The organism is Pseudobdellovibrionaceae bacterium (genome assembly GCA_023954155.1).
Taxonomy (GTDB): Bacteria; Bdellovibrionota; Bdellovibrionia; order Bdellovibrionales; family UBA1609; genus JAMLIO01.
The window spans coordinates 115,344-173,014 of sequence record JAMLIO010000006.1 but is presented as its reverse complement, the minus strand read 5'-3'; the positions used below and the strand labels follow the sequence as shown (position 1 = coordinate 173,014).

At 41.9% G+C, this 57,671-nt stretch carries 56 protein-coding genes and 1 other RNA gene (2 of these 57 cut by a window edge); 32 read left to right on the top strand and 25 right to left on the bottom strand.

Features of this window, described 5'->3' with window-relative positions; all coding sequences use genetic code 11:
• The 3 genes in view from M9899_08735 to M9899_08725 are tightly spaced (at most 40 nt apart) and all read left to right on the top strand, a layout consistent with a single transcriptional unit that may run on beyond the window.
• Positions 1-1,015: the final stretch of a hypothetical protein gene (locus tag M9899_08735; protein MCO5114248.1), read on the top strand. 1,493 nt of this gene lie to the left of the window's left edge; only the last 1,015 of its 2,508 coding nucleotides appear in the window; its start codon lies off the left edge, out of view; its stop codon occupies positions 1,013-1,015.
• 24 nt (positions 1,016-1,039) lie between these two features.
• Positions 1,040-1,978, top strand: coding sequence for a diaminopimelate epimerase (gene dapF / locus M9899_08730; GenBank protein ID MCO5114247.1), 939 nt, complete (start codon positions 1,040-1,042; stop codon positions 1,976-1,978).
• Between the two features lie 40 nt (positions 1,979-2,018).
• Positions 2,019-3,092 carry a ferredoxin--NADP reductase gene (locus tag M9899_08725; GenBank protein MCO5114246.1) on the top strand — a complete coding sequence of 358 codons (1,074 nt, stop codon included), beginning with the start codon at positions 2,019-2,021 and terminating at the stop codon, positions 3,090-3,092.
• Between the two features lie 192 nt (positions 3,093-3,284).
• Here M9899_08725 and M9899_08720 read toward each other — a convergent pair whose 3' ends face one another.
• Together M9899_08720 and M9899_08715 are read right to left on the bottom strand one after the other, a co-directional pair.
• Positions 3,285-3,971: a hypothetical protein gene (locus M9899_08720; protein ID MCO5114245.1), complete on the bottom strand. Its 687-nt coding sequence runs from the start codon at positions 3,969-3,971 to the stop codon at positions 3,285-3,287.
• Positions 3,972-4,174: 203 nt separating this feature from the next.
• On the bottom strand, positions 4,175-5,188 hold the full coding sequence (locus tag M9899_08715; protein ID MCO5114244.1) for an L-threonylcarbamoyladenylate synthase: 1,014 nt from the start codon (positions 5,186-5,188) through the stop codon (positions 4,175-4,177).
• 164 nt (positions 5,189-5,352) lie between these two features.
• Between M9899_08715 and purT the strand changes: the two genes are divergently transcribed.
• The gene (gene purT, locus M9899_08710) at positions 5,353-6,534 is read left to right on the top strand and encodes a formate-dependent phosphoribosylglycinamide formyltransferase (protein ID MCO5114243.1); all 1,182 of its coding nucleotides are present in this window, start codon (positions 5,353-5,355) and stop codon (positions 6,532-6,534) included.
• 41 nt (positions 6,535-6,575) lie between these two features.
• A complete protein-coding gene (locus M9899_08705; GenBank protein ID MCO5114242.1) occupies positions 6,576-7,064 on the top strand; it encodes a low molecular weight phosphotyrosine protein phosphatase in 489 nt (162 codons plus the stop codon).
• A gap of 2 nt (positions 7,065-7,066) precedes the next feature.
• Here the strand turns inward: M9899_08705 and mutM are convergent, their stop codons facing one another.
• Both mutM and sugE read right to left on the bottom strand, forming a co-directional pair.
• A complete protein-coding gene (gene mutM / locus M9899_08700; GenBank protein ID MCO5114241.1) occupies positions 7,067-7,861 on the bottom strand; it encodes a bifunctional DNA-formamidopyrimidine glycosylase/DNA-(apurinic or apyrimidinic site) lyase in 795 nt (264 codons plus the stop codon).
• Positions 7,862-7,995: 134 nt separating this feature from the next.
• Complete coding sequence (gene sugE, locus M9899_08695) at positions 7,996-8,325, bottom strand: quaternary ammonium compound efflux SMR transporter SugE (GenBank protein MCO5114240.1); 330 nt, start codon at positions 8,323-8,325, stop codon at positions 7,996-7,998.
• A gap of 192 nt (positions 8,326-8,517) precedes the next feature.
• Between sugE and M9899_08690 the strand changes: the two genes are divergently transcribed.
• The 4 genes from M9899_08690 to M9899_08675 all read left to right on the top strand — a co-directional run bounded on the left by M9899_08690 (position 8,518) and on the right by M9899_08675 (position 14,307).
• Positions 8,518-10,197: a hypothetical protein gene (locus M9899_08690; GenBank protein MCO5114239.1), complete on the top strand. Its 1,680-nt coding sequence runs from the start codon at positions 8,518-8,520 to the stop codon at positions 10,195-10,197.
• 176 nt (positions 10,198-10,373) lie between these two features.
• Positions 10,374-11,858, top strand: a complete 1,485-nt coding sequence (locus M9899_08685; protein MCO5114238.1) for a hypothetical protein — start codon at positions 10,374-10,376, stop codon at positions 11,856-11,858.
• Between the two features lie 3 nt (positions 11,859-11,861).
• Positions 11,862-13,559 (top strand): hypothetical protein, encoded by a 1,698-nt coding sequence (locus M9899_08680; protein ID MCO5114237.1) that lies wholly within the window; start codon positions 11,862-11,864, stop codon positions 13,557-13,559.
• Between the two features lies 1 nt (position 13,560).
• Positions 13,561-14,307, top strand: coding sequence for a hypothetical protein (locus M9899_08675; GenBank protein ID MCO5114236.1), 747 nt, complete (start codon positions 13,561-13,563; stop codon positions 14,305-14,307).
• Positions 14,308-14,320: 13 nt separating this feature from the next.
• Here the strand turns inward: M9899_08675 and M9899_08670 are convergent, their stop codons facing one another.
• From M9899_08670 to M9899_08660, 3 genes are all read right to left on the bottom strand, one after another.
• Complete coding sequence (locus M9899_08670; GenBank protein MCO5114235.1) at positions 14,321-15,220, bottom strand: porin family protein; 900 nt, start codon at positions 15,218-15,220, stop codon at positions 14,321-14,323.
• An 82-nt stretch (positions 15,221-15,302) separates the two neighbouring features.
• On the bottom strand, positions 15,303-15,983 hold the full coding sequence (locus M9899_08665) for a hypothetical protein (GenBank protein ID MCO5114234.1): 681 nt from the start codon (positions 15,981-15,983) through the stop codon (positions 15,303-15,305).
• Between the two features lie 9 nt (positions 15,984-15,992).
• Positions 15,993-17,147 (bottom strand): hypothetical protein, encoded by a 1,155-nt coding sequence (locus M9899_08660; GenBank protein ID MCO5114233.1) that lies wholly within the window; start codon positions 17,145-17,147, stop codon positions 15,993-15,995.
• A gap of 70 nt (positions 17,148-17,217) precedes the next feature.
• Here M9899_08660 and M9899_08655 point away from each other — a divergent pair, with 70 nt between their 5' ends.
• Both M9899_08655 and M9899_08650 read left to right on the top strand, forming a co-directional pair.
• A complete protein-coding gene (locus M9899_08655; GenBank protein ID MCO5114232.1) occupies positions 17,218-17,760 on the top strand; it encodes a YceI family protein in 543 nt (180 codons plus the stop codon).
• Positions 17,761-17,875: 115 nt separating this feature from the next.
• On the top strand, positions 17,876-18,235 hold the full coding sequence (locus tag M9899_08650) for a hypothetical protein (GenBank protein MCO5114231.1): 360 nt from the start codon (positions 17,876-17,878) through the stop codon (positions 18,233-18,235).
• Between the two features lie 3 nt (positions 18,236-18,238).
• Here the strand turns inward: M9899_08650 and M9899_08645 are convergent, their stop codons facing one another.
• Positions 18,239-18,706 (bottom strand): hypothetical protein, encoded by a 468-nt coding sequence (locus M9899_08645; GenBank protein MCO5114230.1) that lies wholly within the window; start codon positions 18,704-18,706, stop codon positions 18,239-18,241.
• Between the two features lie 456 nt (positions 18,707-19,162).
• Here M9899_08645 and M9899_08640 point away from each other — a divergent pair, with 456 nt between their 5' ends.
• Positions 19,163-20,998, top strand: coding sequence for a sulfatase-like hydrolase/transferase (locus M9899_08640; protein MCO5114229.1), 1,836 nt, complete (start codon positions 19,163-19,165; stop codon positions 20,996-20,998).
• A gap of 75 nt (positions 20,999-21,073) precedes the next feature.
• Here the strand turns inward: M9899_08640 and M9899_08635 are convergent, their stop codons facing one another.
• The 3 genes from M9899_08635 to M9899_08625 form a co-directional block, all read right to left on the bottom strand.
• Positions 21,074-21,850, bottom strand: a complete 777-nt coding sequence (locus M9899_08635; protein MCO5114228.1) for an endonuclease/exonuclease/phosphatase family protein — start codon at positions 21,848-21,850, stop codon at positions 21,074-21,076.
• Positions 21,851-21,989: 139 nt separating this feature from the next.
• On the bottom strand, positions 21,990-22,628 hold the full coding sequence (locus tag M9899_08630; GenBank protein ID MCO5114227.1) for a hypothetical protein: 639 nt from the start codon (positions 22,626-22,628) through the stop codon (positions 21,990-21,992).
• Between the two features lie 201 nt (positions 22,629-22,829).
• On the bottom strand, positions 22,830-23,327 hold the full coding sequence (locus M9899_08625) for a GNAT family N-acetyltransferase (GenBank protein MCO5114226.1): 498 nt from the start codon (positions 23,325-23,327) through the stop codon (positions 22,830-22,832).
• A 264-nt stretch (positions 23,328-23,591) separates the two neighbouring features.
• Between M9899_08625 and M9899_08620 the strand changes: the two genes are divergently transcribed.
• Together M9899_08620 and M9899_08615 are read left to right on the top strand one after the other, a co-directional pair.
• Complete coding sequence (locus M9899_08620; protein ID MCO5114225.1) at positions 23,592-24,323, top strand: YggS family pyridoxal phosphate-dependent enzyme; 732 nt, start codon at positions 23,592-23,594, stop codon at positions 24,321-24,323.
• A 191-nt stretch (positions 24,324-24,514) separates the two neighbouring features.
• On the top strand, positions 24,515-25,255 hold the full coding sequence (locus M9899_08615; protein MCO5114224.1) for a hypothetical protein: 741 nt from the start codon (positions 24,515-24,517) through the stop codon (positions 25,253-25,255).
• On the opposite strand, the gene M9899_08610 is transcribed toward M9899_08615, so the two are convergent.
• Together M9899_08610 and lexA are read right to left on the bottom strand one after the other, a co-directional pair.
• Positions 25,256-25,693, bottom strand: coding sequence for a hypothetical protein (locus M9899_08610; GenBank protein ID MCO5114223.1), 438 nt, complete (start codon positions 25,691-25,693; stop codon positions 25,256-25,258). It abuts the gene before it with no gap.
• A gap of 97 nt (positions 25,694-25,790) precedes the next feature.
• On the bottom strand, positions 25,791-26,474 hold the full coding sequence (gene lexA, locus M9899_08605) for a transcriptional repressor LexA (GenBank protein ID MCO5114222.1): 684 nt from the start codon (positions 26,472-26,474) through the stop codon (positions 25,791-25,793).
• 309 nt (positions 26,475-26,783) lie between these two features.
• On the opposite strand from lexA, the gene ung reads away from it, so the two are divergent.
• The 11 genes from ung to M9899_08550 all read left to right on the top strand — a co-directional run bounded on the left by ung (position 26,784) and on the right by M9899_08550 (position 37,400).
• Positions 26,784-27,473: a uracil-DNA glycosylase gene (gene ung / locus M9899_08600; GenBank protein MCO5114221.1), complete on the top strand. Its 690-nt coding sequence runs from the start codon at positions 26,784-26,786 to the stop codon at positions 27,471-27,473.
• A 3-nt stretch (positions 27,474-27,476) separates the two neighbouring features.
• A complete protein-coding gene (locus tag M9899_08595) occupies positions 27,477-28,508 on the top strand; it encodes a 3-dehydroquinate synthase (protein ID MCO5114220.1) in 1,032 nt (343 codons plus the stop codon).
• The gene (locus M9899_08590; protein MCO5114219.1) at positions 28,505-29,704 is read left to right on the top strand and encodes a hypothetical protein; all 1,200 of its coding nucleotides are present in this window, start codon (positions 28,505-28,507) and stop codon (positions 29,702-29,704) included. Before M9899_08595 ends, M9899_08590 begins: the two co-directional genes overlap by 4 nt.
• Positions 29,697-31,523, top strand: a complete 1,827-nt coding sequence (locus tag M9899_08585) for a hypothetical protein (GenBank protein MCO5114218.1) — start codon at positions 29,697-29,699, stop codon at positions 31,521-31,523. Before M9899_08590 ends, M9899_08585 begins: the two co-directional genes overlap by 8 nt.
• A complete protein-coding gene (aroC, locus tag M9899_08580) occupies positions 31,513-32,538 on the top strand; it encodes a chorismate synthase (protein MCO5114217.1) in 1,026 nt (341 codons plus the stop codon). The genes M9899_08585 and aroC overlap by 11 nt, the downstream gene beginning before the upstream one ends.
• Entirely contained in the window at positions 32,535-33,899 is a 1,365-nt protein-coding gene (locus tag M9899_08575; GenBank protein ID MCO5114216.1) for an alkaline phosphatase D family protein, read from the top strand. The genes aroC and M9899_08575 overlap by 4 nt, the downstream gene beginning before the upstream one ends.
• Positions 33,900-33,908: 9 nt before the next feature.
• Entirely contained in the window at positions 33,909-34,307 is a 399-nt protein-coding gene (locus M9899_08570) for an HIT family protein (GenBank protein ID MCO5114215.1), read from the top strand.
• Positions 34,308-34,862, top strand: coding sequence for a hypothetical protein (locus tag M9899_08565; GenBank protein ID MCO5114214.1), 555 nt, complete (start codon positions 34,308-34,310; stop codon positions 34,860-34,862).
• A 133-nt stretch (positions 34,863-34,995) separates the two neighbouring features.
• Positions 34,996-35,550: an NAD(P)H-dependent oxidoreductase gene (locus M9899_08560; protein MCO5114213.1), complete on the top strand. Its 555-nt coding sequence runs from the start codon at positions 34,996-34,998 to the stop codon at positions 35,548-35,550.
• Positions 35,551-35,793: 243 nt separating this feature from the next.
• The gene (locus M9899_08555; GenBank protein MCO5114212.1) at positions 35,794-36,594 is read left to right on the top strand and encodes a DUF1338 domain-containing protein; all 801 of its coding nucleotides are present in this window, start codon (positions 35,794-35,796) and stop codon (positions 36,592-36,594) included.
• A 74-nt stretch (positions 36,595-36,668) separates the two neighbouring features.
• On the top strand, positions 36,669-37,400 hold the full coding sequence (locus M9899_08550) for a hypothetical protein (protein ID MCO5114211.1): 732 nt from the start codon (positions 36,669-36,671) through the stop codon (positions 37,398-37,400).
• Positions 37,401-37,526: 126 nt separating this feature from the next.
• On the opposite strand, the gene M9899_08545 is transcribed toward M9899_08550, so the two are convergent.
• The 4 genes from M9899_08545 to M9899_08530 all read right to left on the bottom strand — a co-directional run bounded on the left by M9899_08545 (position 37,527) and on the right by M9899_08530 (position 42,453).
• Positions 37,527-38,222, bottom strand: a complete 696-nt coding sequence (locus tag M9899_08545; GenBank protein MCO5114210.1) for an exonuclease domain-containing protein — start codon at positions 38,220-38,222, stop codon at positions 37,527-37,529.
• 210 nt (positions 38,223-38,432) lie between these two features.
• Positions 38,433-39,617: a hypothetical protein gene (locus M9899_08540; protein MCO5114209.1), complete on the bottom strand. Its 1,185-nt coding sequence runs from the start codon at positions 39,615-39,617 to the stop codon at positions 38,433-38,435.
• Between the two features lie 46 nt (positions 39,618-39,663).
• Positions 39,664-40,028: RNase P RNA component class A (gene rnpB, locus M9899_08535), an RNA gene on the bottom strand.
• A gap of 181 nt (positions 40,029-40,209) precedes the next feature.
• The gene (locus M9899_08530) at positions 40,210-42,453 is read right to left on the bottom strand and encodes a transglycosylase domain-containing protein (protein MCO5114208.1); all 2,244 of its coding nucleotides are present in this window, start codon (positions 42,451-42,453) and stop codon (positions 40,210-40,212) included.
• A 60-nt stretch (positions 42,454-42,513) separates the two neighbouring features.
• On the opposite strand from M9899_08530, the gene M9899_08525 reads away from it, so the two are divergent.
• The 3 genes from M9899_08525 to M9899_08515 are packed head-to-tail and all read left to right on the top strand — an operon-like array spanning position 42,514 to position 44,509.
• Positions 42,514-42,792, top strand: coding sequence for a DUF507 family protein (locus M9899_08525; GenBank protein MCO5114207.1), 279 nt, complete (start codon positions 42,514-42,516; stop codon positions 42,790-42,792).
• A complete protein-coding gene (locus M9899_08520) occupies positions 42,789-43,061 on the top strand; it encodes a DUF507 family protein (GenBank protein ID MCO5114206.1) in 273 nt (90 codons plus the stop codon). Before M9899_08525 ends, M9899_08520 begins: the two co-directional genes overlap by 4 nt.
• Positions 43,061-44,509: a hypothetical protein gene (locus tag M9899_08515; protein ID MCO5114205.1), complete on the top strand. Its 1,449-nt coding sequence runs from the start codon at positions 43,061-43,063 to the stop codon at positions 44,507-44,509. The genes M9899_08520 and M9899_08515 overlap by 1 nt, the downstream gene beginning before the upstream one ends.
• 166 nt (positions 44,510-44,675) lie before the next feature.
• On the opposite strand, the gene M9899_08510 is transcribed toward M9899_08515, so the two are convergent.
• The gene (locus tag M9899_08510; GenBank protein MCO5114204.1) at positions 44,676-45,905 is read right to left on the bottom strand and encodes a hypothetical protein; all 1,230 of its coding nucleotides are present in this window, start codon (positions 45,903-45,905) and stop codon (positions 44,676-44,678) included.
• Positions 45,906-46,254: 349 nt separating this feature from the next.
• Positions 46,255-47,070: a M48 family metallopeptidase gene (locus tag M9899_08505; protein MCO5114203.1), complete on the bottom strand. Its 816-nt coding sequence runs from the start codon at positions 47,068-47,070 to the stop codon at positions 46,255-46,257.
• Between the two features lie 108 nt (positions 47,071-47,178).
• On the opposite strand from M9899_08505, the gene M9899_08500 reads away from it, so the two are divergent.
• Positions 47,179-48,438, top strand: a complete 1,260-nt coding sequence (locus M9899_08500; protein MCO5114202.1) for a KamA family radical SAM protein — start codon at positions 47,179-47,181, stop codon at positions 48,436-48,438.
• A gap of 39 nt (positions 48,439-48,477) precedes the next feature.
• Here M9899_08500 and M9899_08495 read toward each other — a convergent pair whose 3' ends face one another.
• On the bottom strand, positions 48,478-50,364 hold the full coding sequence (locus M9899_08495) for a protein kinase (GenBank protein ID MCO5114201.1): 1,887 nt from the start codon (positions 50,362-50,364) through the stop codon (positions 48,478-48,480).
• A 103-nt stretch (positions 50,365-50,467) separates the two neighbouring features.
• On the opposite strand from M9899_08495, the gene coaE reads away from it, so the two are divergent.
• Positions 50,468-51,061, top strand: coding sequence for a dephospho-CoA kinase (gene coaE, locus M9899_08490; protein MCO5114200.1), 594 nt, complete (start codon positions 50,468-50,470; stop codon positions 51,059-51,061).
• Between the two features lie 5 nt (positions 51,062-51,066).
• Here the strand turns inward: coaE and M9899_08485 are convergent, their stop codons facing one another.
• Both M9899_08485 and M9899_08480 read right to left on the bottom strand, forming a co-directional pair.
• Positions 51,067-52,041: a deoxyhypusine synthase family protein gene (locus tag M9899_08485; protein MCO5114199.1), complete on the bottom strand. Its 975-nt coding sequence runs from the start codon at positions 52,039-52,041 to the stop codon at positions 51,067-51,069.
• Positions 52,042-52,114: 73 nt separating this feature from the next.
• A complete protein-coding gene (locus tag M9899_08480; protein MCO5114198.1) occupies positions 52,115-52,693 on the bottom strand; it encodes an RlmE family RNA methyltransferase in 579 nt (192 codons plus the stop codon).
• Positions 52,694-52,838: 145 nt separating this feature from the next.
• Here M9899_08480 and M9899_08475 point away from each other — a divergent pair, with 145 nt between their 5' ends.
• Positions 52,839-53,387 carry a superoxide dismutase family protein gene (locus M9899_08475; GenBank protein ID MCO5114197.1) on the top strand — a complete coding sequence of 183 codons (549 nt, stop codon included), beginning with the start codon at positions 52,839-52,841 and terminating at the stop codon, positions 53,385-53,387.
• Here the strand turns inward: M9899_08475 and M9899_08470 are convergent.
• The 3 genes from M9899_08470 to M9899_08460 all read right to left on the bottom strand — a co-directional run bounded on the left by M9899_08470 (position 53,382) and on the right by M9899_08460 (position 57,043).
• On the bottom strand, positions 53,382-55,112 hold the full coding sequence (locus M9899_08470; GenBank protein ID MCO5114196.1) for an ABC transporter ATP-binding protein: 1,731 nt from the start codon (positions 55,110-55,112) through the stop codon (positions 53,382-53,384). The genes M9899_08475 and M9899_08470 overlap by 6 nt on opposite strands.
• Before the next feature lie 91 nt (positions 55,113-55,203).
• Positions 55,204-55,737, bottom strand: coding sequence for a hypothetical protein (locus M9899_08465; protein MCO5114195.1), 534 nt, complete (start codon positions 55,735-55,737; stop codon positions 55,204-55,206).
• 22 nt (positions 55,738-55,759) lie between these two features.
• Positions 55,760-57,043, bottom strand: a complete 1,284-nt coding sequence (locus tag M9899_08460; protein ID MCO5114194.1) for a hypothetical protein — start codon at positions 57,041-57,043, stop codon at positions 55,760-55,762.
• Between the two features lie 250 nt (positions 57,044-57,293).
• Between M9899_08460 and M9899_08455 the strand changes: the two genes are divergently transcribed.
• Positions 57,294-57,671, top strand: the 5' portion of a protein-coding gene (locus tag M9899_08455; GenBank protein MCO5114193.1) for an O-methyltransferase. Its footprint extends 279 nt past the window's final position; 378 of the gene's 657 nt are visible here — the first part of the coding sequence; it begins with the start codon at positions 57,294-57,296; its stop codon lies off the right edge, out of view.

The window sequence follows — 57,671 nt, the reverse complement described above, 5'->3', positions numbered from 1 at the left end:
AAACTTAAAGCACGAGACCGCCACCATGAAGTCCTATCAGGAAAACATGGTTGAAGTGGAACAGACCTTGGCTGACAATGCCGAGCAGATCCAAGAGCAAAAACAAACCATTGAACAGCACATTCTTGAACTTGCTGAGCTTAAGGGCACAAAAGAAGACCTTACCCATCAGGTGACCAAGCTTAAAAAAATAGAGCAGGAACTAAACTATAATTTTGAAGAGTTAAAGCTTGCGCATAAGGATGCTGTGAGAGAAAAACAAACTCTTGAAAAACGTGCTGAACATCTTGAAACCAAGGTGGAACACCTTAAAGATGTAGGAAGTCGTGCGAGCCAAAGTTTGGCTGAAATGCAAAAAGAACTTTCTGCTGAACAGATGAAGAGTCGGAAATTAGAAAAAGAGCTTGTGGCTTTGCAGGCTAAGGTGGCTCATTTTGACGAAGATAAGAAGAAGATTTTAGCTGAGAATCATATCTTAAAGGCAGATGTGGAAACGGCAAACCATTCTGCAAGAGCTGCACAATCTATGGCCAAAGAAGTTGCAATGAAGGTGAAAGAGTACTTGCAACGTGAAAAAGAATACATGGCCAGAGAAAGTAAATTGGTGGATTACAGAAGTTGGTTAGATGCCAATAAAGGTTTCATTGCCGAGCAAGTGGAAGAGTGCATGGGAGTGATCCGTCAGACTCTTAATTTGAATCCTATGACCGAGTTTTTAAAAAGTTTAAATGCTGAGATCAGTAAGTTGGATGAACTTCTGGCAAGTCCCAATGTTTTCGGTTCGATTCGTGCCCATTATGAAGAGCTACGAACTAAGTTAGATGAGCAAAGACAGGTCAGCGAGAAACTCCTAAGTTCTTATAGCCAAGAAGTGGAAGTGAACACGCAGAAGCTAGAGATGGCCTTACAGCATCAGGACTTCTGGGAGGCTCCACCACTGCCACCTAAGGATCAGGCCATAAACAAAAACCAGGAGGACGCACCAAAAGAGACTCCCGTTACGGTTGAAGTTTAGCCGAAGGTGCAGTAAAAGTAACCCATGGAAATCTTTGAAATTGACGGGGCAAAGAACACCTTTGCTCTGCTTTCGTTTAAATCTGAAAAAGAACTGTTTGAGAAGAACAAAGCTCTTATTCTTTCTGCAAAGTTCATTCAAAACCTCAGTGCCACGGCCTTGGGTCACCCCGTTGATGGCGTGATCCTCTTGCTGCCAGAAGAGGTGCATGTAGGATCACCTCTTTCAAGGCCAGAGGCAATTTCAAACGAGAGTACGTCAGATATGGATTTAATGGGCCGAGCTACTGCAAAAAATGATGAGGCTTACCCCTATGATTTTACATGGAAGTTTTTTAACTCTGATGGCAGTCCTGCCGAGATGTGCGGGAATGCGGCGCGGGCGGTCAGTTGGTGGTTTTACAAACACATTGAGTCGAAACCACAGATTGCTTTCTTGGCTTCAGAAATTCCTATCAAGGCGCACATCTTGAGTGAAGAACAAGTGAGTGTGAGCCTGCGTCGAGTGGAATCTTTAGGGAAAACATCCACAGGGCATTATCTTTACAATTCAGGTGTTCCCCATCTGGTGGTGTTCATTCCTGATAATCCTGAAATTTATTCTGAAGGTGAAATTCATTTTGAAGACAGCCAGAGCTGGAAGGACCTCGCGAAGAACTTAAGATTTCCCAAAGAGTGGAATGAAAAAGGGGCCAATGTCACTCTGGTCTGGCCTACGCCCAGTGTACAAAAAGTGGGAGCGGTGACCTTTGAAAGAGGTGTAGAGAATTGGACCATGGCGTGTGGTACGGGAGCTATGGCCGCAGCCTATTACGCCCATGAACAGATGGGGTTTGCTTTCCCTATCGAAGTGCGTATGCCTGGTGGCGTTTTAAATGTAAATGACATGACAGAAAGTACCATTTTGAGTGGTCCTGCACGAATAATACAAAAAAAACAAATAGACCTTGCTGAATTTTGGTAAAAGCGTCTAAATGGGCCTAAGCTGTGAATGAGGAAGAGACGTGGCAGAGTATAAACTAAAAATAAGTAAAAAAGTGATTGAAGCAACAGATGCTGTATCTTTGTATTTTGAAATTCCGTCAGACGCTCGCGAAAAGTTTTTAAAATATAAGGCCGGTCAGTTTGTGGGTATTCAAGCTGACATCAATGGTGAAAAAGTGGTGCGCAGTTATTCCTTAAGTTCATCACCAGAGGTGGATGACACCTTGTCGGTGACTTTAAAAAAGGTCCCACAGGGTAAGATGTCCACATACCTTGTAGATCAAGTCCAAGAGGGAGAGAGCTTGATTGTAACCCCGCCAGTGGGGATGTTTACGCCAGGATCTTTAGATCGTCATCATATTTTATTTGCAGCAGGAAGTGGAATTACCCCCATATATTCCATGATTCGTTCTTTGCTTAAGCAAGGAGCACCACGAGTCACTTTGATTTATTCCAACAAAGACGAAGCTTCAGTTATTTTTAAGTCCACATTAAAACAATTAGAAGAGACCTGTCCGCGTTTCAGCGTGAAGTGGGTGTTTACGGGGCAGACTCCAGATTGGGAGAATGTCTCTTCGGGAAGACTTGGAACCACCATTTTAGAAAGACTTTACCTTTTATGGCAAAGCCCTGAAGACCCTATTTTTTATATGTGTGGTCCCGAAGGTTTTATGGAAGCCATTGAAGCTTTCTTGGGACAAAAAGGTTATGATCATTCACAGATCCGCAAAGAAAGTTTTGTGACCAGTGCCTCTTTAGATTTAGAAAACACAGATGATGTCATCGTCGGAAAAACCGAAGGCCAAGAGCTGGGACCTTGTGAAAAGATCGAAGCTGAAATTGATTTTACAGATGTGGAAGTCACTCCCAACGAAAACGAAACTGTCTTAGAGGCTTTACTTAGAGAAGGCTTTGATCCTCCCTACTCTTGTCTTGAGGGCACTTGTATTTCTTGTCAGTGCACAGTTTTAGAGGGGGCCATTCGGCAGCCTGACACGGGGATGTTGATGCCCGAAGACTATAAAGACGGGAAAACTTTGTCCTGCCAGGCGATCCCCATCACCAAGCGTCTTAAAGTCCGTTACGAGTTTTAACTTTAAGATTCTCTATACCCTTCGATGTCGACCTCAGAGGCGAGCAATGCGTATCCGACGCGCGTTGGCCTGTGGGACCGAAGGTCACAGAGGGTAACGCGTGCCGAAGACGCTTTGCACCCGCTCTGCTGCGTCGGCATCGAAGGGTATAGAGAATCTTAAAGTTAAAACTCGTAACGGACTTTAAGGCATCTAGCCTTGGAGTTCTTTTAAGAAGTTGTACAGTTCAAAAAGAATATTGGGTGGGATTTCGTGGCCGCCGTCAAAGATGTGAATTTTGTGGTGGTTGGATTTGGCGATGTCTTTAAAGTGCAGGGCTCCTTGGACGGGTAGGACGTCATCAAAGCGGCCGTGGCTTTGGAAGATTTTTAGGTTTTCTAGAGTTTGAGTTTTCCATAGGCCTTCGCGAATGACGGTACCAGAAAGGTAGAGTAGGGCTAAGGGTCTTAGTTTTTTCTCATACAGATGGTCTGTAGCAACCATGGCACCTTGGCTAAAGCCTCCGAGGATCATATTGTTTTCATTAAGGTACTTTTCCTGAAAAAAGATTTCCAATGTATCTTGTAAATAATCAATATTTTCTGGTGTGCGGCTATAGTACTCTTCAAATTTATTTTGCAAAATCAAATTTTGAAAATGCGCAATGTTCACGTCAAACCATGCTCGACCATTGATCATGGCAAGCTCTGGTGGACTGAGTGGGGCTTCAATAAAAATCCAATTCAAATTTAGAGCTTCAAATTCTGCGATTTGTGCAATTCCTGCAAGGTCTCTGGCATTAGCACCATAGCCATGAAGTAAAACTACGGTGGGGTAGTCCACATCATTAAAAAACTCAATATAATTTAAATCTGATTTTGACTCTTTTAAATACTTCATGCTTACCTTAATTTCACTATTTCACTATTTCACTATTTCACTATTTCACTATTTCACTATTTCACGTCACAATAATTCTAATTCTAATTCTAATTCTAATTCTAATTCTAATTCTAATTCTAATTCTAATTCTAATTCTAATTCTAATTCTAATTCTAATTCTAATTCTAATTCTAATTCTAATTCTAATTCTAATTCTAATTCTAATTCGGCTGTTCGGCTAGAATAGTTTTGACTGCGGCTTTTTCGAGACGATTTAAAATACTTTGCCAAGCTTCGGTGTTTTTTTGTGTCTGATCCCAATAAATGTAAAGAATGTCGGCCTGCTCCCCTTCTTCCAGAAGCTGTCGATAGATGTATCTAGCTGCCAGCAGCGGATCATTGTGAAGGGCAATCTCGTGGATGTTGAGTTTATGCAGTCGCTCGTTGAGTTTGTATTTTTGTAGAAAAGAGATTTCTAAATTTTTTTGCAAAGCCTGTAAACGCAAGTGTGGTGGTAAATCACCAGAGCCCCGAATCAAAAATAAAGGTTTTTGTGGCTGATAATGCTCTTTCATGGACCCAGGGCCTTGGGCATTAAAGTTGGTGGTGATTTCAAAGTTCCAGTGAGGGATGCCGCGCATATCTTCGGCTGTGATCATTCCTGGACGTAAAATTTCTACGGTATGAGGGTCGATCTGGCGTACGATAGTGGACTCAATCCCCACTTGGCATTCGCCACCGTCTAAAACTTTAAGGTCAGGGAAGTACTGCTGCACCAAAGCGGCTGTTGTAGGGCTGGTTTTTTTAAAAGGGTTTGCGCTGGGAGCGGCAAGTGGAGTACCAAGCCTAGCAATCACCTCAAGGGCAGCACTATGACGAGGCATTCTGACAGCCACAGTATCTTGCCCTGAAGTGATCAAGTCTGAAACAGCTTGTGGATTTTTTGGAAAGACCAAAGTCAGAGGGCCAGGCCAAAAGTGTTCAGCTAAAGTGACCAGTGCTGGAGAGTTTTGAGTTTGGGCCACTTGATGTAGCATACCTAAGTCACTGATATGGACGATCAGGGGATCGTATAGAGGACGCTCTTTAAGTTTAAAAATATGTTCCAAAGCTTGGGGATTGTCGATAGGGGCCGCAAGTCCGTAGACGGTTTCTGTCGGAAGAGCGACAAGTTCGCCATTTTTCAAGGCGTTAACCGCTTCATTTGCAGTGATAAAAGAAGGGGGTGTACTCATTCCTAGGTGTTAGCGAGAAATCCTTGAATTAGCAATTAAAAGTCACTGAAATTTAAGGGACTTAACATAAATCCCTGAATAGGCTTTGTGTTCTCAATTGGGTTTGGGTCTTTACAAATACTTGTCTTGCTAAACACAGGGGATCACGTTAAACGGTGGCTACTATGGCAAAACAAAAGATCAAATCCTTAAAAAAGTCTCTTAAAATTATGTTGTTGGGTTCAGGCGAGCTAGGCAAAGAATTCACTATTGCCGCTCAGAGGTTGGGTCTTACTGTGATCGCGGTAGATAAATATGAAGGGGCTCCCGCAATGCAAGTGGCTGATCGGTTTTATGTGATCGATATGCTTGATGGGAATGCCTTAGAAAAGACTGTCGATCAAGAAAAGCCAGATTATATAGTTCCAGAGATTGAGGCTATTCGCACAAGTAAGCTTTTAGAGCTTGAATCCAAAGGATACAACATCATTCCCTCGGCTAAAGCCACTAACTTAACGATGAATCGAGATGCTATTCGAGACCTTGCGGCTCGAACCCTTAAAGTTAAAACACCAAAGTTTGTTTATGCTACAAGTTTAGAAGAATTAAAAACCATATCTAAAGAGATTGGTTTTCCGTGTGTACTTAAGCCTGTGATGTCTTCTAGTGGTAAAGGTCAAAGCGTGGTCAAGAAGGCTGCGGATTTAGAAAAGGCCTGGAGTTTTGCATTGCAAGGCATGCGCGGTGATCAAGAAAAGGTGATTCTTGAAGAGTTCATCGAGTTTGAATCTGAAATTACTTTGCTCACCATCAAGCAGATTAAGGGACCTACAAAGTTCTGTGCCCCCATTGGTCATCGTCAAGAACGTGGAGATTATCAAGAGTCATGGATGCCTGCCAAAATCAGTCCTGCGAAACTTAAGAAAGCTCAAACGATGGCAAAGAAAGTGACTGATGCGTTAGGGGGAGCTGGAATTTTTGGAGTCGAATTCTTTTTAACAAAAAAAGAAGTGTACTTCTCTGAACTGTCACCGCGTCCTCATGATACGGGTATGGTGACTATGATTTCGCAAAATTTAAATGAGTTTGAACTGCATCTGCGTGCGATTCTGGGTTTGCCCTTTGATCAACTTAAAACTTATGGACCGTCTGCTTCTGCGGTGATTTTGGGAACAAGCACTCAAAAAGATCCTGAATTTGAAGGTGCGGACAAAGCGTTAAAGGTGCCTACGGCTGATATTCGCCTATTTGGTAAACCAGAAGCCCACCAATATAGGCGTTTGGGTGTGGCTTTAGCGCAAGGCAAGAATATCAAAGAGGCACGTAAACGTGCGTTGAAAGCCGCTCAAGCCATTAAGGTAAAATAAGTTCTAGACAGACTCAGAAGGACATACTTAAAATATCTAGGATGCGTTTTTTATTTGTATGTTTAGGAAACATTTGTCGATCTCCCACCGCTGAGGCCGTATTTCGTGCCAAGCTGAAAGAAAAAGACTTACATGATCTTATGAAGTGTGATTCTGCTGGGACTAGCGCTCATCATGAGGGTGAACCAGCAGATGCCCGCTCTAGAGAGCACGCTGCGCTTCGAGGTTATGATCTGACCAGTTTATCTCGTCCTCTGCGTGAATCTGATTTTGCAGAGTTTGATATGATTCTGGTCATGGATGATAATAATTACTTTGATGTTATGCGTATGGCGAGAGACAACCCCATTTACAAGGCTAAGGTGCATAAGTTTACAGATTTTTGCACCATTCATAATGTAGACAAAGTCCCAGACCCCTACCATCGCGGAGACGAAGGCTTTGAATTGGTTCTAGATATCATCGAAGATGCCAGTGAGGGGCTTTTGTGCAAAGTCATAGAAGACCAAAAAAATAAAAAACGCTTATAAGCTTATTTTTGACAAGACTTACAAAAGTAAGTGGCTCGTCCTGAAAGTTTAAGGTGAAAAATTGGATGCTTACATGTCTTGCACGACAGACCTTCTTTATCATAGACTGCCCATGTATTTTGAAACCCACCTTTTTCGCCGTCGACTGTGCGATAATCTTTAATGGTGCTTCCACCTAATCGAATGGATTTTTTAAGAATTCTTTTAGTGTGTTGTAAGATCTGTTTCCATTGAGTTTCAGTGACTTTATGGACTGGTCGTAGGGGGTGGAGCCCACAGGCAAATAAAACTTCTGAGGCATAAATATTACCGATGCCCAAAATATTTTTTTGGTCCATCAGCCAGGTTTTAATGGGTTGTTTTTTGCCTTGGGCTTTAAGCCAAAGGTCATTGGATTTGATGTCATCTAAAATAGGGTCGGGACCAAATTTTTTTAATAGTTGGCCTGTGTGAAGTCCTATGTAACCAAACCTTCTGGGATCGTTGTAAATCCAATTTTGATCCTTCCACGATAAAATCAGGTGGTCGTGTTTTATGGGGCGATGGATCTTTTCCACGCGCCAGTGCCCCGTCATACCCAGATGTGAAAATAAAGAAAGATGATCAAAATTAAAGATCAAAAATTTACCTCGTCGTTCAAGATTTAAAAGACAATGATTCTTCAGAGACAAAAGTTCTTTGCGTGGCAAAGGAAACCGCAAGTCTTTGCGTAAAAGGGTCACCTTTGTGAGCGGTTTTTTTGTTAAATACTGATTCAGTCCCAAGCGGACATTTTCAACTTCTGGAAGTTCAGGCATAAGTCATTTAACTACTTGAGATGGTTATTTATTGCAAGAGTGTTCATGCCGCCCTTGCTGTTCAACTTTCATCATCCCATCGGGAAGCAAATTTCTACTAAAAACCATTGCAGTCCCACACATTTATTGAATATCTAGCTGCTTGTGATTTTCAAACCGATAATGGACACAAGCAATAAACCAAGAAAAAACAGACGAGACATTGTGGCGGGTTCTTTGAATAAAAAGATTCCAAGCAAAGCCGCCCCTAAGGCTCCAATGCCGACCCACACACCATAAGCGGTCCCAATAGGTAGAGCCTGACTTGCGCGAGCTAGTAAAAACATGCTGATGGCCAAAGTAACAAGAGTGAAAATGCTGGGTATAAGTTTAGTAAAACCATCTGTATATTTAAGGCCGATGGCCCAACAGACTTCAAAAAGACCTGCGATAATAAGAATAATCCAAGACCAAGTTGCTGACATAACGACTCCTTTGTTGAAAGAGCCGTCTTTGCTATCCTGGTACGGTTCTCCTCGTCAGGGGCGTCTTCGCCATTTTTCTATACCCTCACTCTATCGCTATTTATTGGTAAGCGCAAAACATATTCATAAGTCTTGTTTTGAAACAGGCGGGTTTTTAAGTCGCTGAAACCCTGTTAAAATCTAGGGATGACTGTGTTTGTAAAGTTACTCACGTTAATCCCAGTTCTGACACTGGTTTCCTGTTCAAACCTTAGACCCCAATCTTCATTTGATGGGTTAAATGTACTTGCTCCTGTGGATGAAGCTTACGTGAATACAGCAGCCCTTACTGTGTCTGGAGAATGTAGAAGCGGTACAACCATTGCGGTGTCTGGGGATGTACTCACTCCGCCAGTAGAAGCGTCTTGCCTTAACTCTGAGTTCACTCTGGTTGCGAATTTGACAGCAGGCCAAGGTTTAAAAAACTTAACTGTTGTACAACGAGCAGGAAGCACAACATCTGAGCCTGTGGAGTTGAGTGTCACTCTAGACACGGCGGCTCCAGCGGTACCAACGATCACATCACCTATTGCTAATGCTCATTTTAATCAAGCCTCCCAATCGGTAAGTGGTGCATGTGAAACAGATGCCACAGTTCAGATCACGGGCAACGTGCTTTCACCGCCAGTCACTGAGACATGTCTTGGTGGGAGTTACTCTATTGGCGTGACATTCACGAACAATGATGGAGCTAAAACCTTTACTGTGAGGCAAGTAGATCGAGCAGGAAACGCGTCTTCAACGGTGAGCCGCACCATCACTATTGACACGGCTTCGCCAGCGAATCCTGCTTTTACTACACCCGCAACAAACAATTTTTACGTCAACAATGTAAGTCAAACAGTTGTGGGGACATGCGAGGCCAGTGCGACAGTATTGATCACAGGAAGTGGTGTTGTAGATATACCTGCTAATCCTTTACCTCTAGAAGTGACTTGTAGTGCTGGCGGTACTTTTACTCGTGCTTTAACTCTCACTGCGGGTGAAGGGACTAAAACTGTAAGTATCACCCAAGTGGATAGAGCAGGAAATATATCAGGAACAGCATCGAGAAACTTTATTTTAGATACAACATCACCAGCAAACCCAGCGTTTACAACACCTGCTACAAATGGTCAGATTGTCACTTCAACAAATCAAACCGTGGCGGGTACCTGTGAGGCGAGTGCTACAGTAGGAATTGCGGGTGCGGGAGTGAGTGGGACTTTTACAGCAACTTGTAATAGTAGTGGTATTTTTTCAAGGGTCATCACGCTCACCGCAGGAAATGGAACAAAAGCGGTCACCTTATCTCAGGTTGATAGAGCTGGAAATGCGTCGGGAACCGTATCAAGGAACTTTACCTTACTTATAAGTTCAGGTTTACGTGCACAGCACCAACACAGACAAAATGAGTTCCAAGATTTAAGAAAAGAAGGGATAGATCTTTCTTCTAATAGGTCAGTAGCCATTACTGCCGCAATAGCCGCTCTTGTGACTAATATGGAAGCACTATCTTTGCCTCCTACGGGAATTCAAAATTTGAATCTCTTTTTGGAAAAGGCTCTGTTTGATCTCTTACCGTTGTTGATCGAGCAAAGCGTGATTGAAAAACATCTCCCCACAGAGCAACAGATAAAATGGCTGATCAATGATGAGGGGCAGCTTACACCTCTGTCCCATTATTATCTGCACCAGCTTTTATATGTCGTATTTGAGTGTGAAGCCAAAGAGGAGCCTTCTTTGATGGAAGCTCTTGACCCTTCTGTTTTAGAGGCTCTAAGGGATATAGCCCTAAACTATGGGTTGGCGTACAAGTCAGAATTTAAATCTTATGGTAGCTGTAAACTTTAGTATTTTATAATTTTTATCAATGCAACTGTATTAAAATGATAACATCACATTAGGAAAACATTTGCGAAACACTATCCATATAAGTCTTAAATTAAGACACATAGGGGGAGATATTCTAAAATTCACTTCCAAGGTACCGATAAAGATATAAATCACTTTGAGTTTTAAGGAGTTATATGAAAAAAACCATGTTCTTTTATTGTATTGTTTTTTTCTCAACTTCAATATCTGCGGCAGCCGATCTGCAGTTATCTGATCTGGCTTTCTATAATAGATGCTTTAGTCATTTGACTACAAAAACCCCAGCACTCAATGACCCTTTATTGACAAAAATTATCGCGGGTCAAATCTCTGCCGAGAACGCCTGTGTTTCTGTTTTGAAAAGTGCACAACTTCAATCGAATGGGATACTTCGCAATAAAAATGACCGTGTTGCAAAAGATGTTTTGAACACCTTTTATGCGCTTCATAGTCATTGGTTTATGGATAGCACGTTAGTAGGTGTTGCTGCTATCAATAACTCAGGATTGGTTGATCCAAGCACAGGAAGCGTTTATTTATCAAAAGCTCTCTTTGATCCTAAGTTTAAATATCAAGATATCTTTGACGGCGCTAAAAGTTACGAAGCTATTCGTGAAGGAAGTACTAATTTAGATGGAAGGAATGATGTAGACTCTAGTCGTCGTTTAGCTTCAGTGATGATCAGCACAGACCCGAATAACAATAACTACAATTATCCTGTGTACATTTATGGACGTCATGATGTGATCCGTTCTAACGATCCCAATGTTCCTGATACCTATCGCACAACAGGTCGACCTTGGTCGGGGGTAAGATTTAAACCTCATGGAGACCTGATCGGTTTTAGAGATGAGCCTGAATTGATGGTTCCTGGAACCGCAGGTGCGCCGAATACACCCAGAGTCTTTAATGGTTCTAAAGGTGGTGGGATTTTAGGTAACCGTGACTATGTGATGCGCACAGTGAATTTAAGTTCTGTCAATTCAGATGGAGGCTTGATTATGCCTCGTCGTTTTGGTCGTGCTATTTTTAAAGACTTCACATGTCGTGATTTGCCTGTTGTGAACTTAGGCTCTGATTCAGCTCCCTACGTTGACCCTAATGCCAAAGACATTCCATTTAGAACCAATCGTGGTTGTGTAGGATGTCATGTGAGTATGGACCAAGTTGTGGGTTTACTTAGAGCCTACAGTACTACCGTTGTGGGCATTAACCGCGCAGGTACAAATATAGGAAGAATCGAAGTGGATCGTCCTGCCACGATTTCATCAGCCTATACATGGCCTACTGTTCGTGATCCTGATTATTATAAAAAAACAGCCAGAGGGGTTTTTGCTTATAGAACTTTAGATGGTGTGTATATTGAAAAGCCAGTGAACGATTTTAATGCTCTAGGTAATATCTTCAAACAACTCGATGACACTTACTTATGTGCAGCCACAAGATATTTCAAACACTTTACAAATATGGATTATCCAGTCGAATTGATCAAAAGTCCGCTTTATCAAAACGACCAGAACGCGATTTTCATCAGACAGTTAGCGTCTGAATTGAAAAACCATCAAGATCCAATGAAAACCTTAGAGTCTATAATAACCTCAGATATTTATCGTCATGCAAGCTTTGGAGCAGGGGAGTAAGCCATGAGTACTGATCGTCGTGATTTTTTAAAATTTCTATTAGGAAGTTCCGCTCTTGGTATTGCCAGCAGTCCTTTGCAAACGATCATCGAGGCGGCCATATATAAGAGTCTTCATACTGCCTATGCTAATACTTTGGGGCCAGAAAAATTTTATTTTGCAATTACATTTCCTGGAGCCCCTCCGCGTTGGTCCTATGATTTATTTTTAGATCCTTATGGCAACTCTAATAAAAACGTGATCACTAACGGTGGAGTAATGAACTGTTTTGATAATGTGAACAGTTCAGCTTACATGGAACCTGTGTATAAGACTGTAAAAATAGATAAATATGGCCTTACGGCTCCATGGATGTGGGGACAAAAGATGCCTGCAGTGGGCGGAGGTTTTGTAAATATCTCGGATTTAATGGAACACATGGTGATCATTCAAGGTGTAAACACCGAAGCCCCTGGACATCCAGACTCGACAGTAAGAATGGAGCAGGCAAATGGTTACACCGTAGCTGGATTTTTATCAGACGCTGTGAAGTCTCCTTTTAATGGTGTCGACTTGCAATCAGGTTATCCCTTTATTTCAAAGGGGGGACAAGGAACTACGATAGCGACTTTTGGTAATGCTACAACAAATATCGTCAGCTCTTTAATGAGTAAGTTCAGCTCTAATAACTTACAAATTTATAAGTCTTTAGATGGAAATCTACGTCAATCTTATCAAAATGTTTTAGATAACTTGAATTACGATACAGGTGTTAGAAACCCAGCAACAATCAATATTAAGAAGACTCACGAAGGTGCGCTGGAGTTGATCAACTCTTCCATCGGAAATTTAAATACCATTTGGAATGAAAAGCATTCTAAATATAAAGCTTTAGTCGAAAAATCTTTCACAGACAGAAGTCAATTCAAAGGCTATTTAGACAAAAAAGTCGGCGCACCAGTTAACAGTAGAGGTCTGCTATATCAAAGTGGCTCTGCAACTATAAGAGCTCTCAATCCAGATTTAAGAGATTTGGCGTTTGCGGGAATGCATAATCAAATGTCTCAGTTGTTTGCCGTGGCTGAATTTTTAGCTGAAAACAAATTATCTTCCAGTTTATTGGGGCGCGTAGGAAACATGACTGCCAATATGACAATTGCAGCAGGTAGTTCACCAGCTGCTCGTGGAGTGACTCATGACCAGCATAATGTGGGTGCTGCGGTGTCTACAATGACAAACTCTTTGATGTATAGAGCACTAAGCTCTTGCTTATATGAATTTATTAACAACAGAAAGACCTCTGGAAAAGGTTATAGTTTTAATGACATGGTCATTAAACTTTCAGGTGAATTTAATAGATCGCCTCGTATAGATGGCACAGGATCGGATCATGGTTTCCAAGCTCAAGTCTGCACGCTGTTCTCAGGAACAATTGATGCGCAAACTCCGAAAGTGATTGGGCGTATTTATAAAGATGGTACGGCTCCAGGATTAAGTCTAGTGGGCACAAACTATAAAGGCAGCTGGGGTATTGGTGCACCACTTAACATTGAACAAGGGCCAGTGACCTTAACGCCTGGGCATGTGCATTCCACAGTGTGTGAATTATTAGGGATTCCAACGCCAGCTAATAATAACGTGGGTCTATTGCAAGTCATTGGTGGAAAAGCTCGTCAAAGTACTCATGCCAATGAAGATATTAAATTAAAGGTGGTGGGTTAGTATGACAAAACGACACTTTAAAGCCGCCTTTGCATTTGTGGCTCTTCTTGGATTTTTTCTGTTCTCTTTTCAGAACTGCTCTTATATTGGGTCGATGTCGTCTATGGACTATTATCGTTTGGCAGCAGAAGATCCCCATAAGGACGCATGGAAACCTGTCCATGGTTTAACCGTAAAAGACGGTGAGTGGGTGGGGATTGAGCAAAGAGTCACAACCACAGCACGTAATACAGAAAGAAATTATGTGGCGACGGTTCTTTATCGTGCCTTTTTGCCGCCAGACCAGTCCACTTGGACAGCAAATCCTCATAGAGCTATTAAGACCTTGATTGATGATGTGGTTCAGAAAAACTTTATGGATTTTGGTGGACCCTGCTTTTATACTATTCAGGAATATGGTTGCAATGGACGAAATGTGGCTCATGCTTCTTTGCAACTGGCACCAGTGAGCAGTGTATTCAGAGCCAGCTTAAAACAGCAAGCCTGTGATCGACTGTTACAAAATGACAATGTGTTAAAAAACTTTGAAGCCAATATTAAAAAAGTAGGAGCGATGCTTAACACCTCTGACGATATGCTATTTAATGCTCATCAGTTATTTTATTTGGGTCAAATGCCACGTCAACGAACTCTGGCATCATTAGACGACTTATATGAACGCGCGCAAGAGCAAGGCAGTGCTACAGATGAAGGCTTACGTCATGTCGGCTTGGGTTTATGTGTGTCTACAGGCTGGGAAGTTCCTTAGGATTTCTATATAACTATAATCGCATTCCAAAACCCACCTTAAGCATCATCATGTTTGAGGAGACATCGTCACTAGGTGGAAATAAAATATATTCTGCCGTGACGGGGATGAAATATTTGTCGTTAAGTTGATAGTCTAAGCCGCCGCCAATATGAAAGGTCATCGTGCTTCCTACATCGTCTACTTGTACGGCGTTGGTGTTTCCTTTGCTGAGTGGAAAGACCAAGCTTGCCCCAGCACCACCCCAGTAACGAGTGAGACTGTTGTGGGGATTAAACATATAGCGAGCCATTACAGTAGCTCCTAAGTAGTTAATATTCAAACGACATTGTTCGCCAAAGCATTTGTCGGCCCCTTTGGATTTAAAAGCAACCGTACCGACTTCGCCTCTAAGGTGAATGCGTTCGGCAAACATATAGTCACCAAAAGCCTTAAAGCTAATGCCAGAGCCAGAAAGAGAATCGGAATCACCGTTGTTGAATTTTATACTCGCTTTGTTTTGGTGATAAGCTAAGGCACCACCGATCCCGTAAAACCCAGGAGAGGGGAGACTGGAACTTTTTTTAGTTCTAGGTTTTGTTTTTGCAGAAGAAGGTCTTTGCGTTTTCGGCGCTTTGGCTTGTGTGGCTGATTTTGGTTTTGGTGATCTATAAATTAAACTATGGCCTTTATTCACGTTACCTTTTAATAGCACAGCAAGGGCCTTAGTGCCCTGTACCTTTTTAATTCTCACGACACCACGCCTTTTACCTTGGGCTACCACATAGTAAAGGCCATTGGTCTTAAGGTTTTTTCCTCTCACTAAAACCTGTTTGCCTTTGACGGCAACCACTTGTGCGGCCAAAGCGAAGTTCAAAGCCCCAGAACCAACAATAAAAATAAACGCCAAGATAAATTTTAAAAAGAAGTTCATATCTTAAGGGCTCCTGAATAGATAGGTAAAGTGAAGCCTTGCGCTTTTGCGTTGATGAACACAAAGGTGCAGGAACAAAGGTTTATAAACCAAGACGACGTTGCCATACTAATTCCCAAGTTGAAGCCGCCCAGATGATTTGATGAGTAAATGAAATAGAAACAGAATCACGGACGGAGAGGGCGTTGATATACCGAAATCCTACGCCCACAGAGAAGGGATCATCATCAAAGACTTTGGCCACATTTTCGTCATACCCAAAGTCTAAAATTCTAAATACGACGGGTGTAAAAATCCCAACCCGAGCCCGTTGAGAGCGTCGGAAGTCTATGCCAGGCAAGAAAGACCCCATAAACCAAGTTTTATTTTTCACCTCATAACCATCAAAAGGGGCATGAAAGGGATCGGGAGAAGCTTTCGCAACACCGACTGTCGCGCCAAATCCATAGCTGTATAGCCACATAATATTTTGACTTGGACGGTATAGGGTATAAGTAAAGCTTAAGCCTTGCAGTTGTGTGCGCATAGCTGCTTTGGAGCCCCCCACATCTAGGGTGAAGCGATTGGTGATCAGATTGAGGCCAAAGTGTAGTTCTTTGTAGTTACGTTGAGCAAAACTTTTTTCAGGTACGGGCTTTGCTGCGGCTTTAGTCTGAATAGGTCTTTTAGGAGCACGTGCTGGAGCTTTACTCTGCGCAAAGACAGCAGAGTGATAGCTGCTTGTGATGATAAAAAGACTAAAAATGATTTTAATAAATCTCACTGCTATCCTCTAAAGTGAAATGTGAAGTTGTCCTAATGCGTTCCAAAAGTACCTTTGTATCTCTGGGTCAGAAGAAAATGATTGGGAATTCTCGGCTTCAATTCGGAGTTCCACTCTTTGCATTGGGAAAGCCAGAAGCCCAAATCCCAGAGTGACGCTATCTGAATGAGCGCCTGTGATGTCAGCTTTGTAGGCCTGACCAGTAACAAAAACATGGTAGCCTCGGGCCACTCGTTGATGTGCTTCGGAATATACATAATAACCAGTTCTAGAGCCATTGCCTGTGGTAGGACTGTCTTTAATCAAACCTGACTCAAATAAAACAGCTGTACCGCTTCCATATCCTACACGAGACATAAATCCTAATCTTAAATTATTTACAAAATCATTTTTTGATTTAAGTATAGAAGTTCCCAGCCGCCAATTTTCTTTGATCTCGTATTCAAACCAAAGTGACAGACCTTGTTGGCGATAAGGAGCATCTTGATATAAATTTCCTACAAAGGCATTCGCAGCTAACTCCCAATTGGGTTTGATATAGTGGGCGACAACACCATGAGCTTGGTCGTTTTGGGCTAAACCTGTTCTGGACCGACTAAAGGCTGTATGGTTGGCATGACGTATGCCATAGACCTTGTCGGTCATGCCTGCATAGACCCACAAATCTTCCATGGCTTGGGCTCTGACGTAGTGTTCTCTTGAAATCCAAGTGTCAACACTCATGCCCCGACCTTGAAGACGAAGGGGCTCGGGCACATAACCAAAGGACCCGACAACAGCATACTTCTGACTCTGATCTAAGAATAAGGCCAAACTTCCTTCGGCTTGCATTAAAATTTCTCGAGACGTAGAGATGTCTGTTCCTGGATTTGAATTTGCCCAGAGCTGTCTTAGCTTAAATCCAGGTCTGATCCAATAAGGTAGATTTTTCTTTCCCAAAACTCCAGAGGCTTCTCCGAGCTGATCGTCTGTCTTGTTTTCTGCACCCATGCGTCCTGCGATCTCTGTCGCCCATAGAGCGCGTCCATAATCATTGATGGGTCCATTACCTTGGCTGTTGTAGTGACATGTGATGCACGAGGAATACTTGTATCCGATGAATTGCGGATAAGCCCAAGTGGGCAATGGTATAAGAAGTCCAAAAAAAAACAGAAGGCGTGACATATAACACATATCATAGCTAAAATTTTACCTGTGTGACAAATGTTTATCTGGCTAAAATCAGGAGCTAATTATGAGTCATTTTCTTACTGTGCTTGTGAGTGTTCTTTTTGTTTCACACATTGCAAACGCAAGTGCTGGTGTGGAAGTTGATGTACAACTGAGTCCTGCAGGAAGTTTCAAAGCGAAAGGCACTGCGAAAGGTTTGGTTAAACAGCGCGGCAACGTTGTCATTTCTAATCAAGTTGTTGTGGATCTGAACAGTTTGAAGACAGGAATTGCATTGCGAGATAAACATTTGAAACAGAGACTGCTGACGGATAAATTTCCAACAGCCAAGCTGGTGAAAGCCAAAGGCACGGATGGAAAAGCCAAGGCCGTGATCTCTTTGATGGGAAAGCAACATCAGATCAACACCACATACACCACTAAGGGAAAGTTTTTAACATCTAGTTTTACAATGAATTTAGCTTCTTTGGGTATTAAAGATGTGAAGTACATGGGTGTGGGAGTTAAAGATGAAGTGACTGTGAGAGTGACAGTTCCCGTTGAGCAAGTTCCAATGCCAAAAGCACGGGCGGCTGTGGATGCAAGGAAAGGAAGTAAATCCAAATAGTCTTAAAAAGAGACAAAGGTTGGGATCAAAAAACTGTAGATTCAGTATTTTAGACTAAATCATAGTTTTATTGTAAAATAAAAAGTATGGCGATTATAGGGTAAAAGGTTAATTGATGATGAAGTACATTTTGATTTTTTTCTGTGTAGCTTTATCGAGTGGGTGTCTGCAAACTGAGAACTCCAGTGCAGGAGATGGTTTGGCACCCGATGGTAGCGAAATGTTTGAGGCTGCTAATCGTGTGATCGCAAACAGATGTAATATGTGTCATCATGTAGGTTGGGCTTTAGCTAGTGAAGACTGGTTTGTGGATGAGGGATATATCATACCAGGTGACCCAGAGGCTTCGCCGCTTTACTATAGAATTCAAAACAGCTTAGGTCCCATGGGTCCCAAAACCATGCCCACCATCGGTACCATTCCTGCAAACGAAAGAGACATTCTGTATAACTGGATTTTGCAGATCCTTCCTTAAGTTCTATTTAACGAGTGGCAGTAAAGCGTCGACATTTTCGGCTTTAAAGGTCTTAAAGATTTTTTCATAGTTTTGGTCTTTATATCTTAACTTAGCATATTTGGCGACAATGGCTGAAGTGATGTCGGCATGATCGGAAACCAACAAAAAGGTTTCCCCTTTGTACTTATAAATCTGCTTTAGGATGTCATCCATCTGACTTGTAGCTTTTTCAGATTCGATATCTAAATTGTAACGAATGCAACTCATTTCAAAATCACTGCACAGTTCGGCTAGGTCTCTTTTGATTCTTCTATCTTCATTGATGATGAGCACATTGTTGCTTCCGAAGTATTTAAAATGTGAAAACTCAAACGTGGAAGGGTCGTTGGCTGAGTACACTTCTTCATAGGAGGCGATCCCTTTATGGTAGGAGGTGCAATTTGCGAGTAGTAAAAAAGCCACAAGAATTGTTAGTGAGGATTTAAACATAAAAACTCCTTGCTAAAAAGAGAATGAGTTGAGTTTAATTGGGTTCATTTGGACACAGTTGCAAAACAGATAGAATGAACCCTCCTTATTCTAAGTAATAATCATTTTAGAGGTCAATCCACAAGGAGCAAACCAAGACGCCCAAAGCCTCTATTCTTTAATATTACGCCCATTTGCGCATTTTGACCCTAATTGAAAATAAGATGTTTAAAAGACATGTTCTATACCCTCTGGCTGGATAAGGCTTGAGAGGGAATGATTTAACTCCTCTGACTGGATAAGGCTTGAAAGGACATGTTTTATTCCCCTCTGGTGGGGTAAGGCGTGAGGGGAAGTTTCGGCATTTATTACAAATAAGAAAGGTATATATATTTATTTGACTTCCCATCTGAATCGGAATGAATATCGTTTTTTAGGATACGTATTCAATTCGTAGGCAGTCATCAGAGGTTGGAAGTGCTTGCAGCAGTAGTGGATTTTTTTAAAAGTAATTTTTGGGGTTTAAAAAATACCCATTTTTTATTATTTAATATTCTTATTGGTAGTTTAATTTCTCTGCTTTACTTTGCAAGCACGCCCTATACAGGCATTTTTTCTCTGACTTATATCACCGTAAGTTTGGTTGTTCAGATTGGGGTCATCTATTCTCTGATTTATCTGGCGTTTGGTTTCTTGCCGAAACCGCTACAAAATTTGGTGATGCCTCTGGTGTACTCTGTCTTGGGACTTTTTTTGTTTGCAGATACACAGATATATTATTTTTTGAAATTTCATTTTAATTCATTGGTTTGGAATGTCTTAATCACACCAGGAGGATGGGAGTCCTTAGGGATTAAAACGTGGGATATTTATATTATCATTTTTATTGCACTGAGCTTTACTGTAGCTCAATATCTGCTTTATATTTTTTGCCAAAGAAAATTATCTATCCCTTTGCTCAGGACAAAACTCCTATGTAGTGGACTTTTAGGTTTATATCTAGTGGGTTCCAGTCTTTATGCTTATGGGGATTTGTACGATATATATGAAATCACCAAGGTTTATAATGTGGTGCCAGGTTATCAACCTTTAACGGTAAAAAGAACATTCAAGAAGGTGTTTGGCTATTTACCTACGCCTGATATGGAAGTTGTGGAACAAGTTAAATCGGAACTGCATTACCCTCTCAAAGATTTAAAATTTAAAAAAACAGATACGCAATATAATTTTATATTTTTAGTGATAGACAGCTTTAGGGCGCAGTCATTCACTCCAGAAATCACACCTCATTTGTTTGATTTTGCTAAAAAATCACAAAACTTTACTCTGCATTATAGTGGTGGAAATGGAACGCGTAACGGGGTGTTTTCTTTGTTTTATGGCATCTACTCTTCTTATTGGGATCAGTTTTTAAGAAAGAATCGATCTCCTGTTTTCTTAGATCGCTTGCAAGAGCTTAATTACCAAATGCAAGTGTATTCGCCGTCTCCGCAGACCTTTCCTGAATTCAGAAAAACACTCTTTGTAAATATGCTCGAACATGTAAAAGACGAGTATGGCATAGCACCTGCGCATATTAAAAATGCAGAGGCCTTAGAGGATCTGACAAATTTCTCTATTTCTGAAAAGAAGCCTTTCTTTGTATATAGTTTATTGGACAGCACCCATGCGCCTTATTCGTTTCCAGATGATCATGTGAAATTTGAACCCATAGTGGATCAAGTGAGCTATATGTCCCTTAGTGACGAGGAGATTAAATTAGAGATTAAAAATTGTTACCATAACAGCTTATACTATATAGATGTTCTTATAGGCAGACTGCTAGAAACGTTAGAAAAACAGAATGTTTTGAAGAATACAATTATAGTGATCACGGGTGACCACGGAGAAGAGTTTTTGGAGAATGGTCATATTGGCCATGCTAACGCGTTTACACCATATCAAGTGCAGGTTCCAATGTTGGTGTATATCCCTGGTAAAAAGCCACAGGAATATACACATATTACGTCCCATCATGATCTGATTCCCACTCTCATGCCCTTTTTAGGAGTGAACAGTCCCTCAAAGGACTACTCTCATGGCCAGTCTTTATTTGATGATTCCCCTAGGGATATTATAGCTTGTAGCTGGAGTGATTGTGCTTATTTGGATGCAGAAGGCTTCGTGGTTTTTGGTATTAAATCACATAGTTCTTATAAGGTTGAGTTTCGTGACCTGAAGTATGATGTGATTGCCAAGGCTAAGGGTTTTACGGACAGCAGAAAATCAAAATTACCTAAAATCCTATATCGTATGGGTGAGTATTTAAAATAAGCGTTCTTGTATTTTATAGAAAGAAATTTGGGACCAGATGCTGATGAGCATTTGACGGATTTGTGGTCGATTCGTTTATAAAGCCAGAGTTGCAGAGACAGGCAAGTGATCTGAAATTTCATCAAAATATTTTTTTAATGCCTCTGCTGCAGGGGCATAAGATGTATAATTATAGGTGCGAGTTTCTAGAATTTGAGCCGAGGTCCAAATATGATCCAGATGGGCACGCTCAAAGGACGTGATGTAAGTAAAGTCAAAAAGCTCTGCACGTTTTAGTCCTTGTTTTTCGAAAAGATCATTCAGATAAAACAGGTCATCACGGTTCTTTTTGGTTTTGGAATTGAGATGGCTGTTAAAGTCCCCAGCAAGGACTACAGGTAATGGGTCTTGCTTTTGGTTTAAAAATTCACAGATGGCAAGAGCCTGCTTAATGCGATTGTCTGTGTTGTTGTAATCGGATTTAAGATGCACACCAACGATCTGAGCTAGAGGTGTTTTTCCTTGGGTGAGCACTCCATAAAATGCGGGTCTTGATGAGGTGCTGTCAATAGCTGTATCGGGGATGATTTGTGTTTCCACAAAGTCTAGCCCTTGACGACAACAAAGAGCAATATACATGTGTCGTGGGTAAGTGTGTTCATAAGTGTAAAACTTAAATCCTTGAGGGAGAAGATTTGGAAGTAAACTAGGGTCCATGATCTCTTGTAGAATAAAAACATCAGTATTGGAAAAGTGATCAAACACAAATTTTTTCAGAAAGGGAACGCGCAATTCGGACTTTGCGGGCGCGAAGTAATCACCATTAAAACCAAAGCAACGAATATTAAAAGAGGTTAGTGTGAGCTTACTCATGGATTTAAAATAGAGAGGACAACGCTATAGTGCAAGACTTTTTGATCCAATGACATGAGTGTTTTATATTATAAACCTTCGCCATAGGTCTCTTTTTTTGTATCAGGGCCATGGAAATGGCTTTGTAATTAAAGTTATTTTAATCCTGATCTTGTTCTGGAGCTGTAAGCGACGTAGGTGAGTTGAATGAGTAACTGATTTTATCAAGTACGATAAAATTATGATCTTCAGTGCGTTCGTGCAATTCTAGGCTGATCTTTAAATCACATTCTACTTCATTGGCGTGACTCTCGCTGACAAAACTAAAAAGTCCAACCAAATAAGAACCCCAATCGTTACTCCAATGAGTATCACCAATTTGACTGTGCACTGACATTTTCACTCTATAAGGGCCGTCTTTAGGTAAGGCACTTAAAGTTTTTTGAATCTGTTCATGTGCCCAATGCACTTGTCTGTCTAAACAGGATGTGGAATGTCTTGTAATAAAAGTCTGTAGAGTGATGGGGTCACAGGTTAAGCCCTTTTCGTCAATCTTTGCCGTACCAAAAGGGCTGTGGGGTGAATGAGCGTAAAAATCAAACGCATACAGCTCATGTTTACCGCGTCCTGTCTCGCAAGCAAAAGTAAGTTTTGAGGGTTGTTTCACTTTGCTTCTTTGTATTGCCGTAAAAAGCACAAGTCCTGCGCCATCTGTTCCCGCATAGGCAACAGGACTTAATAAAAAAGACGCTGTTAGAATTAAAGCATAAAACATGCTGTTCCTTTTTGTGGTGTTCATATCTCGCCTCCCGAGTACCAGAATTACAGCGAAATTCGTGCTACAAACCGAGAAATTGACAACACCAAAATATTAAGATTTTCCAAGCCGTATCAGGGAGTTAGTGGGGTAAAAAGAAATTACAATCCAAGGGACCAAAAAGGTCAGGTAATTTTGACAAACTCTGTGACGTTAATCAGCTCTTGGCCGCCGTCATAAATTTTATTTTCTGTAGGATTCCGCTAGCTTTTGCAAAGCCTCACCAGTTAGACGCTGTGAGGTCCATTCGCTCATAGGTAGGGCTCCTAAACGTTCATAGACACGTAGAGCAGGAGTATTCCAATCTAAAACGGACCATTCAAAGCGCCCACAATCGCGTTGAACGGCCAGGTCGGCAAGAAAGCTCAACAGAAGTGTACCGTACCCCTTGCCTCGATATTCTGGAAGCACAAAAAGGTCCTCCAGATACAATCCTGGTTGGGCTAAAAAGGTAGAATAGTTATGAAAAAATAAAGCAAAACCTACGGGGCGTTGTTGCTCTTCCAAAATCACCACTTCCGCATGTGGTTTTTCGCCAAAAAGTGTATTTTGTAAGGCTTCTACTGTGGCGCTCACTTCATGTTCAAGTTTTTCATAAATCGCAAGCTGAGTGATAAAGTCTAAGATCAATTTACAATCTTGGCGTTGGGCAAAACGAATTTGAACTTTTGAAGCGGTCATATTTTATATCCTATGGGGCGCAGCCCAAAGAGGTCAGGCTGCGGTTTGTGAGCAAAACCGTTGGTGTAACAGTCTAAACACATGCTTTCTTAATCTATGATATAAAAATGCCAAAAGTTCAAATTCGTTTCTTTCTGATGCTCACTTTTTTCGTCCTATTGGGGTCTGCTTGTAGCGCATCAACGCCACAACCCAAATATGAACGGTGACCTTGTCCCCAACCCTTGGCTAAAGTAAAAGGATGTTAATCTAGGAGTGCGTGTTGTGAGTGAAATATTAAAAGAGAATTACACCAGTGTTCAGCAAGAGATTGTAAAAATATGTCAGTCATGTGGGCGCAACCCCAAAGATGTCAAACTGATGTTAGTGAGCAAAACCGTTCCCGTAGATCGCATTCAAGAGACCATTGATCTGGGGCATCGACTTTTTGGCGAAAATAAAGTGCAAGAACTAACAGAAAAGCGGGCGCAACTTCCCGATCCCAACGTCGAATTTCATTTTATTGGTCATTTGCAAACCAACAAGGTCAAAAAGTGTTTAGAGGCTGCAAGTCTGATCCATTCTGTAGATCGAATGTCACTGGCAGAAGAGTTGGATAAACAGCTTAAAAAATTAAATAAGACCATGGATATTCTTATTCAAGTCAACACCTCTGCAGAGGAGAGTAAGTTTGGTGTCTCTCCAGAGTCTGCATTAAGTCTTGTCAAAGAGGTGGCACCATTAACCACTTTAAATATTAAAGGCCTTATGACACTGGCCAAGTTTTCTTCTCAAGAAGAGGAAGTTCGACCTTGCTTTAAGCTCTTAAAACAATTAGCAGAAACTATTCGTGCCGCAGATATTCCTGGTGTGAGCATGGATGAACTGTCTATGGGGATGTCTTCGGATTATAAGATTGCTATCGAAGAAGGGTCTACGCTTGTTCGTGTGGGCACTGCGATTTTTGGTGAAAGAAAGTATTCCGACTCCTATTACTGGCCTGAAAATAAATCATAAAACCACTGTAAAAAAATGAGACTCCTAATTTGTGAGCCTTCTTCGTGTTTAGATTCCAATTCAAAATAAAAATATTTTAGAAATATTTATTTTTCTACAAGTGTCTTTTTGATACATGGGGGCCGTTATTTTTGCTGGACCTTGTTCCGATGAGTAAGACCTAGACAAAGATCTATAAAGAAAGGATGTCCATGAACACAGCTCGAAAATTACGAACCGTATTTGAAAAGCCTAAAAATAAACTGTCATTGGTGCAAAACCAAAGTGCGTCTTTCAAGAAATTTTTTAAGAAAGAAGAAATGTCAGCCCAAGATATGGTGATACAGGTGCTAGAGTCGTTCCCGAATATCAGAGGAAAATCTTTGTACCAGAAAGTGGCGAATATGAGCGGTGAGGCTAATTTGACCAAAGCTCTTAAGCAGGAGATTCATTCAGCGGTAGAGCATCTACAGTCGCAAGGAGACTTAGTGCTTAAAGGGGCTCCAGATAAGAACGGACTTAAAAATGTACAATTGGTCTATAAGAATGGAAAATCCAGTTCTTCTAGTGCACAAGCATGGAAGCCTGCGGATCAGAATCAGGGAAGCCCTAAGTCCCATCCCACTTCAGAAAGTTCTAAATCAAATCATGCACCTTCTCCCACCTACAGCGAAGATCACCAAACCTTATTGATGTTATTTAAAGATGTTCCAAAATCTGTGTGGAAAAACTTAAGTCATTCCACAGAGATGGACAAGTTCAGACAGTCTCTGTGTTCTACTTTAGAAAGAATGTCTAACAAAAGACAAAAACCAGAATGGAAGCAATGTCAGATGGGCTTTGAAACTTTATGTTATGCCTATGACATGAAGCTCTTAGATGAAAAATGGTTTTTGAACACCTTAAATCTAGACCCAGAAACTTTGCGTATCTATATTGGTGATACGCAATAATTAAATTTGAATGTATTGGGTTGAGGGATAGATACGACAGCTGAGCCCGACGGTTTCCACCAACCCGATCTCGTCTATGATTTGGATGTAGGCAGCAAATCGATTTTTGCGATGCTGAAAGTTTTTAGGTAAAAAAGGATAAAACCAGAACCAGGTGTCTTCAAGTGGCTCGTAGGCTTCAAAGCCTACGTAGTGCCTACGTCCCGAAGTGTAAGAGGGGTCAAGCTTGTAAGCTGCAGATCGAGAAGCAAAGTACGCCCCAGAAAGATAGGGCGAGAACAGTAATCCATCTTCTGTCACATAGCTGTATAAGAAAAGACGTTCATAGGTATTCTGCAAATTCCAACCATGAATCTTATTGCTGGTAGAGCAGTGCAGTTCTCCTGCAAAAGCGCTGTGGGAAGATATCAAAATCCACAATATCAGCCACCTTTTCATGATCCTCCCTCTACGTCGTTACAAAAACGTACCAAGAAGAATTTTAAAAATCAAATTTTAGTAAGATTGGGATTTTGTCTCAATTATGTCAGGCAGTTTAAAGGTATTGGCGGATCAGCCCCACCACTAAGCCCTGGATGCTGATTTTATGTGGTTCATACCAAAAAGACTGCATCTGAGCATTAGCAGGACGCAGTTCCACTAAGCCCTCTTTATAAAAGATGCGTTTAACCGTCGCAGACTCATCTTCTGTTGCGACCACCACTAAACTGCCAGAATGGGCAAAGTTGCGCTTTTCAATGATGATCAAGTCTCCGTCAAAAATACCTTCATCAATCATGGACTCACCTTGAACGCGTAAGACAAAACTTTCAGTGGGGCGAGGGACAAGAGCTAGGGGGACATCCATCTGCTCATCATAAGTTTTGGCCTCAAGGGGCAGCCCTGCGGCCACCTTCCCTAGGAGAGGAAGGCGAACCGCAGAACCGTAGGTGGCGGGGTCATAGAGTTCATTGGCAAAGTCATGAGACGCTTTAAGCAGGATCAAAGAGCGCTTTTGATTGGGTTCGCCCTTTTGGATGTAGCCCTTCTGTTCAAGCTGTTGAATATAACGTTGAACAGAATGAATCGAAGCAAAGCCAAAGTGGCTTTGAATTTCGGTGTAAGCAGGGGAGATCCCTTCTTGCTTGATGAAGCTTTCAAGAAACTCAAGGATCATCTTTTCCTTTTGGGTCAATGAGCAGGTGGTTTTTTGATTTAGATTCATGGGGTTTGTAGTCATAGCAACGGGCCTCCCTTGCAACTTACACACAACTTATACATTACGTGTAAGTTATGTATAAGTAAAGCTCAAAAAGGGGTGATTTTAAAAAAACCGACCTTGGGTGGGCAGGGCAACCTAGCTTCAGCCACTTTGCTGCACAATATCATCCTCAGCAGTGCCACCTTCTTTTATGAGCAAGCAAGATGAGGTCTGGACCATTTTGCCATGCGCCGCACCTCTAATGCCATCTTCTTTCATGGGTAAGCCAAATGATGGTGCCTGATCCTCTTTTTGCCATGCTGAGAGTGAAGTGTTACAACAGACAGCATGCAGTCAGAAGACAAGATTAAGCTTGAACCCAGTTGGAAAAAGGAACTTTTAAATGAGTTCCAGAAACCCTATATGGCCAAACTCAAAGGCTTTTTACAAAGCGAAATCCAAAAGGGTAAGGTGATTTATCCTAGACCTCATGAATACTTTGAAGCCTTCAATCAGACTCCACTTGATCAAGTCAAAGTGGTCATTTTAGGACAAGACCCTTATCACGGACCCTTGCAGGCACATGGTCTATGTTTTTCTGTACAAAAAGACATTGCTATTCCCCCATCACTACAAAATATTTATAAAGAACTGAAAAACGACATCCCCGATGTACAAATTCCTAAACATGGTCATCTTACGGCCTGGGCGAAGCAAGGAGTCTTGTTGCTCAACGCTACTCTTACGGTGGAAAGAGCTAAAGCGGCTTCTCATCAAAAAAAAGGTTGGGAGGAGTTCACGGATGCGGCCCTAAAAATTGTCAATGAATCCCACACACCGAAAGCCTTTATTCTCTGGGGATCGTCCGCACAGAAAAAAGGCGAGTTCCTAGATTCTAAAAAACATTTAGTGATCAAAGCGGTGCACCCCTCACCGCTCTCAGCACATCGTGGCTTCTTTGGCCATAAACCCTTTTCAAGAGTGAATGAGTTTTTGATGGCAACGGGACAGACTCCTATTGATTGGAGTTTGGATTAGTACATGGATAAAGAATTAAAAGGCCCGTTTAATGAAAAGATCATTTTAACTCAGAACCTGTCTTTGAAATTCTTTGAGCTTCCTCATACTTTATTTTTTGTAGATGAAAATCTAAAGCATCATCCTGCTTTAAAAAGCATAGAGCAAAAAGGTTCGGTGATTTATCTAGAGGCAGGCGAAGAGCTTAAAAGTTTGGCCAGTATGCAACGAGTCCTTTTGGAAGTGCAGCACAGAACCAAAGATTTAAAACCACCCTATGTATTTGTGGCGATTGGTGGAGGAACCATGGGTGACTTCTGTGGATTTCTATCTAGCGTTTATCATCGGGGAGTGAAGTTCATTCAGTGTCCAACAACTTGGCTGGCGGCGGTGGATTCTGCTCATGGCGGTAAAAATGCTTTGAATGTGGATTATATTAAAAATCAAATCGGTACATTTTATCCTGCCTCGCAAATTTTAATCGCAAAAAGTCTACTGAAAGATTTGGCCGTAGAAACAGCAATGGGAGAGGTTTTAAAAACCATTTTACTGTCGCCTCCTCAATCTGGACTTCGTTCAGTACTAGAAGCTCAAACTTCCATTACAGGCAAGTGGTTGTGGGAGCATCTTCCTGAGTTCATTAAGATTAAAAATGAGATTGTTAAAAAAGACCCTTATGAAAAGTCAGGTGAAAGATTTGTGCTTAACTTTGGTCACACAGTGGGCCACGCAGTAGAAAATCTTACAGGTTTATCCCATTCAGACAGTGTGTTGTGGGGACTGCTCTTTTCTTTAAGATGGAGTGTAAGCAAAAAATATATATCATCCAAGCTTTTAGAGCAGGTCTACGATTTACTTTACAGACATGGATTTGACTTATCGGCTATGCCAAAGTTTAGCAAAGTAGAATATATGTCTGCTTTAGTGAAAGATAAAAAACGACGTTCACATAATTTGCATTTTGTCCTTTACCAGAAAGATAAGGCCATTATTGAACCTGTGACGATAGGTAACATCATTGGACAACTTGCAAAGCAAGGATTTGTGGCCCCATGAGTTTTAATTTTTCTGGAAAGATTCATTCTTCTAAATCTCTGGTCAATCGGCTGTTGATCTTAAGACAGAATTTTTCTGAACTTCATGTGCAGTACGAGTCTTCCTCTGATGACGTGAAAAATTTAGAACAACTGTTTGAGGATTATAATCAAGGCAAGACAGAGTTTTTTATTGGTGATGGTGGAACCACATTTAGATTTTTTTGCTTTTGGATCTCTATGAAGGAAGGAGTCTGGAAGCTGCACTTAGGTGAACAGTTAGCTAGGCGACCGCACGACGGGATTTTAGATGTATTTAAGCAAGTGGGCATTCAGGCTCAGTTTCAAACGCCCAACTTATTAGAAATCACTGGAGGGCGGTGGAATCTACATAAGGTTATCAATATTGATCTTGCTCAATCCACACAATTTTTAACAGGGTTTTTGCTTGCTGCTACCACGCTGAAAAGATCATTTCGGGTTCACGTTCACGGACTTTCCCAGTCTTCGGGATATGAGGACATCACCACGCGTTTGTTGCAAAGATTGAACTTTCAGATAGAAAAAGAAGAGCTATCAGAAGACGAAGAGCAATACAAAATTATTCCTCCTGTCGACCCTATCGCAGAAGAGATGACCGTGGGTGCGGATTGGTCTTCGATATTTTATCTCTCCTTATTTGCATTTTTGGATGCAGAGATCAAAATCACCAATATAGATATGGAGTCACCCGAACCTGATCGAGAGGGACTGCAAATTCTTTCTGAGTGTGGTCTTAATTTTGGTTTGGGACACAATGAACTTACAATCAAGCCGTCAGATTTTGAATTGCGCAAAACTCATTTCGACTTTAGAAAAAATCCTGATTTGTTTCCTGGGTTTTGTGCCTTGTTAGCTTGGGGTTTAAAAACAGATCAAGAAGTGACGTTGCAATTTCCTTGGCAACTGAAACTTAAAGAGTCAGATCGTTTAACTAAATCCTTAGAGTTTTTCAAACTGTCACAACTCGAGTTTACATTTCTAGATTCAGAAACTTTGAACGTGAGACAAGGGTCAGATCGTCCTCAAGAGATTCAAACCGATTTTGACACGGCTATGGACCATAGAATGTTTATGAGTGCCATGTTTCTCAAACACGCTGGTTGGGGCTTGAAACTGCAAGATTTTAGCAGTTACCGTAAAAGCTTCCCAGAATTCATGGAGATCATTCATGGATAAAGTGTTTCTTATTGGTCATAGAGGTGTAGGGAAAACAAGTTTATTAAAGGCTTTCAAAAAAGCAAACTCGCAGTACCAAGTCTACGATTTAGATCAAGAAGTGGTTTGGCAATTCAAAACACCTATTGCAGAGTATTTTCAAAAGTCCGAGGAGGGTCTGTTTCGCGAGCGTGAAATTGAAACTTTACGTAAGATATGCCAAGAGCGCGGCCCCTTTGTTGTTGCACTGGGTGCAGGTTTTATGCTCGACCAATTCCAATTTCCATCGGACAGTCTAGTGCTTTGGGTGCGTAGGGAGACTGATGGCTTGGGGCGTATTTTTCTAGATGCAGAACGGCCCGCACTGACAGATCAGACTGATCCTCTAGAAGAGTGGGAGCAGAAGTTTGTGCAACGCGAGCTTATATATAAAAAAACAGCTCAAGCCCAAATGATCATCCCCGAAAGAGTTGAGTATAATAAAGATCTGTTAGGACAATATTTATTTGAACGTACTGTAGTGCCAGAAAATTTTTATTGCACTCTCTTACCAAAAGAAAACATTGGGGCGTGTTTAAGAGGAAGCTTTGGCATAGAGCTTCGCAATGACATTTGGAGTGAACTCGACATCCATAAAATTTTAAAACAAGTCTCTTTCCAGAGAAAGATCATCTTAGCAGTAAGACAACTCAATCCTTTAACGATAGACTTTTTAAAAAACTTAGAACGCTACAAGTATCCTAACCTTAAAATAGATTGGGATATTATTTTGGCGCAACAAAATCCCAACCTTCCAAATCTCAGACCTGGAGATATCATCTCTGAACACAGAAATGATATTCAAGAGTTAATGTCTTGGAAGCAGAACTACCACAATGTTTTTATTTATAAGTTTGCCCCTGAAATGAAAGACCTTGATGAAGTATTAGAGCTATATACACTTTTAAAAACAGAATTTCCTTTTTCTGCCTTTTTACCACGAAGTGGAAATTTAGACCTTTCGTGGTTGCGCATGGTTTTAGCTAAAGACAATGAGATCAACTTTTTTAGATTTTCAGAAGGTTCTGCTCAAGAACAGCCCTTGTGGTATGACATTAAGGGAAATGCACCCAAAGCCTTTTATGGTATTTTAGGTGAAAAGGTCTCTCATAGCTTAACCCCTGACATGCACAGAGATTTTTTTGGGGATAAAGCTGTGCATCCTGTGAGGATTTCCGTACCTGCTTCACACATCAAAGAAGGGTTTTTGAATCAACTTCGTGATTTAGGGGTGAGATACCTTGCTGTAACGTCCCCTTATAAAAACCTTATCTATCAGGATATAGATGTAAAAGACAGCAGCGTGCAGACGTTTGAAAGTGTAAACACGGCCTATCTTGGCAAAACTGTGAAACAGTTTACAAACACGGATCACTTAGGACTTAAATTATTTTTTGAACAGCATTTAGACCCACATTTACCTACAGTGGTGTTTGGGGGAGGGAGTTTGCTTAAGATGCTTCAGGATCTATTGCCAGATGCTTTTTTTCTGGCAGCACGAACCAACAGATTAAGAGAACCAGAAGCAGGAGCCACAGCATTACAGCATGAAGCCGACTTTCATCATCTCACGCAAGCTCAGGTGATCTGGGCTGCTGGTGAAAAGGGACTTTGGCCGCAATGGAATTTTACTGTTAAAAAAGTTCTTGATCTGGATTATAGATCTAACTCAAAAGCCAAACGTTGGGTGTATGCCACTCACAAACAAACAGGCCAAGCTATACCCTATGTCAGTGGGTTGGATTTTTTCAAGCACCAAGGCTTAGAACAGCAAAAATTTTGGAGTCAGTATGACATTTAAAAATACGTTTGGACATGTTTTTCAAATTCACAGTTTTGGTGAAAGCCATGGGGTGGGATTGGGTGTTGTTGTTGAAGGTTGTCCTGCAGGGCTAGAGATTGATGAAAAATGGCTTCACACCTATATGGCGCGCCGACGTCCAGGCCAAAATGCCTTTGTCACTTCTAGAAATGAAGCGGACGAGTTTGAAATTTTAAGTGGAATTTTAGAAGGGAAAACATTAGGAACACCTATTGCGATACTTTTTCGCAACCACAATCAAAAATCAGAAGACTATCAAAACTTAAAACCTCGTCAGGGACATGCAGATCAAACATGGACCGAGAAATTTTCCCACGTGGATTTACGTGGAGGTGGTAGGTCTTCAGGGCGCGAAACCATAAGCCGTGTGGCAGGTGGAGCCATTGCCAGAAATCTTTTAGACATTTTAAATCCTCAACTTCAAATTCAGGTTTGGGTGCAGCAGGTGGGAGATATTGTCAATACTCTGAACTATTCTGACTTTGAAACTCGCTTTGATAAGCATGAAGGACTCAAAGAGGAGTTGTCTTTCCCAGATGCTCACCAAGTCTCTGTTCTTAAAGAAAGATTGGCGCAAGCCAAAGAGACGGGAGAGAGTTACGGAGGAAAAATCCAAATTCGTATTTCAGGCTTAGAGGCAGGTTTAGGACAGCCTGTGTTTAGTAAACTTAAAGCTGATATGGCCGCAGCCTTATTTTCAATCGGGGCTGTCAACTCTGTGAGCTTGGGTGACGAAGATGTCTTTCAAAAAGGAACCCTTTATCATGCACAGAAATCGGCTTATGGAGGCGTCCAGGGCGGAATCAGCTCAGGGGAAGATGTTACTATGAGTGTGCTGTTTAAACCCACATCCAGCATTTTGGACGTGGCAAAGCAAGGGCGTCATGATCCGTGCATTTTACCTAGAGCAGTTGTGGTGGTGGAATCTATGTTGGCGTTGGTGTTAGCGGATCATTATTTATTAAAAAGAATGGACAACATTAAAGTCCGATGAAATTGCAGGAGAACTTTAGAATGAGAAGTTTGGTGTATCTGATCATGATGGTTTTGATTTGGGGCTGCCAACATATACCTAAAGATTTGGTAGAGTATAAAAAAGAATTGGATTTACAACCCTATCCTATCATGCAGGGCCTTACAACAGATACGCTTTCTGTGATCACAGTGTTATCCCCCAAAGATGACAGCTTAGATTTTAAAGTTTTAAACGCTAATGAACAAGATCACACTTTTGTAGAGCGCACCGACGTACAAACAGCAAGAAACGCCTACGTCATACATCAACTTAAATACACGAAACTTAATCCCACAGAACGTTACACACTTCAGGTTTTAAAAAATGGCAAAGTGGTGGATCAAAGGGTATTCAAAACCATAGACTTGACTAAAAAAGACATCAAATTTGGTGTGGTCTCCTGTATGAATGATGCTTATGTTTTGGAGCAGTTCAAAATGTGGAGCAATTACCTTACACAACTGCCTGATTACACTTTCCTTATTGGGGACAATGTGTATGCAGATTACGGGATGTCTAAAGAAAATCATCTTAAAGATAAAGCACTAGCTCATGAGGCCATGTTATGGCGTCGTTATATTGAAACCTGGAATAAACTTTTATTTTATAGATCCTCAGAACTGACTCCTACTTTGGCGATATGGGATGATCATGATTATGGCATCAACAATGGGGACAGAAATTTCCCTTATAAAGAGGTGAGCTTAAAAGTTTTTAGAAGCTTTTATCCCTTAGCAGAAACCCAAGTGGTGAAACAGTTAGAGGGTGCTGGATTTATTTTTGAAATGCCCTCACAAAGATTTGTGTTTGTAGATGCAAGAACTTTTCGTTCCCCAGAGAAGATGCGTTTTGGAGAAGTTGAAACTCAATGGGGAAAAGGCCAAACCGACAAAGTGATCAAAGCTTTACAAGTGGCAAAGCCTACATGGTTGATTCAAGGGGATCAGTTCTTTGGGGGTTACCATAGATTTGAATCCTTTGAAGGGGGACGACCTCAGGACTTCAAAAATGTTTTAAGCCTACTTAAGCAAAGTCCTTCGCAGGTATTTTTTGTCAGCGGCGATCGACATTTATCAGAGATGATGCGAATTGAAAAAGAAATTTTGGGATACGAAACCTACGAGATCACTTCTAGCGCTATTCATGCTAGAGTGTATCCTGACTCGTGGAAAGAGCGCCCCAACCCAAGGCAAATGCACGGCCGTTCGGGAACGATGAATTACTCTTTGATAGACAGTCGTATGGGTGAAAAGTGGGACATTACTGTAGAAGCTTTTGGCCCTGACATGGAAGTGTTATATAAACAAGATGTGCAGATGGACAAAATACAAAAGAGATAGGAGATCAGAATGGCCAGCATTTTTACAAAAATTATCGAAGGTGAACTTCCCAGCTATAAAATTTATGAGGACGATAAGACCATTGCTATTTTGGCTTTACATCAGGTTCAGTTGGGACACTCTTTGGTGATTCCCAAAAAAGAAGTGAATGCGTTTTATGAAATGTCAGACGCCGACTATACAGATTTGATGTTGACCTCACAGAAGGTGGCGCGTGCGATTAAAAAAGTCACTGGAGCTGCACGCGTGTGCAGTATGTTTCAAGGTTTTGAAGTGCCACATGTCCATCATCATTTAATTCCTGCCAACTCTCCTACCGAGTTTAATTTAGCTTTACAAAAAGAGCGACCAGCAGAAGAGATGCGTAAGGTGTGTGAGGCTCTTAGAAAAGAACTAGGACAAGATTAGATGAAATTTATGAAGAGCCACAACAAGTCTGACCATCTGTGTGAGGGAGTAAAAGTGTACGGCTTTTGGGAAAGAGCCAGAGGGTGTGTCTTTAGTGCGATCTGTGTATTGATGGTGAGCTTAGCGAGTCTAAGTGCCTACGCTGAGATTTTTTTTGAACCCACCATTGGGGCCTCTGCAGGTAAGTATCAAGGTGCCTCTTATACTGAAATGCGTGCGGGCGCGATATTTTCTATGCAAGATCAGTTTCTAAGATTTGAGACTACAGGGTTTCATCGGTACGTGGATGGAGGAGATAATTTTTCTGGAGCAGACTTTTCCTTGCAAATACAACGCTGGTTTCAGGTGACGCAAAGGTCTTTGATTGGTACTCGTTTGGGGCCAGGGTACAGATGGGCCAGCAATGATATGGATGCGCCGTATTTGGATTTTTCACTGTCGTTCAGGCATCTTGATCTTTTTGGCTTTCGTGTAGGATATAAGTTATTTTTTCATGAACTTAAGGATAAGGATTATGAAAATGAGAATATGGTTTATATCTCATTTGAAATATAAAAATGAAGAGCAAATAATAAAGTTAGATTAGATTAGATTAGATTAGATTAGGATTTAGCACTCTTTTGATTTCAGAATTGAAACTCAAATGAAAAGCTAAAAGTATAAAACGGAAAAAAGCAAAAGGAACCCCATGATCTGTATTATTTCTGGCACAAACCGTCCCAACTCAAGATCAAAAATTATGGCCAAAGTGGCGGCCAAAAAATTCAAAGACTGCGGTGAGAAGGTGGAAATTCTTGATCTTGCAGACTTAGATTACTCAAAACTTTCAGGGGCTTTGTATGGGGCCAAGGATCGTCCTAAATGTTTAGAAGATATGATAGATAAGGTGAATAAAGCTAAGGGTTTATATATTGTGTGTCCCGAGTACAATGGCTCCATGCCTGGGGCTTTAAAGTACTTTATTGATTTTTGGGAGTATCCAAAGTCATTTGAATTTAGACCAGTGGCCTTTTTAGGTTTGGGCTTTCGTTTTGCGGGATTACGACCTGTGGAGCATTTGCAACAAGTCTTCGGTTACAGAAATGCCTTTATTTATCCTGAACGTATTTTTGTGCCGAATATCACGGACCGTTTGGATGGAGAAGTTTTTACTGACGAGACGATAGATGCTCTTTGGTCACTCCAAATTGAAAGATATTGCATCTTTATCAAGGCTTTAAAGGACTCCAAACTCATTCCATAACATGCTGACCGTCTTACCCGTACTACTAGAACATTGAACTCGCGGCGGATTGAACTCATTCCATAACATGCTGGCCGTTTTACCCGTACTATTCCAAAATTTACGATGAAGCCACCTTTTTGGGAGGCTGGACGAAGAGGGCTCAAAGATTTTGGCTCATTCCATAGCTCATAGCGATATTGATTCTTAATTGAGGGAATCCGCGATAAAATGCAGGTAAACCAACGCATGGAGCTTTTAAGTATGAGTCTTGAAAATTTATTTAATAGAATTTGGAAGCAGTACACAGAACTCAATCCAGATGCCTTTAGAATTCATAGCCTACTAGAAGAAAACGGTGAAGTCGTTGAGAATGATCATATCGCCTACCGCACATTGAATCACCCAGACATGGGTATTGAAAAGTTGGCTAAAATTTTCAAAGCTTACGGTTACGAACCCAAAGGGGAGTATCGTTTTGAGGCAAAAAAACTTTTCGCAATTCACCTAGAAAACGAACACAACCCCACACAACCCAAAATTTTTATCAGCGAATTGCTCTTAGAGGAGTTTTCTAAAGAGCTTCAAGATGAGATGAACAAACTAGTGTTGCAAGTTCCTCACGATAAATTAGAGGGCGAAGAGTACTGTACAGCAGGGCGACGTTGGGAAGCTTCGCATGCCACATATCAAAGGTTATATAAAGAGAGCGAATATGCCGCTTGGTTTTATGCCTATGGATTCTGTGCGAATCACTTCACTGTAAATCTGAATACTTTAAAGTCATTTGATGAGGTTGTAGAGCTGAACCAGTTCTTAATGGATAAGGGCTTTCAGATGAACGACAGTGGAGGTCTAGTAAAGGGAACGCCTCAGGACTATTTAGAGCAAAGCTCCACCATGGCCTTTCAAAAAGAAATGGACTTTTCAGATGGACATTTTACTGTCCCATCTTGCTACTATGAGTTTGCCAAACGTTACCCGCTAGAAAATGGCAAATTATACCAAGGGTTTGTGGCTAAATCTGCCGATAAGATCTTTGAGAGTACAAATCAAAGGTCGTAATTTGGGGTCTAGGAGACTCCCCAAGCCTTGGGTTTGTTACTAAAATTGAACGTATGTAGCTCAAGGAGAATGACATGGCAAAGATCATAAACCGCAAGTCGGCAAGGATATTTTCCGCCCTAGTAATCTGTTTCACAATGATACATATTGGCCACCAGGCTCAGGCTGCTTTGGCCGAGTTTGGATCAGTGACGGCCAGCAGCCCTAGCAAGGGTGTATTTGCGGTCAGTGACGGTAGCACTTTTGCGCGTTACTGCCTTATTGAATTGACTGTGAAAGACAAGACCATCCATTGGATCAGTCATCCATTGGAAAAGGACTATGTCAGACGTGAACCCAGTTTTATTCACAATTTCAATGATGAGTATCTTTTGATTGGTACGAGTGCGCAGAAGAACAAGGATGAGAGTGCGGCGCAAGTGCATCTTTATCACAAGCCCCAACAAAAACTCTCTTTGGTAGCCGAAGCAACCTGTGAGTTTCCTAAAAAGATCGAAATCAATAAGAGCGAAATTCAATTTGATTGTGCTAAAGCTCAAAAGGATAAAACGGTAATTGGTAAAGACGAGACGGGAAAATTATTTGCAGGATTGATAAAAGATAAAAAACTTGAAATCTCAGGTAAGTCTTATGAAGCTAAGACCGATGATCTGACCTTCTCTGTAGAAGAGACCGATGACTATTTTAAAGATCGTTTGCAAATCAAAAGAGGCGACTCTTTATTAAAAGAGTACGAAGCTAAAGATTTTATCCGATGCTTTGAGTACGAAACCATCAAAGGTTCACAAGAGAAGTTCAGCTCTTAAACTTATTCAGTAATCGGCCCGAGAACCCAACCTTATTCGTGGGTTGGCCCAGTGTCTCTTGGTAACCCGTGTTTTCATAGAAACTCAGTTCTTAAGCCCTATTCCTAAAAAGAATAGGGTTTTGTTTTAATCTTCAATAGAGTATTCGAAAGGATAATCTAACCTTGGTAACATGGCCTCTTTCACTTCGGTGTACCAGTGACGTTGTTGTGGGTCCCAGCGAAAGCCAAGGCGCCGAGCTTTGTCGCGATCGTCATAAGACACATGGGCTAAAACTTTCACCAAAGGTGAGTTCTGCAGCACTACAATCTCTTCTATAGAGTAATGCGCAAGAAGCTTAAGCATAGTGAGCACGTCAAATAAGGCTCTATGGGAGAAAGGGTTTACAAATCCATGTTCTGAAGCCAGATAAGTGAGCTTGCGCGTTTTGATCTCTTGCTGGTAGGGCACATCTGTTAGCGTATCAATCCATGGTTTTTTCAATTTCGGCATTTGATACTCTTGAAAGGCTTGATTTAAAAATAAAGAGTCAAAGTTGACAGCGTTGTGTCCCACCAAGAACTGAGCTTTTTCTTCTAATTTACTGACGGCTTTAAGCGCATCACTTAAAGGCACGCCGTACTCTTTAAGGTCGGAGCTTTTGATTCCTGTGATATTTTGCACTTCTTGGGGAAGCTCTAGACGGTCGTGATAGATCAATTCATTGATGATCTTTTTAGGGGATTGGGTTTCTGTATCCCAAAGCACGGCACCCACTTCGATGATTTGATCTTTTTGCCAATCAAGCCCAGAGGTTTCTAAATCTAGTCCAAGAATCAACATAAAAAGCCTTTCAGTAAGAGTGCTGTTAAACTAGCGAACAAAGAGGGCGGTAGTCAAATCCCATTGTGGTGCTATCAGCGTCATACGCTTGGATCCTAAATTCATTGTATTCAAAAGCCTAGGCGGCAAGAACTCTAATGTGTTTTGAAGCGCACGCAACCGTACCGTCGAACAGTATTAAGAAGCTTGTGTCGTTTTCTTGGTGGTTTTTTATTGGTAAGGCTGAATGGTCAATCTGTAGTCGTTTAAAAGGTTTTGGTAGTCCTCAATGGTTTTGCGTGGCTGGCTTGTCAGATCGTAGAGATTTAAAATGGCCATATTGGCATCTAAAATTTGAGAGTAGGCTTTTTGTGTCAGAGTTTCAAACTCGGCAAGTGTCAGAAGTGGGATGCCATTACGACCAGTGGTAGCAAAGGCCATAGGCTCTTTGAGCATCATAGTAAAACTAAAATTATTTGTACTTAAGCGTAAACGAACTCGATATTTATCATTGGCAATTGGGGTGAAATCAAATCCGATATTCCCTTTAAAAGCAATAAGGTGATCGGCATCGAAGTTGAGATTTTGAAACATTTTGGGTGCGCCATTATGTTTAAAGCTTCGGTAAATCGTGCTTTGTGCTATGCCTAGGGGATCTAAAATTTCAGCAGCGTAGGCGTGCAAAAATTCAAAGTTATCCTCTAAGCGTAAAAGTGTAGCGCGTTTGCCAACCTTACCTTGTCGGTAGAGAGCCATCGTCGCACTGGATTCAGTATAGTAAGTGAAGAACTCTTCGAAGCTGAAATTTTGAATGAATTTGCGTTTACCTGCCTGTCGAGTGACAGTTCTAAGTTCTCCAGACAGAAGGGGAGTTGTGCGGTCTTGGGTGTACTTCGCAATTTCAACAAGGTGTCGCCACTCATGATACTCAGCAGGGGTCAGACGTCCTGTGCGCAGGGCTTCGTGGGAGATGCCCAAATAATTCGGAGTCAAAGACAGGGCACTGTACTCGACACAAGCCTCACAGCCTCTTTGCGCCAGTTGTCTGGGATCATAAAATGTAAGGACTTGATGGCGATTAAAAACCCGCTCAGCAAATCGGTTGATCTCTGTGGCCTGTGTGGGAAGGATCACAATCTTGTTATTAGACATAGAGTGCTCTATCCCGTGTGCCTTGAGATGATCTGTTGTGGCTTGGATGTGGTCGCGTAAAAGTTTGCGGTCTTTGGCTGTGTCTTGATAGCGGTTCCAAGTTCTTTCAAAAACAGGTTGGGTTTGAGAAAGTCGAGGCAGAGGAGCGTCACTGAGATATCCACGGCATTGGTTTGCGGCTTGTGCGGAAGTACCATAAAGCACAATCAAACCTATAAGGACTTTGAGGATCAGTAAGAGGTGGTGTGCAGTGATTCTCAGCATCTTTTTCCTTCAAAATAGGATGGGGGCCCTTTTCGGGCCCCCGTGAGCGTTAAGTTTTTCAATAAGCCGGATTCTGTCTCCTTAAAAATCGCTCTTTTTAAGGAGGGCTGTCATTCCTCTGGGATCTTTGTTACCAAAAACCTCAAGCGACCCACCCGAAAACAAACGCGAGCCACGCTATATGTTTTCCTATTTGGTCTTGCTTCGCACAGAGTTTAGCTGCTTTCACTCCAACGGCTCGTAAAGCGTCTCCCGTTCCCGACGCTGAAGTCACTGCCTTGGACCTTCTCTCTGTTCCACTGTTCCTCACCTTGCGGTGGAAGGGCGTTACCCTTTGTGCTGCTCTATGAAGTCCGGACTTTCCTCTGCCAGAATGGTTAGACTCTGACAGCGACAACCTTTCAAAACTTGTGCCCAATTTAATCAAATCTCTGAGAGATAGCAATAGGTAAAGACGACAAAGGGCCATGAAATAAATGACATTTAAAAGCTCGGTTTAAGACTGACGTTTATGATCGCTTCTGCGTCCCACTCAGAAGACCCCCATAGGCGCAGAGATACGGGGCTGAAGAAGTGGTGGGTTGAGTGGTGGTTAAAAACCACGATCTACAACTAGCTCTACACCTTCTTCGGGGGGTGGGAAGTGCAAGTCGCTGGATAAATCTTGAAGATCACTGGCACTGAACCACTCTGAACGCACATGATCTGGCCAATCAAAATCCTCTGGAATGTACCCAGAGCGTTCACGCTCGCGGATGTAATCCATCCATAAGGGAAGGGCTGAGCCTGCGCCTGTTAAGCGACTGCCCTGTTCTTTATCGTAGCCCACCCAAGCAATAGCCACGTGCTCTTTTGAAAACCCCGCAAACCAAGCATCTTTATGAAAAGAAGTGGTTCCTGTTTTTCCTGCATAAACACCCTTTGTTTGCCATGCGCGACTGGATTTGGCTGTACCATGCTTAAGGGTATTTTTAAGCATGCCAATGACTTCGGCTAATTTCCCTGTCTGTGACAAAGTCTGTTGGGGCGCGCTGTCTTCGTGAGTCCACAAGACGTCATCGTCTAAGTTGGTGATCGATTTTATAAAGTGAATTTTATTGTAAGTTCCCATTTGTGATAAGGTGGCAAAGACCTGTAAGACTTCCAGAGGATAAAACTCAAATGAACCTAGAATGACAGAGGGGTAGGGTTGCAGACGCTTCTTTGGTCCACCCAGTGCTTCTACGGTTTCGACAATATGAGCGGGAGAGGTGTGCTCCATTCCCACTCTGGCTGAGGGGATATTGAGGGACATCATTAAACTTTGAAACAAGAGAGCCTCACCGCCTACAGCTTTTTTATCATAGTTCAAAGGTGACCACTTTTTCCCACGATCGTTAAACGTATAAGAGGCATTGCTGATCAGGCTAGTGGGAGTCAAAGTGTCGTCTTGCAGTAAAGCTGATAGGTACACAAAGGGCTTCATCAATGAACCAATCTGTCGGTAATTGTGAATGGCGCGGTTATAGGGACTGGTTTTAAAATCCGACCCACCCACAAGGGCCAGCACTTCACCAGTGCGAGGGTCAGCAGACACAATAAGTCCTTCTAAAAGTTTAGGGTTTTCTGAGGTCTCTTTCAGACGTTCTAATCGAACTTTTGCGCTCTTTTCAGCGGCCTTTTGATGTTCATCAGACAGAGTGGTGTAGATTTTTAAACCTTTGCTACGATCTATCTTGGCCTTATTGATAAAGTCGTTCACGGCATTGATAAAATAATGTGCCAAGAAGTCATCTTTATTTTTTGTACGCACTTTAAGAGTTTGTTTCAGAGCCCCTGCAAGATCGTCATCGCTGATCCATGTCAGCTCGTGCATGCGCTTTAACACCACATCCGTGCGCTCTTGGTTTTTTTCGCGATGAGGACCATAAATCCCTGGGCCTTTGACTGAACCCGCTAGGGACGCACACTCTCTTAGACTGAGATCAGAGATGCTTTTGTTAAAATAAAACTCCGCTGCAGCAGGAAAGCCTCTGACCTCAAAGGGGCCATCTTGTCCCATATAGGTGATGTTTAGGTAACTTTCTAAAATCTTATTTTTATCAACAGCAATCTCTAAAACGATGGCGCGCATGGCTTCGCGAATTTTTCTTAAGAGAGTCTTTTCGCTGCTCAAAAATTTATTTTTGATCAGCTGCTGAGTGATGGTGCTGCCCCCTTCGGCCAGTCGCCCTGATTTGATATTTCTAAAGAAGGCTCTAAAGATGGCGCGTGGGCTGATGCCCTTGTGCTCTAAAAAGCGATCGTCTTCGATGGCCACAATGGCATCCAAACATTGCGTGGGAAACACCGAGATGGAGGTGTAGTTCTGTCGTATGGGCTTATCATCAATAAACTGGGCAAACAGTGTAGAGCCAATAGTTAAACTGGGAGACGTGACAATCAGGCCTTCACGGAAAAGCAAAATATCTAAGATTTGATCGGGTCCTAAAACCACAACCCCTTCCTGCCTTTCGTTCTTAAAAACAAGGCACTCATGAGCCTCTTCAGGAAGCTGGGTGTCAATTTTTTCCTGACAGGTTTCGTAAGGAAGAAGAGTGAATTCATTATCCAGGATGGACTGGTCCATCCCACGTTCTTTCCAGCCTGCGGACTCGAGAGTATTAGACAGGCGGGTAGAGCTGATGTGCTGTTTTAAGCGCAGCTTAATGTCGCCAGTGTAAATCTGAGTGGGGGGCATAAACCAACCGCTTTCAAGGCTATCTTGGATGTCGTTTTTCAACTGACAGCCCCATCCAAAGATGATGCAAAAAGCCAAAAATGTGCCGATCATGGCGACACTCAATAGTTTTTTCATGGCCCCTCCTTTTAAGACTCAGCTTGACAGATTTCGCTTAGGCTCGTTTAGTAGTTTGTCATGAGATTAAGTCAAAACCAACTTTTAAGAATTGCCCGTTTAGTCGTAAAGCAAGTGCATGCTTCACCTGCTATTGAGTCCAAAGTTGACGATGAGGTGATCGAGAAGACCGTCATTGCCGTCTTAAAACAAAACCTTGAAGAAGAGGCTCAGCTCGATAAAGAAGTGGAAGCCATGATGGGGCAATTGGAAAGACAAAATCCAGGTGGTTTTGAAAGATACAAAATGTACCCTCTTTTAAAAAAGAAACTCGCAGAGCAAAAAGGATTCGTTTTATGATTTCTGAAAACAGACAGTCTCACCTTGGACATTTGGTCTATGAGAAGATTTGGGGTGACGATCTTGTGGATTACAGTGACGAGGCCGCCGCTCTAAGAGACATCAAAAAGGCCATCAATCTTTTTGTCAAAGACCATGAAGAGGTAGACCAAAAAGCCAAAAGCATGATCTCTTCGCAAAGCCGTGCCATCGTGCCTGGTTCTTCAGAATGGGAAACTCTTTACAGCAAATACTACGAACAAGAGATGAAAAGAAAAGGGATAGACTAATGAAAGCTGTGTTAGGCGCGTTGATCTTATTGTTGACGACTCAGACTGCTCTAGCGGATGTAACTTGGAAAGGTTTATATCGTGTAGAGGGCAATTATTTTAAAAATTTAGGTTTCACCAAAGGTACAGGAAAGGAATATGCTCTTCACCACTTAGTGCTTTCTCCTAAAATTGTACTTTTAGATGGGTTTGAACTTGTAGGTGCCGTAGATGTTTTTAACCAAGGCGACTTTTCGGCTGCGGGTTCGCAAGCAGGGCAAAGTTTTGGTGCGGGTTTCACTCCGCCTACTGGAGCCTTCTACGGAGCGGATGGGGCACCAGCATTAGTAGACCATCAGATCAATAAAGTCAGAGACCTTAACATCAGAGAACTCTTTTTAAAATTCAGTCACACGGGTGGGGAATTGATTGTGGGACGTGCTCCTTTGCACTTTGGGTTGGGGATGAACCTCAATGCGGGTGATGGGGACTTTGATCACTGGTTTGATAACCGTGATATGGTGGCCTACAGTGTTTACATGGGCTCTTTATCCTTTCAGCCTTATGTGGCACGTATCACTGATGGTTTTAATACAGACGGTGATTCGGCTTCAGAATATGGTGTGATGTTAAAGTTTTCCAAACCTGAAAATGGTTTAGAAATGGGAGCCCTCTATATGGCTCGTCATACGCCTGGTTCGATCAACCAAGGCCAACTGGCCACATCAGGAGCGGCGTCCACCCAAAGATATGGGGCGTACTTTGAAAGACAAACTCCAGGCAGTTCATTCCGATATGCTTTTGAGCTGGGTCTGAATGGTGGGAACTTAGGTCGCAACGGCACAGGTGATAAAATCAGTTATGATGGTTTTGGATTTGTGGCTGAAGTCGATTATGAAACGCCTCTGAGAGGACTGAGTCTTGGTCTGCAAGCAGGTTTTGCAGGTGGACAAGATGGTTCTAAAGACGACGGGTATTCGTCTTTTGCCTTTGATAGAAATTATGACTTGGGCGTGATTATGTTTAATCATCCCGTAGGCCATCCTGATCTCGATCTTTTTGGTACGACTCCTTATGGTAAACAAGGGGCTTACTACGGTGGTGGCAATTATAAAGTGCAAAACAGCATTGATACAGAAACAGTGTCAAACGTCATGTTTGCAGCTCCTTATGTGGCCTACCAGGGTGGAGCCTCTTGGAGTTTAAAAAGTAAATGGATATGGGCGCAATTAGATAAAGATGTGGTCAATTCCGTTTTGTACGCCACAGTTGATCCTGCATTAAATGTAGATAAGGCCTTAGGCTTTGAATGGGACATTTCTTTTATTTATAAGCCATTTGAAAAAGTCACATGGGACACAACCATAGGAATCTTATTTGCGGGTGATGCCTTCAAGGGTGGAGCCAATAACTACGACACCAAGACCATTTTTGGTGGAGCCTCTAGAGTGTCTATTCGCTTAGACTAAGTCATGAATCAAATAAGCGTTGCCACTTACTTGGGTGCGCGTGAGATTAGGGCCTGGCGTATCTTAAACAACAGGTTCAATTCTACAGCATTAAACCAATAAAATAAAAAAAGTGTGACTGAATTTCAGCCACACTTTTTTATTGAGAGTCTTTTAAAATAAAATCTTATTGAGGACTACCAGGCATTCCTAACATAGGAACCGCTTTGGCCGTATTAGGAACTTTGTTAGCAGGATTTTGGAAGAAACTCAAATCTGCTGCGTTTAAGTTCAAACGACTTTGATCTGTTCTTACTGCCATTAAGTTAGCTGAAGGAACCTGTACAATTTGAGGAATGGTCAACAAGTTGGTTGTTGAAGGTAAAGTAGAAGTTCCTGTCAGACCACTATTGATCAGAGGGTCACCAGTGATACCCGCAGAGTTCACAGTATTTGCGAATGAAGTCCCCGCAACACCACTTAGTGCACTTGTCTTTTGGTTGGTCCAATGACTGGTGATGGTTTGGATAGCTGTCATTTGCTCTAAAGCCTTAGGATCTTGTGGATTGATTTGTGACATATAACGAGTTTGCAGTTGTGAAAAGCTGCTATCTAAGTTTTGTCTTGCAAGTTGTAATCTGGATTGCAGTAAAGTATCTGTAGGATTTAAAGCTAATTGTTTTTCTAATAAACGAATCTCAGCTAAACCGTTCGCTAGAATCATAGCATAATCAGAATGCATTTGGGCTTGTGTTTGTAAACCAAGTGCATTGGTAGGGTCAGCCGCTTTTGCAGCCTTTTGGAATTCTTTAGCCAATTCAGAAATCTCTTTAGAGTCAGACTCGGCTAACATATCAGCAAATTTCGATTCAATCTTTTTAAAGTAAGCACGTTTTTCAGCTTGTGTATCCAAATCTTGGATACGTCTTTCGTGACATTTAGCAATCTCTTTTAAATCTGATTTATTGTCAGGATCTAAAACAGCCTTACCAGAACTTGAAGAGTCATCAGAAGATTCAAGACTGAGCAATTTACTGCGGAAGTCTGAAGAGGATGAAGACGAGGTGTTTGAAGATAGAAAACCCATATCTACAAGTTTAGCGTCTAAAGCTAAAAGATTACTTTCAGAAGAATCTAAACGATAGTTTCTAAATAAACTCTTCAGTGAATCTTCGTCTTTCACACGAACCAAACACTCTTTGGCTTTATCTTGATACTTCTTATAGGCATCAATAATTTGTGATTCACGATCGCTAGACACTGCTGGTGTGATGACCGTGCCCGCAGGTTTATCACCTGTGGCTACCTCAGCGACTTGGCGGTCAATGTGGTAAGGCACAAAGGCAGTGACTTGAGCTAGGGCTAAAACACCCACAGCTAAAACCTGTAACTTATAATTAAGGATAAACTTTTTCATAACATCTCCCAATACCAGCAATAAATACAAATTTCTTGCCAACCCAAATCGAATTAAAGGGGAGCTAGCTCGTTCAAACTGTCAACAGATTAGACACCTGTGGGCATTCCCATAGAGTTCAGGTCTTATTATTTTATAGCTTCTTAAACTTTAAGAGTTTTGAATTTAAGTCTTTTATTTATATATGGTCGAAATGCGAGTTCGGCTTGGCGTGCTTTTGCGAACGCAAAGGCATGCCAAACGTCACTGTTTGAGCATTTTGAGTATATATAAATAAAAGACTTAAATTCAAAACTCTTAAAGTTTAAGAAGCTATAAAATAATAAGACCTGAACTCTATGGGGATTGTCTAAGAGCGTTTACATTGGGGTTTTTGGGGGACGGCTTCAAAGGCGGCCATGTGCTTTTGGGCGCGTTTTTCTAGGTCTTTAATGCGAGACTTTGAAGAGGGGTGAGTGGATAAAAATTCAGGGGGTGCAGAACCCCCTGCGGCTTGGTCCATCAGCTTCCAAAGCTCAGAGGCCTGTCTAGGATCAAACCCTGCTTCAGCCATATATTTTAAGCCTAGGCGATCGGCTTCGGTTTCGTGCGTGCGGCTAAAGGGTAATAAAACTCCCACTTGCAGGCCAATTCCTAAAGCGCCCACGATGAGCTGATCTTGCAATCGGTCTTGTCCTAAAGTGATGGCTGTAGCTTGTAAGCCAAGTTGGGAGACTAAGCCTTGAGACATACGCTCATTTCCATGTTGGGCTAACACGTGCCCAATCTCGTGTCCAATCACGGCAGCAATTTGATCTTGGTTATGCGCTAGTTTTAACATGCCTGTATGAATGCCCATCTTTCTGCCAGGGAGGGCGAAAGCGTTAGGGGAGTCATCGTTAAAAACTTCAATCTGCCAGCTTTCAGGTTTTTCTCCCATAGCCACTAATAAACGGTGGGTGATGCAAGTGACATAAGCCACAGCTTTGGTATCTTTAGTAGTGGACTTCTGTTCTTTGAGTTGAGTGAAAGATGTGGCTCCCATTTGGTCTAATTGAGATGCAGGAAGAAGAATCAGTTGTTTACGTCCAGAAGGGGATGTGGCGCAAGAGTTACTAAGGACTAAGACGGCTAGTATTAAAAGAGCTTTAGAGCATAGATGTTTTGTAAAAAATGACTGAGACATATCTTACCTCTATCAGTGTTTCCTGAGCAAAAATTCTACGGCAGGTCCGTGTGCAGTACAAGCAGAAATCTCTTTGCCAAAGACAGGGGGCTGTTTTAGGGTTGGGCCATGAAGTTTAAGCCCGTAGACATTCAGCCTTATCAGGGAGTCTCTCACACAGATTGGGACAGTTGGACTTGGCAGGTCAAAAACTCCATTTCGTCTTACGAGCAAGTGTTACAGCATCTAGATTTAAACGTCAGCGAACATCAGTTTTTTCAAAATCAACAGTCCACGCATTTTAAATTTCGTATGAACCCCTATACAGTGGCCTTTTTAAAACACTTGGGGCCGCAACATCCTCTTCGACAAATTTTTTTAGGCACCCAGAAGGAGTTCAGTGCAGGTACGCAGTCTCAATTTGATCCACTTGGGGAAAATCAAAATAACCCTGCTCCAAGAATCATTCATCGTTATTCAGATCGAGTATTATTTTTAGTGACGGACTTTTGCAGTGTGTACTGTCGGTACTGCACGCGTAAACATTTTACGGGGAAGGACCAAGCTTTCCCTAAGGCCCAAGAGTATTCTCTGGCGTTAGATTATATCAAGCAGCATAAAGGGATTCGGGAAGTCATTCTATCAGGTGGTGATCCTTTAACACTTTCAGATTCACGTTTGGAAAAGATCCTTTCAGATTTAAGATCTATAGATCACATTGAGATCATTCGTATAGGAACACGCATGCCTGTCATTATGCCCATGCGCATTTCAGAATCACTGGTTCAAATGTTAAAAATGTACCACCCTATATACCTGATGACCCACTTTAATCATCCCGATGAGTTGACGGTTCAAAGTGTCCAAGCGTTGACTCGCTTAGTGGATGCAGGTTTCCCCATCATGAATCAGATGGTATTGCTAAATGGTGTGAACAATCATCCTGCTCTTGTGCAAGCCTTAAATCGTCGATTGCTGTATTACCGAGTCAAACCCTACTATATGTTTCAGTGTGATCCTTCAGAGGGCACAGATCATTTGCGCACGTCCATCCAAGACTCCTTAGCCATTCAACGCGAGCTATGGGGGCACATGTCGGGCTTAAGCATGCCGAATTTGTCTGTAGATATACCTAGTGGAGGGGGGAAGGCCTATCTAGTGCCCGATTTCATCACACAGGTGACAGAGGAGGCGCATCACTTTAAAGGTTGGGATGGGGTGCAAGAGAAGTACATCAACCCACGACCTGAAGAGATCAAAAAACCAGAGGTCCACCCCATGTATTTAAACGAATGGGAGCAAACCAAGTCAGCGAAAACAACACCTACTCTAGATGAAGGGACATCTGAAGTATCAGATGTCACAAAGTTTGGATTTAATTCCATTTAAGATGCTAGAAGTGTCAGATTTTTAATGAGGCAGAAAGTATTAACGCATTTGTGAGCGTGGATTTAATCGAATTTGTAGACGTTGATCGACTTTCAACTCGACAGTCTCTTCGGCAAACAGTCCTAAGCGTTGATTGACAGCGCGAACCACAATTTTACCAGAAGGCACACGATACATCCTGATCGGAAGTTGATCGGGGATAGAGACGTTATTGATATAAAGCATGATGGGATCATTATTAGGATTGACCACACTGACATCTAAGTAACCGATGGGGTTCTTTTGTAAAGTGGCAAACACTTCAGTCTCTTTAGATCCATTAGGCATAGGGCGAGCATAGTCAATGAACCCTTGTTTTTTGACTTCCAATTGGTATTCGCCATTAGCAGGAACATCAATTCTTCCTGGTGTGACACGACCTGTGTTTTTGCCATTGACAAAAATTTGCGCGCCAGGAGGATTACTTCTTACGATCAATTTCTTTTCCGCTCCTTTAAAGAGCACGTTAGAGTCTTTGTCTCCTAAGGAAGCAAGGTCCTTGGTCGAAATCTCTTTTACTTTATTAGACGATCCAAGGTTGGGAAAGATCTGTGAAGCAATCAATGCCAATCCACACGCCACTACTACAAAAAGAACATATTTGCTCCAGTTGGCGGCAGAGCCCACATCAGAACTGTACTTATTGTAACTGCCTGTATATCTGGAGTAACTGCTTTGTGTTTGTGATCTCACGCCTGAGGCTGATTGTTGAGCCCTAGGGTCAGACTTTTGTGTCTTATTGATAGTGATACTTTTAAAATCAATGTTAGTAGCGTGCTGAGGTTGATCCATCTCGAAATCCAGTCGCAAATGATTGGACTTGTTTGGAGAAGGAATATCAGGCTGTGTGACTGAAGCCACCACAGTAGCGTCGGCATTATTAGACGCCATAGCACTGGTATCAATTTTAAGATTAGAATACTCAATTAGCTTTTTTCTATTTTGTAGAATTTCATCTGCATACAAAGACTTAATAAAAATTGAAAAGTCATGAGCAGAAAAATCAGGGTAGTGAGTGTTTAAAAATCTGTTCAAGTCTCTTTGAAAATCGGCACAAGTTTGGTAACGCTCATCTTTGTTTTTAGCCAAAGACTTCATCACGATCTTTTCCAGCGCTTCATTGACATCAGAGTTTAAACTTCTGATAGAAGGGATTTTCCCTTCGCGAATCTTCTTAAGGGTGTTGATCTCGTTAGAGGCCATAAATAAGCGGTCTTTGGCTAAAAGCTCCCAAAGCACAATACCTAAAGAATAAATATCAGTTTTTAAATCAATCTCTTCGCCACCAGCTTGCTCTGGAGACATATAGGCAAATTTACCTTTAAGAGTTCCTGCTTTAGTGCTTTCGACTTGGCTTTCCGCCTTAGCAATACCAAAGTCGACGACTTTGATTTCACCTTCATAGCTGACCATGATGTTTTGTGGACTCATGTCTCTATGAATAATATTTAGGGGTTTACCAGTGGTTCCATCCAAACATCTGTGTGCATGGTCAAGACCAGCAGCCACTTCGCGAATGATATATACGATCTGATCAATAGAGAAGTAAACATCAGAGTCCTTAAGCATACGGTTGATCACTTGGCGTAAGTTTTTACCGTTGACGTATTCCATCACGATGTAAAACTGACCGTTTTCAACACCAAACTCATAAACAGGAACGATATTACTATGAGACAGGTTCACGTTGATTTTAGCTTCGTCCTTAAACATGTTAATGAACTCGCTGTTACCAGAGTATTGTGGCAAAATACGTTTAATGGCACTGAACTTTCCAATACCACCAGCACCTGAACTGCGGGCAAGGAAAATCTCTGCCATTCCTCCCATAGCAATGCGCTCCAGAAGGACGTGTTTACCAAAAACTTCGTAATTGCTCTTACTCAACTCAACCTCGTTGTCTCAGTGAAAATATCGGTCTGTGAGGGTAGACTCTTAACAAGACCTTGGTAAGATGTGGGAAGAATAAGTGAAATAAAAGGTCTAATTTATGTTATGGATAGGACTTACGGGTTGTATAGGGTGTGGAAAGTCCACGGTGGCCCAGCTGCTTAAGAGCAAATACGGTGTAGAGGTGATTTCCGCTGATGAGGTGTCTCATAATGTGATGTTCACCAGTCCCATAGTCCATACAGAAATCCAGCAAAGATGGGGTTTGGACCCAAAACAAATGAATCCTGAAGAGTACCGAAAGGCCATTGCCGCCAAAGTTTTTGGCGCGCCTGAGGAGCTTTTGTTTTTAGAACGTCTTATGCACCCCTTGATCCGTGATGAAGTGCAAACACGAAGACAAGCTCTAGAGTCCAAAGATCACGCCATTGCGTTTTATGATGTCCCACTTTTATTTGAAAAAAATATGGAAGATCAATTTGATCTGATTGTGGGAGTGTTTGCCTCCGAAGATGTACAAAGGCAGCGCATTTCAGAGCGCAACACATGGTCTAAAGAAGAAATAGAAAGACGTATACAAACACAAATGAAAGTCGAAGATAAAATAAAAGGCTGCGATCATATTATCTTTAATGATGGCAGCCTTGAAGATCTTGAGCAGCAAGTTGAAAACTTGTACTGGCAACTCAGTTAGTTTTTTTATATCCCAAGAATATAAGCAAAGATCAATGGAGCCACGATAGTGGCGTCAGACTCGATGATAAACTTAGGTGTTTCGGCAGCAAGTTTACCCCAAGTGATCTTTTCATTAGGTACAGCTCCAGAGTAAGAGCCAAAGCTGGTTGTGGAATCAGAAATCTGACAGAAGTAACCCCAAAGAGGCACGTTCGTTTCACCTAAGTCTTGATGTAACATAGGGACCACACAGATCGGGAAGTCTCCCGCAATGCCGCCCCCAATTTGGAAAAAACCCAGAGAGGACTTGGCGGTGATCTCTTTGTACCAACCCGCAAGTTCTTTCATGTACTCAATACCTGTACGTACAGTGTGAATGTTTTTGATGTCACCATTGATACAGTGTGAAGTGAAGATGTTTCCTAATGTAGAGTCTTCCCAGCCAGGAACAAAAATAGGAAGATTCTTTTCACAAGCAGCCATCAGCCAACTGTCTTTAGGATCAATTTGGAAAGAGCCTTCAAGTTTTTTTGAACGTAACATTTGGTACATGAACTCATGTGGAAAGTAAGCTTCGCCTTTTTGATCAGCAGTTTGCCAGTGATCTAAAATGACGTGTTCAATTCTTCGGATGGCTTCTTCTTCAGGAATACAAGTGTCAGTCACGCGATTTAAGTGGCGCTCTAAAAGTTTGTACTCATCTTCGGCAGTTAAATCACGGTAGTGAGGGATACGAACATAATGTTCATGAGCCACAAGATTAAAAATATCTTCTTCTAGGTTGGCTCCAGTACAGCAGATGCCGTGAACCTTATCCTGACGAATCATTTCTGCAAGGATCAATCCCATTTCGGCTGTACTCATAGCTCCCGCTAGAGTCACAAACATCTTGCCCCCTTGTTGCAAGTGATCTTTATAACCTTGAGCTGCATCTTTCAGTGCTGCTGCATTGAAGTGTCTAAAGTAGTGATCAATAAATTGTGTTGTGGTTAAGCTCATAATATACCCCTTTCTTCCTAAGCAGCATTAAAAGCTGTGTGGTTTTTCACCTGTTTTTTTGTTCCCCATCTTCTTACTCTTGATAGTTTTTGGCAATAAGATAAGTTTCAAAACTCCCTTTTCTGACGGCTTCTGGCTTAAGACGTTTGATCTCTTTGAATTGGGACTTCAGCTCCTTGGTCACAGTCTGATCTGTCTGGCTTTCAAAGATTTTCATCACAAGATGTCCACCAGGTTTTAAGAACTGGGTGGCCACTTTGATCACTTCAAGACACAGATCTTCAGAGCGGGCCTGATCCACAGAACGAATGCCTGTGGTGTTGGGAGCCATATCGCTCATGATCACATCGGGCTGCCTGTCATGTAAGATTGCGGGATCAAGTTCAAAGATGTTCATCTGGTGGAATTCTGCGTTAAGAGCGGTGAACTCTACGGGTTTGAGATCAATCCCAACAATAAGTCCTTCTGGGCCCACGGCCTTGGAAGCATACTGAGACCACGATCCAGGGGAGGCTCCTAAGTCTAAAACAAAGTCGCCTCTTTTAAACAAGCGGTGCTTTTTCTGGATTTCTTCTAGTTTGTAGGCTGAACGCGCTAAAAAGCCGTCTTTTTTTGCTTTATGAAAAAAATGGTCCTTACGATTGAACGCCATGTTTTAGAGACCTACCTCACTGGAGCAAAAAATCAAGTCTTATTGATCTTGAGTATTTATTTAGAATTGTACACGAATATTTCAATCCTTGATGTCGAGAGCCTTTTTTAGGATAATCCAAGGAAAGCACAAACTGGGAGCACAGATGAAACATACAAAGATCGTATTCACCGCAGTCGTAGTGATGATGGCAGTAGGATGCACATCAAAAAAAGACAGTACTAAAACAGCAACACCGAAAAACACCCTGGAACGCATTAAGGTGGAGCTAGCTTCTAAGAGCGAGAGCAGTGTGACGGGAACTGTAGAGTTCATCAGCAGTGAAGAGGGTGTGCGCGTGGTTGCAGACATTAAAGGTTTAAAGCCTAATTCTAAACATGGGTTTCATATTCACGAAAAGCCAGATTGCTCTGCTGCCGATGCCTCTTCTGCGGGGGGACACTTTAATCCTCTGGGTCACGATCATGGTTCCCCAGGTGAAGGTTTTCATGCAGGTGATTTAGGTAATCTTGAAGCCAACGCACAAGGTGAGGCTAAGTTAGATGAAGTCTTTGCCCACATTTCCATGAACCCTTCTGCGGCCTCTTACATCATCAATCGTTCCGTAGTGGTCCATGGTGATGAAGACGACCTAGAATCCCAACCTGCTGGAAACGCAGGCCCACGCGTAGCGTGTGGAGCGATCACACTATAAATTCAACTCATTCAACAAAGTTTTGGGAATTCCTTTGGGAATCGCAGATAAAAGTTTTTTGGTGTACTCATCTTTAGGATTTTCGTAGATAGATAGAGCATCGGACATCTCAACAACTTGTCCTTTGTTCATCACGGCAATTTCATCAGAGATGAATTTCACCACGGCTAGGTCATGCGAGATAAAGATGTAAGATAGGCCCAACTCATCTTGTAAGTCTAAAAGCAGATTTAAAATCTGTGCTTGCACAGACACGTCTAGAGCGGAAACGGACTCGTCACAGACGATAAACTCGGGTTCCACAGCTAGTGCGCGGGCAATACAAATACGTTGACGTTGTCCACCAGAAAATTCGTGAGGATAACGGTTTAAATACTCGGCAGGAAGACCACAGCGTTCAATTAAAGCTGCCGCACGCTCTTGGCGTTCTTGTTTGGTTTTGTATAAATTATGAATCTGCATGGGTTCCATGATCGCCGAACCAATAGTCATTCTAGGATTCAGAGAGGCATAAGGATCTTGGAAAATGATCTGCAATTTGCGTCTCATCGCGCGCATATCATTTTTGGATAAATCATTTAATTTTGTACCCTTATAAATCACATCTCCAGAAGTGGGTTCGATAAGACGAAGCAGTGTGCGACCAAGTGTGGTTTTGCCACAACCCGATTCTCCCACAAGACCTAGTGTGCGGCCTTTACGAACTTTAAGGGTGACGTCGTTGACGGCTTTAAACCATTCCGTAGTTTGACCTAAGAAGTTCTTTTTCATGGGGAAGTGCTTTTCTAAATTGTTCACTTCCAAGATGACGGGATTTTTTTCTTCATCAATGGGGCGCACATACTTTTCTACTTTTTTAATATCAAAGTTTGTGGGTTTTTCTTTTCCGTCTGGAGTCATAAAGTCAGAAACCATAGGGAGACGGTGAGGGTTAGAGATCAAAGAGGGACGACACGCTAGCAGTCCTTTTGTGTAAGGATGCTGCGGACTTTTAAAGATGCTTTCTGATTGTCCATGCTCAACGATGTCGCCTTTGTACATCACCACCACTTCATCGGCGATGTCAGCGATGACACCAAGATCGTGGGTAATAAAAAGAACGCTCATCTTCGATTGATCTTGAAGTTCAGCAATCAAATCTAAAATTTGTTTTTGAATGGTCACATCTAACGCTGTAGTGGGTTCATCGGCGATTAACAGTTCAGGTGAACACGCAATGGCCATGGCAATCATTACTCGTTGTCTCTGCCCACCTGACATCTCGTGTGGGTAGGCTTTGATCCGCACAGAGGGATTAGGAATGCCCACTTTATCTAAAAGTTCAATGGACTTTTCCCACGCTTCTTTTTTACTTAAACCTTCGTGTAAAATTAAACTTTCAGAGATTTGATCTCCAACAGTAAACACGGGATTTAACGAAGTCATAGGCTCTTGAAAGATCATAGAGATCTGCTTGCCTCGAATCTTGCGCATTTGAGCTTCGGTCTTTTTTAAAAGGTCTTCGCCTTTATATAAAATTTCACCACCTGAGATTTTTCCAGGAGGGTTGGCAATCAGTCGCATGATGGCCAGAGAGCTTACGCTTTTTCCTGATCCTGATTCGCCCACAAGTCCGACAGTTTTTCCTTGAGGAATATTAAAGGAGACCCCTTTAATTGCTTGAACGATGCCATTGTCAGTTTTGAAATCTACCTTCAAGTTTTTTACTTCGATAATATTGGACATTCTGCGCCCTCCAAACTCTCATTTATGACATAAAAGAGGGCGTATTGAGTAGTCGGGTGTGTCAGTTTTAGCGATTGGCGCAGTGTTTAAACTAGTAGAGGCTCGCTTCGGGGCTATCTGTAGGGCACGGAAAGACTTTTCCTGGGATAGAAGGGGTTTTTTTGGCGTTCAAGGGTTGAAGGACGCGCAGTTCCTCGTCCAAATCACTCAGAACCAAAAACTTGATATGAAGTTGGGCTTTGGAGGGATCGACAAAGATTCCCAAATTGGCGCTGTCATCCTCGCCTTTGCAGCTTATATATGAAGCACTGAGATGGCATTTTACATTATTGTACGCATCAGGGTCGTTATGGACGCCACGATCTACAAAGTACATCGTGGTTTGGCTTTTTTTAGACGAGTTAAACAAAGAGGGATAAAAGGTGAGGGAGTCAATGCCTTGAGAGTGAGCAAAATGTTTTTGAAAGGGCTTAAGATCAAAATGAAAACACAGTTCTTTATCGGTCTGTTGAGGGCGTCGTTGCAGGTTTTGTGCATGAGAAAGTTGAGACAGCGCAATTAAACTGACTCCAAAAAGGATCAAAGATTTTTTAAATACTTTTGTGCTGAGATGATGTGTGCTCATAATTTATTTTCCTCTTACCTTTTTAGTTGTTCCTACAGTTATTGATACTTGAATCTTTATGATATTTTTCTGGACCATAGTTGATCACCAAAGAAGGGCCATTTTTATGAAGCTGTTCTAACATCCATCGGTCATTCACACCCACAGAAGGGCAACCCCAACTGGATTTGTAAGGACTTACGTGCATGGGTTTGGCACTTGAAGTGGAATTATTACTGTCATGGGCACCGTAAAGAGCCAGACGAGTAACGGGACATTTTGACATGTCTCGTACGGGGCGACTCAGGATGGGCTGACCTTTAGAATTTTTTTGAAAACAATTTGCCCAACCCAAATTTCGGTAAGCACTAGTCACTCTGTAAGGGATAAATGGCGTAAGTGAACCTGTGATAAAAGCCCCAGGTACAGTGGTCTTTTTTCCAGAGCGGTCTGTATAGTTGTTACTCGAAGAGCCTGTGCCTCTGTTGATGTAAGTTTTAGTGATCAAACCTTTTCTGGCAGAACCACTTCCTCCGTCGCAGAGATCAATAAAATAAGAAGGACTACGATTAGAAAAGCCACTGACTCGTTGGTTTAAGTCATTGACGACAAACTGACAGCTGTTTTTAATGCCTTTGGCCCCACCTGCAGCTAAACAACGTTTATCTTGCAGTTCACCTAAATTCGCTTTGAGATATTTTAAAGAATAGATCAAAGCCTTTTTGGAAATCTCACGACTGTTGGCCTTTTTGATCAGCTTGTAACAGTTTTCCGTTTTAGTTTTATCTAAAATTTTTCTTTGTGAATCATAGAACTGACATAAGTTATACTCTTCATCAGTAAGACCACTGGGACGAACAGGCAAATTGGGATCTACAGGTGCCACTACTGAAGCTCCTGAATGTTCACCTGCGCCATCTCCCAACTCACCACTCTGTTGACCGCTGACATCGGGTGCTGTGATCACATATCCACCGTTGCCACCCTCTGGAGGAGTTTCCGTTGTTGTTCCAGAGTCTGTCTTTGTGGGACTCCAGTTTCTGAGTTGTGCTGTTGTAAGCTCCCCGTTGTAATGCTCTTTGGTGTAGTAAGAATGAATCCATACTTTAGAAGGACATCCACGTTGATTCAGTCGAATCTGTACCCAACCATTTTTTTCTTGTAGCGCCTCGTACTTGGCGCCATTTCTGACTTTACCGCACACTCGGCTATTAAAGCCTGCGTCTCTTCTGGCATTAAGGCGACCTTGAGAGGTTTTGATCTCGATTTGGCTTGCATGGGCAGACCAACTGCAAAAGATTAAAATAAGAAAGATACTTTGTTTCACCACGGGTTTATGGGTGCACAGCCAGTGCCAAAAATGGGCTCTTCAAATCTGTGTATATTGCATTTCAGCACAAAGCCGCTGTTTAGCCCTAAGCAGGTGTCTCAAAATTCGACAACACTTGGTGTCTTACTCAAAAAAGTTTAGCTCAAATTTATTGCAGATGAGGTTAATTCTGGAGAGATAACAAACGCTTGGGTTGGCTTTGAGTTCTATGATGGTAATATAAATCTGAATGTGAGGATGAACATCTATGAGAACAGAAAAAGAACCAAGAATGCAATATATCGAAAAGAACTTTGTTCGTATGGGAGAGCAAAGAGAGAAGATACTAGGTGCGATCCTAGAAGTGGACAAAGATGGGATTCAAATTTCTGGTAGCGAAGGGCAAATGATCAAAGTCCTAGCTAAAATGATAGGGGCACAAAAGGTTGTAGAGATTGGCACTCTGCTTGGTTTTTCAACTACATGGCTTCTTGAGGCTGTAGGACCTAAGGGTAAAGTTTGGTCTTTTGAAAAGATGTCGGAGCATCACAGGATTGCTCAAGAACTTTTAAAAACGGAAGTCGAACAAAACCGTTTAAGTTTGCACCTTGGAGACGCCATCGAAGAACTGCCCAAAATTGAAAGT

Bases quoted from the DNA above. Each gene is read 5' to 3' on its own strand.
- dapF (MCO5114247.1), top strand. From the start codon at position 1,040: ATGGAAATCTTTGAAATTGACGGGGCAAAGAACACCTTTGCTCTGCTT.
- M9899_08720 (MCO5114245.1), bottom strand. From the start codon at position 3,971: ATGAAGTATTTAAAAGAGTCAAAATCAGATTTAAATTATATTGAGTTT.
- M9899_08715 (MCO5114244.1), bottom strand. From the start codon at position 5,188: ATGAGTACACCCCCTTCTTTTATCACTGCAAATGAAGCGGTTAACGCC.
- purT (MCO5114243.1), top strand. From the start codon at position 5,353: ATGGCAAAACAAAAGATCAAATCCTTAAAAAAGTCTCTTAAAATTATG.
- M9899_08705 (MCO5114242.1), top strand. From the start codon at position 6,576: ATGCGTTTTTTATTTGTATGTTTAGGAAACATTTGTCGATCTCCCACC.
- mutM (MCO5114241.1), bottom strand. From the start codon at position 7,861: ATGCCTGAACTTCCAGAAGTTGAAAATGTCCGCTTGGGACTGAATCAG.
- sugE (MCO5114240.1), bottom strand. From the start codon at position 8,325: ATGTCAGCAACTTGGTCTTGGATTATTCTTATTATCGCAGGTCTTTTT.
- M9899_08685 (MCO5114238.1), top strand. From the start codon at position 10,374: ATGAAAAAAACCATGTTCTTTTATTGTATTGTTTTTTTCTCAACTTCA.
- M9899_08680 (MCO5114237.1), top strand. From the start codon at position 11,862: ATGAGTACTGATCGTCGTGATTTTTTAAAATTTCTATTAGGAAGTTCC.
- M9899_08675 (MCO5114236.1), top strand. From the start codon at position 13,561: ATGACAAAACGACACTTTAAAGCCGCCTTTGCATTTGTGGCTCTTCTT.
- M9899_08670 (MCO5114235.1), bottom strand. From the start codon at position 15,220: ATGAACTTCTTTTTAAAATTTATCTTGGCGTTTATTTTTATTGTTGGT.
- M9899_08660 (MCO5114233.1), bottom strand. From the start codon at position 17,147: ATGTCACGCCTTCTGTTTTTTTTTGGACTTCTTATACCATTGCCCACT.
- M9899_08655 (MCO5114232.1), top strand. From the start codon at position 17,218: ATGAGTCATTTTCTTACTGTGCTTGTGAGTGTTCTTTTTGTTTCACAC.
- M9899_08650 (MCO5114231.1), top strand. From the start codon at position 17,876: ATGATGAAGTACATTTTGATTTTTTTCTGTGTAGCTTTATCGAGTGGG.
- M9899_08645 (MCO5114230.1), bottom strand. From the start codon at position 18,706: ATGTTTAAATCCTCACTAACAATTCTTGTGGCTTTTTTACTACTCGCA.
- M9899_08635 (MCO5114228.1), bottom strand. From the start codon at position 21,850: ATGAGTAAGCTCACACTAACCTCTTTTAATATTCGTTGCTTTGGTTTT.
- M9899_08630 (MCO5114227.1), bottom strand. From the start codon at position 22,628: ATGAACACCACAAAAAGGAACAGCATGTTTTATGCTTTAATTCTAACA.
- M9899_08625 (MCO5114226.1), bottom strand. From the start codon at position 23,327: ATGACCGCTTCAAAAGTTCAAATTCGTTTTGCCCAACGCCAAGATTGT.
- M9899_08615 (MCO5114224.1), top strand. From the start codon at position 24,515: ATGAACACAGCTCGAAAATTACGAACCGTATTTGAAAAGCCTAAAAAT.
- M9899_08610 (MCO5114223.1), bottom strand. From the start codon at position 25,693: ATGAAAAGGTGGCTGATATTGTGGATTTTGATATCTTCCCACAGCGCT.
- lexA (MCO5114222.1), bottom strand. From the start codon at position 26,474: ATGACTACAAACCCCATGAATCTAAATCAAAAAACCACCTGCTCATTG.
- ung (MCO5114221.1), top strand. From the start codon at position 26,784: ATGCAGTCAGAAGACAAGATTAAGCTTGAACCCAGTTGGAAAAAGGAA.
- M9899_08595 (MCO5114220.1), top strand. From the start codon at position 27,477: ATGGATAAAGAATTAAAAGGCCCGTTTAATGAAAAGATCATTTTAACT.
- M9899_08590 (MCO5114219.1), top strand. From the start codon at position 28,505: ATGAGTTTTAATTTTTCTGGAAAGATTCATTCTTCTAAATCTCTGGTC.
- M9899_08585 (MCO5114218.1), top strand. From the start codon at position 29,697: ATGGATAAAGTGTTTCTTATTGGTCATAGAGGTGTAGGGAAAACAAGT.
- aroC (MCO5114217.1), top strand. From the start codon at position 31,513: ATGACATTTAAAAATACGTTTGGACATGTTTTTCAAATTCACAGTTTT.
- M9899_08575 (MCO5114216.1), top strand. From the start codon at position 32,535: ATGAAATTGCAGGAGAACTTTAGAATGAGAAGTTTGGTGTATCTGATC.
- M9899_08570 (MCO5114215.1), top strand. From the start codon at position 33,909: ATGGCCAGCATTTTTACAAAAATTATCGAAGGTGAACTTCCCAGCTAT.
- M9899_08565 (MCO5114214.1), top strand. From the start codon at position 34,308: ATGAAATTTATGAAGAGCCACAACAAGTCTGACCATCTGTGTGAGGGA.
- M9899_08560 (MCO5114213.1), top strand. From the start codon at position 34,996: ATGATCTGTATTATTTCTGGCACAAACCGTCCCAACTCAAGATCAAAA.
- M9899_08555 (MCO5114212.1), top strand. From the start codon at position 35,794: ATGAGTCTTGAAAATTTATTTAATAGAATTTGGAAGCAGTACACAGAA.
- M9899_08550 (MCO5114211.1), top strand. From the start codon at position 36,669: ATGGCAAAGATCATAAACCGCAAGTCGGCAAGGATATTTTCCGCCCTA.
- M9899_08545 (MCO5114210.1), bottom strand. From the start codon at position 38,222: ATGTTGATTCTTGGACTAGATTTAGAAACCTCTGGGCTTGATTGGCAA.
- M9899_08540 (MCO5114209.1), bottom strand. From the start codon at position 39,617: ATGCTGAGAATCACTGCACACCACCTCTTACTGATCCTCAAAGTCCTT.
- M9899_08530 (MCO5114208.1), bottom strand. From the start codon at position 42,453: ATGAAAAAACTATTGAGTGTCGCCATGATCGGCACATTTTTGGCTTTT.
- M9899_08525 (MCO5114207.1), top strand. From the start codon at position 42,514: ATGAGATTAAGTCAAAACCAACTTTTAAGAATTGCCCGTTTAGTCGTA.
- M9899_08520 (MCO5114206.1), top strand. From the start codon at position 42,789: ATGATTTCTGAAAACAGACAGTCTCACCTTGGACATTTGGTCTATGAG.
- M9899_08515 (MCO5114205.1), top strand. From the start codon at position 43,061: ATGAAAGCTGTGTTAGGCGCGTTGATCTTATTGTTGACGACTCAGACT.
- M9899_08510 (MCO5114204.1), bottom strand. From the start codon at position 45,905: ATGAAAAAGTTTATCCTTAATTATAAGTTACAGGTTTTAGCTGTGGGT.
- M9899_08505 (MCO5114203.1), bottom strand. From the start codon at position 47,070: ATGTCTCAGTCATTTTTTACAAAACATCTATGCTCTAAAGCTCTTTTA.
- M9899_08500 (MCO5114202.1), top strand. From the start codon at position 47,179: ATGAAGTTTAAGCCCGTAGACATTCAGCCTTATCAGGGAGTCTCTCAC.
- coaE (MCO5114200.1), top strand. From the start codon at position 50,468: ATGTTATGGATAGGACTTACGGGTTGTATAGGGTGTGGAAAGTCCACG.
- M9899_08485 (MCO5114199.1), bottom strand. From the start codon at position 52,041: ATGAGCTTAACCACAACACAATTTATTGATCACTACTTTAGACACTTC.
- M9899_08480 (MCO5114198.1), bottom strand. From the start codon at position 52,693: ATGGCGTTCAATCGTAAGGACCATTTTTTTCATAAAGCAAAAAAAGAC.
- M9899_08475 (MCO5114197.1), top strand. From the start codon at position 52,839: ATGAAACATACAAAGATCGTATTCACCGCAGTCGTAGTGATGATGGCA.
- M9899_08470 (MCO5114196.1), bottom strand. From the start codon at position 55,112: ATGTCCAATATTATCGAAGTAAAAAACTTGAAGGTAGATTTCAAAACT.
- M9899_08465 (MCO5114195.1), bottom strand. From the start codon at position 55,737: ATGAGCACACATCATCTCAGCACAAAAGTATTTAAAAAATCTTTGATC.